Below are 55845 nucleotides of genomic sequence, written 5' to 3'. Positions count from 1 at the left end.
GAAGGCATTGAGCACCAGCGCGGCGACGGCGCCGAGCACGGCCAGGCCGGCGAGGATGAGCAGCAGGCGTTTGTGACGGGTTTTCAAAGCGGCCTCAACGGAAACGACGGGCGGATGATTCGGAACGTTCGGAGCATTCGGACTTCTCGCTGCGCTGCTGGCGACGCAGGCGCGCGATCAGCTGTTTGCGACCACGAGCGACGAGCATCGGTTCGGCAATCATGCACAGCGCGGTGACGGCGACCGAGCCCCAGACATAGACGCCGTGGTTGCCCATGGCGAGAAATTCGGAAAAGCTGTTCCAATAGAGCATCTCAAGCCTCCTGGCGCGCCAGCTCGGCGCGCACCCAGTCCGTGTCGCGTTCGCGTTCGAGGATGATCGAGCGCACCCGCATCAGGCTCACGGCGATGGCGTACATCCAGCAGGCGATGGCGCACAGCAGCATGCCCCAGAGCATCACCGTGGCCATCGACGACTTGGCGAAATTGACCGACGAGCCCTGGTGCAGGGTGTTCCACCACTTGACCGAGAAGTAGATGATCGGAATGTTGACCACCCCGACCAGCGCCAGGATCGCCCCGGCCTTGTCGGCGCGGCGCGGATCGTCGATCGCCGCCTGCAGGGCGATGAAGCCGACGTAGAGGAAGAGCAGGATCAGCTCCGAGGTCAGGCGCGCGTCCCACACCCACCAGGTGCCCCACATCGGCTTGCCCCACAGCGCGCCGGTCCACAGCGAGAGAAAGGTGAACAGCGCCCCGGTCGGCGCCAGCGCCTGCGCCATCATGCCCGAGAGACGGAAGTTGAAGGCCAGCCCCAGCCCGGCCCAGAAGGCCATCACCAGATAGACGAACATCGACATCCACGACACCGGCACGTGCAGGAAGATGATGCGGTAGCCCTCGCCCTGCTGGGCGTCGGTCGGGGCCACGAGGAAGCCGACATAAAGCCCGGCAATGCCGAACAGCGCGGCCAGCGCCCAGAACCAGGGAATCATCTTCCCGGCCAGGGGGTAGAAGGCCTGCGGGCTGGCAAAACGGTAAATGTTGAAACTCATCGCCCTGAGATCCAATAACGGTGCGCCTTGCAGCCGGTCGCCAGGGCACAGTGGGTGGGAGGTACAGAGGTCATTCCAAAGCAATCCGGATGGCCGCCGCGGTCGCCCACGGCGCAAAAAACACGCCGCCCAGGCTCAGGGCAGCCAACAAGGAAAGGTGGGCTTGCGCGCCCATCCCGGTTGCCGTCGCTTCGACGGCCCCGGCGCCGAATATTAGCACCGGAATATATAGGGGCAGCACCAGCAGCGACACCAGCACCCCGCCGCCGCGCACGCCCAGCGTCAGCGCCGCGCCGATGGCGCCGATGCCGGACAGCGCCGGGGTGCCGATCAACAGCGCCAGGGTCAGGGTCAGCAAGGCGTCGGGCGCCAGGTCGAACTGCAAACCGAGCACCGGCGCCAGCAAGGTCAGCGGCAGGCCGGAGACCAGCCAGTGGGCAAGCACCTTGCCGATCACCGCCAGCGCCAGCGGCTGCGGCGCCAGCGCCAGTTGTTCGAGGGTGCCGTCGCGCAGGTCGTCGGCGAAGAGGCGCGGCAGCGAGAGCATCGTCGCCAGCAGCGCGGCGACCCACAGCACGCCGGGCGCCAGCGTGCGCAGCAGCTCGGGCTGCGGCCCGACGCCAAGCGGAAAGAGGCTGACGACAATGATGAAGAAGAAAAGCACCGAGGCAAGATCGCTGCGCCGGCGGAAAGCCAGTCGCAGGTCGCGAAGCACCAGCGCGTACACCGGACTCAGCATCCACCGCCCTCCGGAGCAACGCGCCCGGCCCGCCCGGGCGGCCGCAACTCGAGGCGGCGCACCTGGGCCGCCGCCAGCTCGACCGGCTGGTGGGTGGTGAGCACGGCCAGTCCGCCGCGCTGCAGGTGCGCGCCGATCAGGCCGACGACGACGCCGATCGCCGCCGGGTCGAGTGCCACGTAGGGCTCGTCGAGAATCCACAGGGTCTGGCGGTTATGCACCAGGCGCGCCAGGGCGGCCCGGCGTTTCTGCCCCTGCGACAGGTAGCGGCAGGCGAGATCCTCGCGGCCGGCAAGGCCGAAGGTCTCCAGTGCCTCGAGGGCGGCGTCCTCGTCGAGCGTCTGCTCGGCCAGACGCGCGGCGCTGAGCAGGTTTTCCAGCGGGCTCAGCTCATCTTTGATCGCGTTGGCGTGCCCGAGGTAGAAGATTTCGCGCCGGTAGGCTTCGCCCAGACGGCCGATCGGCTCGCCCTGCCAGCGGATTTCGCCCGCCACCGGCGGTGAAAAGCCGCACAGCATGCGCAGCAGGCTGGTCTTGCCGCAGCCGTTCTCGCCGGCGACGTGCAACACCGCGCCCGCCTCCAGCCGGAGGTCCACGCCGGAAAACAGGCGACGGTCGCCGCGCTGGCATTCCAGACTGGTGGCTTCGAGCATACGGAGGCGGTTCCGGAGAATTACGGATCGTTATTGTGCAGCGCGCAGTGTAGCGTGGGATTGATCAAGATCATACTTTGCGCCGCCGCCTCACGAGCCCGGCACGACCCCGCCGTTACGGGTGACAAGCCGGGCAAGGCTCAATATATTTAGATCAGCGCATCGTTTGCATCGAAACTCTGCCGAAGGGAGAGCGCCGCGTGCAACACCCCCTCCGCCTGTGGATGCTGTTCCTGCTCTTCTGCGCCGCTGCCGCGCCCCTGCCCGCGTCGGCGGACACGGCCAGCAGCGAGGAAAGCGTGCGTCAGGCCAATGCCGCCTGTTTTTCCTGCCATGCTCCGGCGGCCATCCACAACCCGCCGCGCCCCGGGCTCGACCTCTCGGCCCTGACCAAACTGGCCAACAGCCCGACGCCCGAAACCTACCCCGGCTCGAACCACGGCAAGGTCGCGTGCACGCAGTGTCACGGGCGCGTCTACGACGACTACCCGCACCCCGAAGGCGCACGGGAAAAGCGCAGCGACTGTGCCGAATGCCACGCCAGCAAGGTGATGCGCATCGAACAGCAATTCGACGCCTCGGTGCACGCCGTCCGCCTGCGCGAACGCTTCACCTGTTCGACCTGCCACGACCCGCACCGCGACCTGATCGCCTACCGGCTTGTCGAACCGCGCCGCATCGTCGCGCAGGACAACCGCCACTGCCTCGGCTGCCACGATTCGGACGCGGCCTTCGCCCGGACGTTCAGCCATCTCGCGCCGACCGACGGCACGAGCCCCAAGGCGCGGCCCGACATCGACCGTATCCACGCCTGGCTGCCCAACACCCGCCTGCACTGGGAATCGGTGCGCTGCGTCGAATGCCACACCCCGGCGGGCAAATCCCTCTCGCACGAAATCCTGGCCAAGGACCGCGCCGAACGCCAATGCGTGGCCTGTCACAGTCAGGACAGCGCGCTCAAGACCCGCCTCTACCGGCACCTTCAGAAAGAAGAAAACGAACGCCTCGGTTTCTTCAACAGCATCATCCTGACCCACGCCTATGTCCTCGGCGCCACGCGCAACCCGCGGCTCGACGCCATTGTCGGCGGGCTGTTCGCGCTGACCCTGCTCGGCATCCTGGTCCATGCCGCCGGCCGCGTGCTCGGCGGGTTCCTGCGCCGGAGGCGTAAAGATGAGTGAACGCGTCTATCTGTTCCCCGCCTGGGTCCGTCTCTGGCACTGGCTTAACGCGGCCCTCATCCTGGTGCTCGCAGCCACCGGGCTGAGCCTGCATTACTCCGACCCCAAGCTGCCGCTGCTCGACTTCGAGCTGGCGGTCCGCATCCACAACGCCTGCGGCATCGCGCTGGCCGTGACCTACCTCTTCTTCCTCGCCGCCAACGCCAAAAGCGGCAACTGGCGCCACTTCCTCGTGCTCGGGCCGCACGCCCGCCAGCGCCTGCGGGCGCAGCTCGCGTGGTACGCCTGGGGTATCTTCCAGGGCGCGCCGCACCCGCACGAACCGAGCCCGGACGCGCCGTTCAACGTCCTCCAGGCGCTCACCTACGCCGGGGTGATGTACGGCCTGATGCCGGTTCTGATCGGTAGCGGCCTCGTCTTCCTTTACCCCGAACTGGCGCCCGATCAACTGTTCGGCTTCGACGGCCTGCTGCCCATCGCCCTTCTGCACTACCTCGTCGCGATGGCGTTGCTGCTCTTCCTGCTCACCCACATCTACCTCGGAACGACGGGCCGCACGCTCGGCCAGATGTTCCGCGCCATGGTTTCCGGCTGGCACACGCATTGACGCATGCGCCCGATGCGAGTGCCGGTTTTTGTCCGTTGGTTCACCGAAGGAGGAAGGTAATGAAGATCGTCCGTACCCCGCTGGCCCTGGCCGTCGTCGCCGTGCTCGCCGGCACCTCCCTGGCTGCCCAGGCGCAGGAAAAACCCAAATCGTTCAAGGCGGTCGACGTCGTTGCCGTCAAAGCCGCCAGCGCCCCCAAACTCGACGGCATGGCCGACGACGCGGTCTGGAAGAGCGCGCCGGTGGTCAAGTTCTCCGCCGTCAAAGGCGCCAACTTCAAGGACGGCAAGGGCGAGACGCAAGGCACGGTGCAGGCCGTCTACGTCGGCGACATGCTGTACATGCTCGTCACCTACGACGATCCCACGCTTTCGGTGCGCCGCAGCCCGTTCCAGAAGCAGGCCGACGGCAGCTGGAAGAAGCTGGCCGACCCGAACGACAAGGGCGGCGACAACAATGTCTACTACGAAGACAAGATGGCCGTCATCTGGAACATCGACAACTCGATCTTCGGCTTCAACGAGCGCTTCTCCTGCCAGGCGGCCTGCCACGCGGGTGAACCGGGCAAGCCCTACGGCAACAAGTACACCACCGAGGAAGGCGAAATCGGCGACATCTGGCACCTCAAATACGTGCGCGGCGGCTTCCTGGGTCAGATCGACGACCAGTATGTCGACCACACCCGGCATGACCCAGCCAAATCGCCGGACGCCGGGCGCAAATCCGACCCGAAGACGGGCGGCGGCTACGAGGACATCAAGCTCGTCGACGGCAAACCCGAGTTCATGAACAAAGACGCCAAGCCGGCCAACAAGGGCGGCACCTACTGGCTCAAACCCGAAGACAAGGTCGCCTTCGACGACAGCAAGTTCAAGGCCGGCGACGAAGTGGCGTCGATCCTCGTCGCGCCGTTCACCGGCGACCGCGGCGACATCGCCACCAACGCCCGCTGGGCGAACGGCAAGTGGACCGTCGAGATCGCACGCAAGCTGGTGACCGGTTCCAAGTTCGACGTGAACTTCAACGACCTCACCAAGGCTTACGGTTTCGGCATCGCTTTCTTCGACAACGCGCAGGTTCGGCACGCCTACATCCAGGAACCGCTGCTGCTGAAATTCAAGCCATAAGCGTCGACCGGGGCGGCCGCAAGGCGCGGTCGCCCCGTTTTTTCTCTTTCTCCGGTGTCCCCGGCGCGGAATTTCCGATTCCCCGCCGAGTGGGCTAGAATGCGCCCCGAATTCCACCCCCGCCCGGAACCCCACCGGCATGTCGGCGCCAGGAGCCCGCGCCCGACCGAGATTGGACCCGAACCGTGCACGCCCACGAAAACGTCAACACCGTCTGCCAGCGCATCCGCCTGAGCGGCGTCGTCCAAGGGGTCGGTTTCCGCCCCTTCGTCCTCCGTCTGGCGAAGGAACTGCAGCTGACCGGCTGGGTGCGCAACGACGCGCTCGGGGTCGAGATCGAAGCCTGCGGGAATGCCGACGCCGTGGCCGAACTCGTCCAGCGCCTGCACCAGGAAGCCCCGCCGCTGGCGCGCATCGACGCGATCAGCTCGCGCTACACCGCCTCGATCACGATCTCAGACGACTTCTACATCCTCGACAGCCGCGGCGGCCGCGCCGCGACGATGATCGGCCCGGACACAGTGATCTGCCGCGACTGCCTGCAGGACATGTTCGACAGCAAGGGCCGGCGCTGGCGTTACGCTTTCTCCAACTGCGCGCACTGCGGCCCGCGCTACACCATCTGCCGCAACCTGCCCTACGACCGCGACCGCACCAGCCTCAAGCGCTTCGCCATGTGCCGCAAGTGCCAGGCCGAGTACACCCGCCCGGACGACCGCCGGCTCCACGCCGAAGGCAACTGCTGCCCCAAATGCGGCCCTCAGCTCGCCTTGCTCGACGCCCAGGGCGCGCCCATCGCCGGCGACCCGATCGCGCAGGCCTACCGCCTGCTGACCGAGGGCAAGATCGTGGCGATCAAGGGCCCGGGCGGCTTCCAGCTCGTCTGCGACGCCCATAATCCGGACGCCGTGGCCGCCCTGCGCAAACGCAAGCAGCGCCCGGTCAAACCCTTCCCGGTGATGTTCGCCAACGCCCTCTCGGCGACGGCCTACGTCCAGGTCAGCGTTGGCGAGCCCGGGCTGCTCAACCTGCCCGAGCGGCCGATCATCCTGCTCAGAAAGCGCGAACGCTGCGACCGCGACCTGCCCGGCGCCGCGCCCGGCCTCGTCTGGCTCGGCGTGCAACTGCCCTTCTCGCCGATCCACTACCTCATTTTCCACGAAGCCGCCGGCCGCCCCGACGGCACCGCCTGGCTCGACACCGCGCAGCCCTTCGCGCTGGCGACGACCAGCGGCAACCCGCACCGCGAACCGCCGGCGATCCACAACGACGACGCCTTGGCCCGCCTGGCCGGCATGGCCGACGCCTTCCTCGTGCATGACCGCGAGATCGTCGCCGCCAGCGACGACAGCATCGCCTGCTCCGGCCCTGGCGGCCTGCAGCTCGTGCGCCGCGCACGCGGCTACGTCCCGCGCAGCGTCAAGCTGCTCGAAGCCGGCCCGCCGGTGCTGGCCGTCGGCGCGCTGGCCAAGAACGCCGTGTGCATCACCCGCGGCGACGAAGCCTACGTCTCGCCGCACATCGGCAACCTCGCCCGGCCGCCCGTCGAACGCCACTTCCGCGACACCATCGAGCACATGCTGCGTTTGCTCGAGGTCAATCCCGCCATCGTCGCGCACGACCTCGACGGCGACACCCCGGCCAGCCGTTACGCCGCCCAGTTCGCCGCCCGCCAGGGCATCCCGCTGCTCGGCGTGCAGCACCATCACGCGCACATCGCCGCCATCCTCGCCGAACACCGGATCAGCGAAGCGGTGGTCGGCATTGCCCTCGACGGCGTCGGCATCGGCAGCGACGGCACCGTCTGGGGCGGCGAGCTGCTGCGCGTGGACGGGGCCTGCTTCGAACGCCTCGGCCACATCCGCCCCTATCTGGTGCTCGACGAACCCTACGCCGCGAGCGCGCCCTGGGCCCTCGCCGCCGCCGTGCTGCAATGGCTCGGGCGCGGCGACGAGATCGAACGCCGCTTCGCCAAGGCCAGGAAACTCGAATCGATCGCCGACGCCCTGCGCAGCGGCGCCAACTGCCAGCCCAGCACCAGCATGGGCCGGCTCTTCGACGCCACCGCCGGCCTGCTCGGCCTCACCCGCGACGCCGCCTTCCGCGGCCAGGGCGGGCTGCTGCTCGAAGGCCTCGCCGAACGCCACGGCCCGACCGAACCGCTGGCCGACGGCTGGACCTACGATGGCAACGCCCTCGACCTGCGGCCGATGTTCTCCGCCCTCGCCGATGAAAAAGACCCCGGGCGCGGCGCGGCCCTGTTCCATTCCACCCTTGCCGCAGCCCTCGCCGACTGGCTCGAACGCCACACCGCCGCCGGCGCCACCGTCGTCGCCGGCGGCGGCTGCCTGCAAAACCAGGTGCTCGGCCGCCTGCTGCGCAACACCCTGCACGCCCGCGGCCTGCACCTCATCGAAGCCCGCCGCATGCCCCCCAACGACGGCGGCCTGGCGCTCGGCCAGGCGTGGATCGCGCTGCAGTATTTGATGCGGGAGTAGGGTGCTCCGAGCGGAGAACAGTGAGGCCTGACGTTGAGGTACATCAACGGGGATGCGCTCACCTTAAGTGCCGTTCAACGCCTGGAATCGCCGGACTTTTCACGAAACCCACTCAGCCATTCCGAATATTGTTCGTCAGGCGGCATTAACCCTCTAGTCTTTTCTGGCGACATCTCGATAGCGTTAACTTGCTCAATAACACCTCTGTACTGAGTCTTGAAATTGTTCAAGACCTTTTCGCCATGCATTGCTAAATCCTTGCATAACAGACAGCTAAAGAAAATAACATCATCGGTCTGTGTTTTAAGATTCGTCATTGAGTCAATGTATTCCGTGCTGACATGGCCTTCGCCATATGGCCTTCCAAAGTAAAGGGCTGGCAGCATTACATTGCGAGTATCCTGCGGTAGATCTTTGAACTTTGAAATAAGGCCATTTCTGTATGTAACCGTCTCATCCAAAGAAGAAATGACGCCGGCTATAGTAGCCACAAGTGCAAGCGGCCGCCCAGTAACCGACAGCTTTTCATACACGAGAGAACTCAATGCGTCTATCTGAAAAGCGGGAAGTGAAATGCTTCTGAAATCGGCTTCAAATTCAAATGGAGTGTCTAGAGAAATCTCTCCAGAATCACGCTTCTTCAAGAAACACTCCAATTCATCTCTCTTCTTAAAAAAAGTATCACACAGCCCTTTTGTTTGTTGCTCCTTCAACGATATCGCTGCATTGCACACCATAAACGAAAGCGTAATTGCAGCATTCGAATTCCGAATCTGGGCCTGAAACTCAGCACGCACTTTACTGCGCTCGGCAATTTTCTGAGCTGCGTAAGCACCGGCATATGCTCCAACTAGCGCCCCAACTAGAGATGTCGTGAACGACGAATTCGAGATTACCGACAAAGTTTCTAAAGTCATTAATTCAAGAAGGCTGGTCATAGCAATATCCGTGTTTTGATTCGAGACGCTGACATGACACATAACAATTAATCAGGTGATTCGTTCCCCCGGCATTCGGATTATGCTCCTGTTTTTTTCCGGTCACCAAGCCACCCAATCGCAGGACAAAAAAACGGCGCCCCAATTGGGACGCCGAGAGCAATGCGACGCAAGCGCCGCTGCTGCCTGCTACCTGTTCTTGACGGCCGCGCTCAGGCGCGGGCCTCGGCCGGTTGGGCGCGCAGCTTCTTGATCAGCGACGCGATCATCGGCCAGAAGAGGAGGACCAGGGCGAGGGTGGTGATGGTGCCGACCAGGCCGTTCGACCAGAAGATGCCCATCGAACCCTTGGAGAAGATCATCGACTGGCGGAAGGCGTCTTCGGCCTTGTCGCCGAGGACCATGGCCAGCACCAGCGGGGCGATCGGGTAGTCGAGCTTCTTCAGCAGGTAGCCGAAGACGCCGAAAGCGAGGCCCAGCCAGAGGTCGAGGCGGGCGCCGCTGATGGTATAGGCGCCGATGAAGCAAACGACGACGATCATCGGCCCGATGATCGAGAAGGGGATGCGCAGGATGGCGGCAAACAGCGGCACGGTGGCGAGCACGAGGACGACGGCCATGACGTTGCCGAGGTACATGCTGGCGATGGTGCCCCAGACGAAGTCGGGGCGCTCGATGAAGAGCATCGGCCCGGGGGTGAGGCCCCAGATCATCAGCCCGCCCATCATCACCGCGGCGGTCGCCGAGCCGGGCACGCCGAGCGCGAGCATCGGCAGGATGGCGCAGGTGCCGGCCGAGTGGTCGGCGGTTTCGGGGGCGATGACGCCGGCAGGCTCGCCCTTGCCGTAGGCCTCCTTGTTGCGCGAAAAGCGCTTGGCGAGGCCGTAGCTCATGAACGAGGCGGCGGTCGGTCCGCCCGGGGTGATGCCCATCCAGCAGCCGACGAGCGCGCTGCGCAGCAGGGTCAGCCAGTATTTGGGCAGCGAGATCAGCGCCCGCAGCACGTCGCGCGGGTTGATCCTGGCCTTGATGCCTTCGAAGCGCAGTCCTTCTTCCATGGTCTGCAAGAGCTCGCCGATGCCGAAGAGGCCGATGACGGCGACGAGGAAGCTGATGCCCTTGACGAGTTCGGGGAAGCCGAAGGTCAAGCGCATGCTGCCCGAGATGGTGTCCATGCCGACGCTGGCGAAGGCAAAACCGAGCATCATCGAGACGATGGTCTTGAACGGCGAGGCGTTGCCCATGCCGATGAAGCTGCAGAAGGTGAGCAGATAGACGGCGAAGTATTCGGGCGAGCTGAACTTGAGCGCAAATTGCGTCACCCAGCCCGAGAGCAGGGTGATGACCACCACGCCGAAGAGGGCGCCGGTGCCGGCCGAGGTGAAGGCCAGGGTGAGGGCGTGCGTGGCGTGGCCTTGCTGGGCCATCGGGTAGCCGTCGAAGGTGGTCGCCACCGAGGAGGGTTCGCCGGGAATGTTGAACAGGATGGAGGTCGTCGAGCCGCCGAAGAGGGCGCCCCAGTACATGCTGGTGAGCAGGATGATCGCCGACACCGGGTCCATGGTGAAGGTCAGCGGCAGGAGCAAGGAAACGCCGTTCGGCGCGCCGAGCCCGGGCAGCACGCCGACCAGGATGCCGAGCAAGACGCCGGCGGCCATCAGCAGGATGTGATAGGCCGAGAAGGCGATCTCGAAGCCGTGCATCAAATTGGCGAAGTTATCCACAACATCCTCCCAAAACAATACCCACGCATGGAGTACCGGATACGTGCCCGATACTTATTGTTTGTCTCAAACGGAATCAGTGCAGCTTGAGCCAGGCTTCGACCGGCCCTTTGAGCAGCGGCACCTGGAACCAGATTTCGAACACCACGTAAAAGATCAGCACCGACGCGACGCTGATCGCGCCGGCCTTGAGCGGACGGTAGCCGCCCTGGAAGACCATCGCGCCGAACAGGTAGAGCAGCAGGCCGACGTAGAGGCCGAGGAAGTTGGCCACCAGGACGAAGGCCGCCATCGGCAGGCTGAAGGAGAGCACGCGCTGGCCTTGCTCGCGGGTCAGGAACACCGCTTTGCGGTCGCGATGCTTGATCACCGCCTGCACCAGCGCACCGAGGCTGGCGACGATGACGATGAGGCCAATGTAGAAAGGAAAGTATCCGCTCTGCGGCCCGGCTTCATCCCAGCCGATGCCATCGCCAACCGAGCCGAAAACGGCAATGGCGCCGATGGCGGCGGTAAACAGCGCGACCGCGACCTCCATCGTGAGGCGGGTCACCAGGGTTTCGGACGAAGAACGCATGCTCGGCTCCATAAACGACGTCGAACTGACGGCGGCGGGCTGCCCCGCCGCCGGAACTTGCTCTAATGACCTTGAAACGCTTTACTGCGCCAGCCAGCCTTCACGCTTGAAGACTTCGGCCGCACGCTGGGCGTCGTTCTTCACATACGTTTTCCACTCATCCCCGGTCAGGAAGCGATCGGTCTGCGAGGTGCGCTCGATGTAGGCCTTCCACTCCGGCGTCTGGCGGACCTTGTCGAGCATCTGCGTGTAGAACTTGACCGCATCGGCCGAAACCCCGGCCGGCAGCCAGACGCTGCGCGGCATCTGGTAGCTCTCGATCGGCAGGCCCGATTCCTTACAGGTCGGGATGTCCGACCAGGCCATGTCCTTGGTGATCTTCGGACCAGCGGCCATGCGCTCGGCGCTGAAGATGCACAGCGGACGCACCATGCCGGCCTTCCACTGGCCGATGTTCTCGCTCGGGTTGTTCACGTTCGAGTCGATGTGCTTGCCGGCGAGCTGCACGCCGGCTTCGCTGCCGCTCTTGAACGGGATGTAGGTGAACTTGGCGCCGGTGGCAGCGCTGATCATGCTGGTCAGCGTCTGGTCCACGTCCTTAGACTGCGCGCCGCCCATCTTCAGCCCTTCGGGCTTCTTGGCCGCGTCGATGTAGTCCTTGACCGTCTTGAAGGGAGCGTCGGCGTTCACCCAGATCAGGAATTCGTCCTTGGCCATCGCCGCCACCGGGGTGAAGCTCTCGGCGGTGAAGCCCATCTTGGCGACCAGCGGCTGCAGGTACTGGTTGTTGGTGCCGAAGGTGACGCGGTAGGGGTCGCCCGGCTGGCTCGAACCATACACGAAGCCTTCGCCGCCGCCGCCGCCGCCCTTGTTGACGACGACGATCGGCGCGTTCATCAACTTGTACTTGACGATGATCGACTGGATGGTCCGGGCGAAGGTGTCGGTGCCGCCGCCCGCACCGGCGGTGACGACGAATTCGACAGGCTTGTCGGGAGTCCAGGCGCTGGCGGCACTAGCGAACAGCGCGCCGGCAAGCAGGGCGACGGTCGACTTGATCTTTGACATCGATTACTCCTTTGCTGTGTTGAAGCACGGTGGAAAAGACCTCAATGTTTGCGACGTATTCTTACCGATTCAAATGTCCTGCGGGCCGGCGCTTGAGCGATCAGGCGCCCGGTTTTCGCTGCGCCGCCATCTGCGCGGCCAGGAGCAGCGCGGCGCGGCTGGCGCCAAGGTTGGCGATGCCGCGCCCGACGATGTCGTAGGCGGTGCCGTGGGCCGGGGTGCAGATCGGGAACGGGAAACCACCGAGCAGGGTGACGCCGCGGTCGAAGCCCATCAGCTTCATCGCGATCTGGCCCTGGTCGTGGTACATGGTCAGCACGGCGTCGAAGTCGCCGCGCTTGGCGCGCACGAACACCGTGTCGGCCGGGTAGGGGCCGGAGGCGTTGAAACCGCGCGCCTGCGCCGCCTTGACGGCGGGCTCGATGGTGGTGATCTCGTCACGGCCGAAGTTGCCGCCGTCGCCGCCGTGCGGGTTGAGGCCAGCCACGGCGATGCGCGGGTTCTCCAGCCCGGCTTCGCGCAGGCAGCGGTCGGCCAGTTCAAGCTCGGTGAGGATACCGTCGATGGTAATCGCGCCCGCGACTTCGGCGAGCGGGATGTGCGAGGTGACGCGGCAGTTCCACAGGCCTTCGAGAATGTTGAATTCGCGCGCCGCGCCCTTGAAGCCGATGATTTCGGCGATGTAGCGGATCTCATCGTCGTAGGCCGGGTAGACGTAGCGCATGGCCTGCTTGTTGAACGGGGTGAAGCAGACCGCGTCGGCCTCGCCGCGATGCGCCATGAGCAGCGCCTGACGGAAGTTTTCGAGCGCGAAGGCGCCGCCTTCGGGGGTCGCCTCGCCAACCTTCACTTTGGCCGGGTCGAGGTGGCCGAGATCGACGAACACCGGGCGCGCACCGGGAACGATCGGCGTTCCGGGCTTGATCACGTCCAGCTCGGGGCTGATCCCGGCGATGCGGGCGCCGGCTTCGAGGATGCGGAGGTCGCCGAAAACGACGAGACGCGCCGCGGCTCGAATTTCTTCGAGTCCGAGCAACTTGACCGTCAGCTCGGGACTGATCCCGGCCGGGTCGCCCATTGCCAGGGCCAGGATCGGAAGAGACGCGCCGGTCGCGCAGGCATTCGTATTCAAGGCAGCCTCCTAGTCAATTTTTTCCCCGCATGGTGCGGTTCAGATGTTTATTTGTCAATAAAAATGTAACACGCTGAATTCAGAATACAACACCAAACGAAAAAGGCGAACCCGGCGCGCGTCTTTTTCTTTGCGCCTTGCCGGCGCCCCGCGCAGAATCTCTTCCACACCCCATAAAACCAAGACCAGGAAGGAGATGCGATGAGCCTTGAGAGCGATGCAGCCGTCCACACCCCGGATCAAACGCCGGCAAGCGAGGTCGCCCCGATCGAGCGCCCGACCCTGCACCACGTCGTCGTTTCGCGCGTGCGCGACATGATCATCGAGGGGCGGCTGGCCGCCGGAGCGCGCATCCACGAAGGCCAACTCGGTCAGCAGCTCGGCGTCTCGCGCACCCCGCTGCGCGAAGCCCTGAAAGTGCTGGCCAGCGAAGGCCTGGTCGAACTCGTCCCCAGCCGTGGCGCCCTGGTTCGCCAGCTCACCGGCAAGGACGTTCAGGACATGCTGGCCGTGCTGATCGCGCTCGAAGACATGGCCGCGCCCCTGGCCTGCAGCCACGCCAGCGACGCCCAGATTCAGGAAGTCCGCCAGCTGCACGACGAAATGCTGGCCTTCTACCGCGCCGGCAACCGGCTCCAGTACTTCAAGCGCAACCAGCAGATCCACACCCAGCTGATCGCCATCAGCGGCAACGAGTCGCTGGCCCTGGTGCATGAAACCGTGCAGTCGCGCATGCGCCGCGTGCGCTACCTCGGCGACCAGGACGACAGCACCTGGAAAGGCGCGGTCAGCGACCACGAAGAAATCATCGCTGCCCTCGAAGCCCGCGACGCCGCACGCCTCAAGCAGGCGATGACGCATCACCTGCAGCAGACCTGGGAACGCGTGCGCGACCGGTTTTGAACGCTCCGCCGGAGGCTTGCTCCGCGCCGCTAAGTCCTGCCGGTCCTGAACGCACAACGGGCTGTTTGAACTGCTGCGTTCCGCGGTCGGCTGCGCCGACTGCCCTGCGCGACTCGCCGGCCCGGCGGCCTTGCTCGGCGCGGCACAGGGGCGAAAAAGCGTCGCGGCGTAGCGGCCGCATGAAGGAAATGACGCGACAGGACTCCCGGCGCTAAACGACAACGCCCAGCAAGGCCCGTCCTTATTGGCCTGCAGCCGCCGCAGCGCGCGTCCATATAGGCCCCTGGAAGGCGCCGAGCAACGCAGGGGCGGGCGGAAAAAGGGCGAGCACTGTTTGAGGGCCGCAGGCCCGAGTTGCGCAGCCCCCGCCCGACCTGAGTCGCGCAGGGAAACCCGCGCAGCGGGGCGCCGACCTGGGGTCGCCTTTTCTTTGCCGACTTTCTTTTGGCGACGCAAAAGAAAGTCGGCCGCGCGTCAGGCGCGGAAAATAGCGGACGAAGAATCCTCAACCGCAACAGAATCGGCAAAGCCGGCAGCGGCACCGCAAAAGCTCAGCCCCCATGCCGGGCGAGCACAAACCTCGCCACATCCTCGTCGGTCACCAGGCCGTTCACGTACTGGGCGGCCAGCACCGCGGAAACCACCTCAGCCTTGTACTGCCCGCCCGAAACCAGCAGGCTGTTGGTCGCGGCCTTGAGGTCGCTCGGCGGCAGGGCGATCACACTGCGGTTGAGCTCGTGGTCCACCGGTTGCCCGGCGGCGTCGATGAAGGTGCCGAGGATTTCGCCGATCGCCCCGCAATGGCTCAGCTCGGGCAGCCGCTGCTGGACACTGCGAATCGTCGTCAGCTTGGTGCGCGGGGTGAGGTCGCCGCAGGAGACGATGGCCAGATCGGCAGCGCGCGCCCGGGCCATGACTTCATGCACACCCGAATGGGTGAGCAGGATTTCGCGGCTCTCGGGGCTCGGGCTGTAAACCGGCGCAGTCAGGTAGTAGCACTCGGCGCCGAGCGTTTTGGCCAGCTCGGTCGACACCTCGAAGGTATTGGTTTCCGAACCGCGCGTCAGCCCGCCCATCAGCGACACCACGGCGCAGTGCGGCAGACGCCGCGCGCGCATGCGGCGGATGCTGGCGCTCAGGGTCCGCCCCCAGCCGATCGAGACGCACTTGGCGTCGGCGATCAGGTCGTCGAGCAGAGCACCGGCGGCGTCGCCGAGCATGCGCCGCTGCTGTTCGTCGTCCGCCACCGACGGGACCACGACCGCAGCCTTGAGGCCGAAGGTTTTCTTGAGCCGTTCCTCAAGTTCGACGCAGGCGACGAGCGGCAGGCGAATGTCGACCACCACCGAGCCGTCGGCGCGCAGCTGGCCGACGATTCGGTTGACCCGAACACGCCCGATGCCGAGGCGTTCCGAGATTTCCTGCTGAGTCAGCCCGGCGATGTAGTAGTACCACGCAATGCGTGCCCGCAGGTGCTGTGCGCCCAATCCAGCGCCCTCGTCGACGCCGCTTTCATTCACCTCGTTCTCGTTCATCCGCCCCCCGTGATCAGCATTGGTAACGTCAGCGCTGGCGCGCGCATTCTACTCCCGGAGTGCCCGCTTCTCCGCCGCGCATTCCGCGCGAAAACACAGCGCAGATACAATTGTTGTTGCTGAAATACAAATGTATTACACTTTCCTGCAGAAATGAACACTCGTTTTTTTGAAAGGGCTTTCCCATGAAACTTGCCATCGCCGGAGACAGCGCCGGCCTGCCGTTGGTCGCCACCCTGCTTCCCCACCTGCGGACCCGCGCCGGGCTCGAAGTCTGCGACCTGAGCCAGGCACCGGACGGCACCAAAGAGTTTTACGCCAACCTCGCCGAACGCGTCGCTCTGGCCGTCCGTTCCGGTGAATACGACCGCGGCATCCTGATCTGCGGCACCGGCATCGGCGTCGCGATGTCCGCCAACAAGGTGCCCGGCATCCGCGCCGCGCAGACCCACGATCCTTACTCGGCCGAGCGCGCCGCGAAGAGCAACAACGCCCACATCATCACCCTCGGTGCCCGCGTCGTCGGCAGCGAACTGGCCAAGACCATCGTCGACGCCTGGCTGGCCGCCGAATTCGACCCGGCCGGCTCGTCGGCCGACAACGTGCTCGCCATCGAGGCGCTGGACGCCAAATATCACCCCTGATTTCCTGAACTTTTTCTTTGCAGATCCAAGATGCGCAGACTGATTGCCGGAACCGGCTGGAAAATGAACCTCGGCGCCGCCGCCGCGCGCGCCTACGCGGCGGGCCTGAAGACGGAACTCGCCGCCGTCGAGCTTGAAGGGCTCGACCTCTTCGTCCTCCCCCCGTTCACCACCCTGCACGCGGCGACCGAAGCCTTTGCCGACACCCCGGTGGCGATCGGCGGACAAAACATGCATTGGGCCGAAAACGGCGCCTGGACAGGCGAAATCTCGGCCGAGATGCTGGTCGAGGCCGGCTGCCGCTACGTCGAACTGGCGCACTCCGAGCGCCTGCAGCACTTCGGCGAGAGTTATCCCCAGGTTCGGCGCAAGGTGACGCGCGCCATGCAGGCGGGCCTCACGCCCATCGTCTGCCTCGGTGAAACCGCGCTCGACAAGCTCCAGGGCCGAACCGACGCCGTGCTCGCCGAGCAGGTACTCACTTCCATCGCCGACGTTCCCGACGAACGGGTGCCGGAAGTCGTCCTGGCCTACGAGCCGCGCTGGGCGATCGGCGGCAGCGAGGCGGCGACGCCGGAGTACGTGGCCGCGCGCCACCGCGCCCTGCGCGAAATCATCCGCCACCGCTGCGGCAAGGACGTCGCCGACCGGACCCGGATCATCTACGGCGGGGCGGTCAATGCCGACAACGGCGCGGCCCTGATCGCGCTGCCCGACGTCGACGGCCTCTTCGTCGGCCGCGCCGCCTGGACGCCGGAAGGCTACGCCCGCATCGTCAAGCTGGTGCACGCCGCCGCTCTGCGCAAGGCGGCGCAAGCCTAGCGCCCCACAAGGAGAACACGGCATGAACGAGACGCCCTGGAACAACGAGACCTGGCCCATCGCCGCGGCGATGATCCAGTACCCGAACATCCTCCCCGACGGCAGCTCGGTGCAGGACCAGTCGGTCGAAGGCTGGGCGGAAACGCTGAGCGACGTGGTGCACGCCGGCTTCACCGAACTCGACCCGACCGACAGCTGGCTGCGCCTTGCCGACCTGCCGCCGAGCCGGCGCGCGGAATTCCTGCAGCTCGTCCACGCGCTCGGCCTCACCATTCCGGCGATTTCGACCTCGCGGCGCAGCGTGATCGATCCGGTGCATGGCGCGGCCTACCTCGAATACGGCCACCGGGTCATCGACACCGCCGCCGAGATCGGCGCCCAGGCCGTCTCCTTCGGCCTGTTCGGCCCGCTCACCGCGGCGCAGAAAGCCGCGCTGTGGTTCTGGACGGTCGACGGCGTGCGCAACCCGGACGACCCGGCGGTCTATGCCCTGGCCGTCGAACGCACCCGCGAACTCGGGAAGCACGCCGCCGAGCTGGGCATCGAACTGGCGCTCGAAATGTACGAGGACACCTACATCGGCACCGCCGACGGCGCGGTGCGCTTCGTCACCGACGTCGATCTGCCCAACGTCGGCCTCAACGCCGACCTCGGCAACCTGATCCGCCTGCACCGCCCGGTCGAACACTGGCAGGCGATGGTCGACAAGACCATCCCCTACGCCAAGTACTGGCACGTCAAGAATTACATCCGCATCGAGGATTCGGCGCAGAACGCCTACATGACCTATCCGGCGCCCCTGTCCAGCGGCCTGATCAACTACCGCTACGCCATCCGCAAGGCGATCGAACTCGGATTCAAGAGCGCCTTCCTGTGCGAACACTACGGCGGCGACGGCCTGAGCATCAGCGCCCAGAACCGCGAATACCTGAGAAGCATCCTGCCACGCTAAGCTGAGGAATCCATCATGACTTGCATTCAAAACCAGCCGGAAGACTTCGCGACCACCGCGCTCGCCGGCTTCAGCTCGATCTATGCCCGTCACGTCCGCCCGGTGCGCAGCGGCGTCGTGCGCTCGACCGCCACACCCGAAGGCAAGGTCGCCGTCGTCGTCGGCGGCGGCTCTGGCCACTACCCGGCCTTCGCCGGCTTCGTCGGCCCGGGCCTTGCCGACGCCGCGGTCGCTGGCGACGTCTTCGCCTCGCCGTCTGCGCACGGTGTCGCCCACGTCTGCCGCATGGCGCATCGTGGCGGCGGCATCCTTCTCGGCTTCGGCAACTATGCCGGCGACGTGATGAACTTCGGCCTGGCCGGCGAACGCCTCACCTCGGAAGGCATCGACGTGCGCATCCTGCACGTCACCGACGACGTGGCCAGCGCCCCGGCCGACCAGCCGGCCAAGCGCCGGGGCGTGGCCGGCGACCTCAGCGTGTTCAAGATCGTCGGCGCCGCCGCTGAAGCCGGCCTCGACCTCGATCAGGTCGAGCGCATCGCGCGCAAGGCCAACGCCCGCACCGTCTCCTTCGGCGTCGCCTTCAGCGGCTGCACCCTGCCGGGCGCCAACGAACCCCTGTTCACCGTGCCCAAGGGCCGCATGGGCGTCGGCCTCGGCATTCACGGCGAACCCGGGATCGACGAAACCGACATCGTCCCGGCCGACGAACTCGCCCGCCTGCTGGTCGGGCGCCTGCTCAGCGAGCGCCCGGCCGACTGCGGCGGCCGTGTCGCCGTCGTGCTCAACGGCCTGGGCTGTAGCAAGTACGAGGAATTGTTCGTTCTGTGGACCGGCATCGAAGCCGAACTCAAGGCCGCCGGCCTGAGCGCGGTGATGCCCGAAGTCGGCGAATTCGTCACCAGCCTCGACATGGCCGGCTGCTCGCTGACCCTGACCTGGCTCGACGATGAACTTGAGCGCTTCTGGTGCGCGCCCTGCGACACGCCGGTGCTGCGTCGCGGCGCGATCATCCCGACCGAACCGGCGATCGCGCTGTGCGAAGAGTTGCCCGAGAAGACCGACTTCCCGCCGGCCAGCGAAGCCTCGCGCGCCAACGGCCGCTGCATCGCCGAGTTGCTCGCCGCGACGGCCGCGACGCTGCGCGAGGCCGAAGACGAACTCGGCCGCATCGACGCCCGCGCTGGCGACGGCGACCACGGCCAGGGCATGACCCGCGGTTCGGCCGCGGCCGCCGAAGCGGCGGCCAAGGCTGTCGCCGCAGGTGCCGGCGCCGCCAGCGTCCTCGCCGTGGCGGGCGACGCCTGGGGCGACCGCGCCGGCGGCACGTCGGGCGCCCTCTGGGGCCTCGCGCTGCGCACCTGGAGCGGCTGCTTCAGCGATCAGGCACCGGTCACCGCCACCACGGTCGCTGAAGGCGCGATCGCCGCGCTCGAAGCCATCGTCCGCCTCGGCCGTGCCCAGCCCGGCGACAAGACCCTGGTGGATGCGCTCGATCCCTTCGCCCGCAGCTTGCGCGACGAAGTCTCGCGCGGCCAGGAGCTGACCGCAGCCTGGCAGACCGCGGCGCAGGCGGCGACGGTCGCCGCCGAAGCCACCGCGCAACTGACGCCGAAGCTCGGCCGGGCCCGCTCGCACACCCAACGCAGCCTCGGTCACCCCGATGCCGGCGCGGTTTCGCTGGCGATGATCGCCCGGCTGGTCGGCGACTTGCTGCGCCAGCACGGTTAAAGCCCAAGCGCGGGAACCCGGGTTCCCGCGCCGCATCTCCCCAAGGCAGGGCCGCCGGCCCTGCCTTTTTTCCAGGCATGGCGCCAGCCGCTGTGATACCCTCGCGCGGCACCCCGCGACAACACAGGATCAGCATGCTGCGCATCGTCTCGGCCAATCTCAACGGCATCCGCTCCGCCCACGACAAGGGCTTCTTCATCTGGCTGGACGAGACTTCGCCCGACATCGTCTGCGTTCAGGAACTCAAGGCCCAGGAAGGCGACCTGCGCGAAGCCATGCGCCAGCCTCCGGGCTACCACGCGCATTTCCACTACGCCGAAAAGAAGGGGTATTCCGGCGTCGGCATCTACTCGCGTCGCGCGCCCGACCGCGTCGTCGCCGGCATCGGGCACCCGGACTTCGACGCCGAAGGACGCTACCTGCGCGCCGATTTCGGCCCGCTCACGGTGATCTCGGTTTACGTGCCCTCGGGGTCGTCCTCGCCCGAGCGGCAGACGGCCAAGTTCGCCTTCCTCGACGCCTTCTTCCCGGTACTCGACGCCTTGCGCCAGGAAGGCCGCGAGGTCGTCCTGTGCGGCGACTGGAACATCGCCCACCGCGAGATCGACCTCAAGAACTGGAAGAGCAACCAGAAGAACTCGGGCTTCCTGCCCGAGGAGCGCGCCTGGCTGAGCCGGGTTTTCGACGCGCAAGGCTGGGTCGATGTCTATCGCCGGCTCTATCCCGATGCCGGCGAAACCGCCTACACCTGGTGGAGCAACCGCGGCCAGGCGTATGCCAAGAACGTCGGTTGGCGCATCGACTACCAGATCGCCACGCCGGGGCTCGCCGGAGTCGCCCGCAGCGCCGAGGTCTACAAAGGCGTCCGCTTCAGCGACCATGCCCCGCTCTGCGTAGACTATGATGCGCTATGAATCATCCTTCCGCGCCCCCGCCGCTGTGGCTCCATTGAGCTTTCATAGCGGGCTGCGTAACATTACGCCCTGCATGCCGAATTGGCGTTTCGTGAGGATTTGATGGATTTTCGTCAGGATTTCATCGCCTTCGCGCTCGAACAGAACGTTCTGCGCTTTGGCGAATTCAAGACCAAGGCCGGCCGCTTGTCGCCTTATTTTTTCAATGCCGGCCTGTTCAACGACGGTGCCGCCCTTGACCGGCTCTCCCAGTTCTACGCCCAGGCCATCCTGGCCAGCGGCCTCGACATCGACCTGCTCTACGGCCCCGCCTACAAAGGCATCCCGCTGGTCTCGGTGACCGCGCTGGCGCTCGCCCGCGCCGGCCACAACCTGCCCTTCGCCTTCAACCGCAAGGAAGCCAAGGACCACGGCGAAGGCGGCACAATCATCGGCTCGCCGCTTGCCGGACGGGTGTTGATCATCGACGACGTGATCTCGGCCGGCACCTCGGTGCGCGAATCGGTCGAGCTGATCCGCCAGGCAGGCGCCACGCCCTGCGGCGTGGTCATCGCCCTCGACCGGATGGAACGCGGCCAGGGCCAACTGTCGGCGGTGCAGGAAGTCGGCCGCGACTACGGCCTGCCGGTCATTGCCGTCGCCTCGCTCGACGACTTGATGACCTTCCTCACCGACCGCCCCGACTTCAAGGACTACGCGACGGCGGTGGCCCGCTACCGGCAGGAGTATGGCGTTGCCCGGGCCGGCTAACGCTCGCCCCTCTCGCTTCAGGCGCACGGCCGCTAGCCTGCTGGCCAGCGCCTTCATTACGTTCGCGCCCGCCGCCCCGGCGGCGCCCCCCGCCGGCGGCGGCAGTGGCCTGCTCTATTGCTGCAACGACAGTAACGGCAAGCAGGTCTGCGGCGACATCCTGCCGCAAGCCTGTTACGGGCGGGCATACCGCGAAATCGGCGACGGCGCGCGCACCGTGCGCCAGGTCGAGGCGCCGCTGACCCCGGAACAGCGCGTCCAGCGCGCCGCGGACGACGAGAAGCGCCGCCAGGAAGAAATCGTCCGCAAGGAACAACAGCGCAAGGACCAGGCGCTGCTCAACACCTACGGCAGCGAACGCGACATCGACGCGATGCGCGCCCGTGCCGAAGAAGACGTCCAGAAATCGATCCAGGCCGCCGAAACCAAGATCGCCGAGATTCGCCAGCAGCGCAAACGCTTCGAGAATGAGGCCGAGTTCTACAAGAAGAAACCGATGCCGCCCGACATCCAGAAAGGGCTGAACGACGCCAACGGCGAGATTCAGGCGCAGGAATCGATCATCGAGGCGAAGAAAAAGGAACTCGAGATCGTCCGCACCAAGTACGCGGAAGACAAGAAACGCTACCTCGATCTCACTCGTCGCGGGGTTCGTCCGCAGTAACGCCGAGACGATTTTCTGGCGCGTCCTCGTCCTCCCCAAGCACAGGTGTTCAGCGGCCGATTCACCGGCGAAAAAAAACCGCGCATTTTCGGCGCGGTTTTTTTCGGCCCCGGTTAGGCGGAGCCGATGCGGGAAACCCCGATCAACGGATGAAGGTCGGGTTGATGAGGTTTTCCAGCGTGAACACTTCGTCCCACTTCTCTTGCGTGAGCAGTTTTTTCTCCTGCACCACGATCTGGTGGATCGACTTGTTCTGCTCGTAGCCTTCGCGCGCGATCTTCGAGCACATCTTGTAGCCGAGGATCGGGTTGAGCTGGGTGACGATGCCCAGGCTGCCGAGCACCATGTCGCGGGTGCGCTCGGTGTTGGCGGTGATGCCCAGCACGCACTTCTCGCGCAGGGCGATGACCGCGTTCTCCATCGTCTTGATCGACGAGAAGAGGGCGTAGCCGAGCACCGGCTCCATGACGTTGAGCTGGAGCTGGCCGGCCGAGGCGGCCAGCGTCACCGTCAGGTCCATGCCGATGACGAAGAAGGCGGACTGGTTCACGACTTCCGGAATCACCGGATTGACCTTGCCCGGCATGATCGACGAACCCGGCTGCAGCTGCGGCAGGTTGATTTCGTTGAAGCCGGCGCGCGGGCCGGAGGCCAGGAGGCGCAGGTCGTTACAGATCTTCGAGAGCTTGACCGCGGTGCGCTTGATGACGCCCGAAAGCTGGACGTAAGCGCCGGTGTCCGAGGTCGCCTCGACGAGGTCGGTGGCCAGCTTGAGTTCGAGGCCGGTGACTTCGCACAGGTACTTGACCACCAGCTCCGGATACCCGGGAGGCGCATTGACCGAGGTGCCGATCGCCGTGGCGCCCATGTTCACTTCCGCCAGCAGGTGCTTCGAATCCTCGATCCGCGCCAGCTCTTCATCGAGGTTGGTGGCGAAACCGTGGAACTCGTCGCCCATCGACATCGGTACCGCATCCTGCAGGTGGGTGCGCCCCATCTTGAGCACGGAAGCAAACTCTTCGCCCTTCGCGCCGAAGGCGTCGCGCAGCGCTGCCAGGGCCTTGCTGTAGCTTTCCAGACGCTTGATCAGGGCGATGCGGAAGGCGGTCGGGTAGGCGTCGTTGGTCGATTGCGAGCAGTTCACGTGGTCGTTCGGACTCACGTACTGGTACTCGCCCTTCTTGTGCCCCAAGGCTTCGAGCGCGATGTTCGCGATCACCTCGTTGGCGTTCATGTTGGTCGTCGTCCCCGCGCCGCCCTGAATCATGTCGGACGGGAACTGATCGAGGAATTCACCGGCGATCAGGCGATCGCAGGCTTGCACGATGGCCTCGGCGACCTTGGGGTCGAGCACCCCAAGGTCCCGGTTGGCCAGTGCTGCGGCCTTCTTCACATAACCGAAGGCCTGGACAAAGAACGGTTCAAGGGAAACCGGCAAGCCCGTGATCTTGAAGTTTTCGATTCCCCGCAGGGTCTGAACGCCGTAATAGACGTCGTTTGGGATCTCCCGTTCACCGAGAAAATCGCTTTCGATACGGACTGGCATAGTATTTCCCTTACATGTTGATGATCGAACCGTTGGTTGGCGTGTGATGGATCAGAACCCGAGGCCGAGCAAGAGCCCGCCCGAGATCACCGTCGCGGCAAAGGCCACGCCATAGGTCAGCAGCTTGGCGCCAACGCCGCCGTGAATCCCCACTTCGTGCAGCGAGTGGAAGATGCGGTGCGCGGCATGCCAGAGGAACAGCGAGATGACCACGAAGATAAAGCCCTTGCCGATGAAGTTCTGGGCAAACGCCAGCATCTTCGGATAGCTCATCGCCCCGCTCGGAAGCAGCAGCCCCAGCGGAACGGCGAGGCCGGTGATGAACACCAGCATCGGCCCGAAGAGCGCGGCGAGCATGCCGCCGGCACCGAACATGCCCCAGAAAATCGGCGCATTGGAACGCTTACGAGTCTTCATGCTGCAATCCTCCAAACCACGGCCAGCAGGCCGACCGCACAGACGATGGCGGCGGTGAAACCACTGCGCACGATCACGTCGGGCGCCACCTTCTTGCCGCCGACGACGACGGGCGGCATGGTCAGCGGGAAGAGCTTGAACCAGGTGAAGGCGTGATAGGCGATCGCCACCAGCAGGGCCAGGTGGAAAACCACCGCCAGCGGGCTCTTCATGGCGTCGAGCCAGCCGTTCCAGGCCGCTTCGCCCTGGCTCAGGCGGACCAGGCCGACGAGCAGGGTCAGCGCATAGGCGGCGACGAACAGGGCCGTGCTTTCATGCACCATGTATTCGACGAAGTAGGGGTTCTTCTTCCACCACCCCTCCATCGGACGGACATAAGGCTTACGCTTGCTCACTTGGCACCTCCCTTCAGGAAGCGCAGGAAGTAGTCCTTCGCTGCGTTGATCTTGTTGATGTTGACCGCGTTACCCGGATCAACATGCTTCGGACAGACTTCCGAGCAGTAGCCGACGGCGCTGCAGTTGAAGACGCCTTCTTCCGACGCCACCAGCTCCATGCGCTGCGCCTGACCGCCGTCGCGCGAGTCCATGTTGTAGCGGTGCAGCAGGGCCATCGCGGCCGGACCGATGAAGTCCGGGTTGAGGCCGAACTGCGGACACGCGGCGTAGCACAGCGTGCAGTTGATGCACGAGGTGAACTGCATGTACTCGTTGAACTGCGCCGGCGACTGGATGTACTCGCCCTGCTCGATGGTGCGCGGCTCCTTCGGGATGATGTAGGGCTGGATGCTCTCGAGCTTCTCGATGAAGCCGGAGAGGTCGGTCACCAGGTCCTTCTCGATCGGGAAGTGGGCGAGCGCTTCAACGCTGATGCGGTTCGGGTAGTAATCACGCAGGAAGGTCTCGCAGGAGAGCTTCGGAATGCCGTTGATCATCATCCCGCAGCTGCCGCAGATGGCCATCCGGCACGACCAGCGGAAGGTCAGCGAGCCGTCGAAGTTGTCCTTGATGTACTGGACGCCCTGCAGCACCGACATGTCGTCGGTGAACGGAACCTTATACACCTCGGCGTGGGGCGCCTGATCGGTCTCCGGGTTGTAGCGGAGCACCTCGATTTCGATGATTTTCTGGGTATCGGACATGGGATTATTTCCTTTCCTGATCGGCCTTTTCACCCGCGGCGCCATAGACGCGAGCCGCCGGGGGAGATTTGGTGATCTTCACGTCGCCGTAGGTGATGCGCGGCGCGGCGCCCGGCACGTAAAAGGCGTCCGAGTGCTTGAGAAAGTTGACGTCGTCACGCTGGGTGTAAGCACCGTCCGGGCCATCCAGACGCTGGTGCGCACCGCGCGATTCCTTGCGGTTGACCGCCGAGTGGGCCATCGCCTGGGCCACGTCGAGCTGGTAGTCGAGCTCGATGGCCATGAGCCAGTCGGTGTTCCACACGCTCGACTTGTCGTCGATGCAGATGTTCTTGAAGCGCTCGCGCAGTTCGCCCAGCTTGTCGCAGGTCGCCTGCATCGTGTCATGCAGACGGTAGATGCCGCAGCCGTCTTCCATGGTCTTGGTCATTTCCTTGCGGATCGTGGCGATGCGCTCGGTGCCGCCGGTCTTGGTCTTGAGCGCGGTGATGCGCTCTTCGACCGCCTGCGCCTGTTTGAGCAGGCTGGCCGAATTGCCGGGCGCAACGTTCTTGGCACGCTCGGCGGCCTGGACACCGGCCATCTTGCCGAAGACCAGGAGTTCGGTCAGCGAGTTCGAACCCAGACGGTTCGCGCCGTGGATGCCAACGCTCGAGCATTCGCCGACGGCGTAGAGGCCCGGCATCGAAGCTTCGCACTTGCCGTTAACCCGGATGCCGCCCATCGTGTAGTGCACGCCGGCACGCACCGGGATCGGTTCCTTGGCCGGATCGATGCCCATGAAGGTCTCGGCCATTTCATAGATCAGCGGCAGGCGCTCGCGCAGATAGGCTTCGCCGAGGTGACGCAGGTCGAGGTGCACGACCGAACCCATGACCGGGTGCTCGATGGTGCGGCCCTTCTGCTGTTCGTACCAGAAGGCCTGGCTCAGGCGGTCGCGCGGACCGAGTTCCATGTACTTGTTCTTCGGCTTGTCGCCCAGCGGGCCGAGGCCGTAGTCCTGCAGGTAGCGGTAGCCGTCCTTGTTCACGAGGTAGCCGCCTTCGCCGCGGCAGGCCTCGGTAAACAGTAGGCCGGTGATCGGCATGCAGGTCGGGTGGTACTGGACGAATTCCATGTCGCGCAGCGCGACGCCGTGGCGGAAGGCCAGGGCCATGCCGTCGCCGGTGACGATGCCGCCCAGCGTGCTTTCGCGGAAGACGCGGCCGGCGCCGCCGGTGGCGATGATCACCGACTTGGCTTCGATCATGTGGAACTTGCCGGTGCCCATCTCGATGGTCACCACGCCCTGGGCGCTGCCGTCCTCTTCGAGGATGTCGACGCAGAAGTGCTCGTCGAAACGCTTGATCGACGGGTACTTGATCGAGGTCTGGAACAGGGTGTGGAGAATGTGGAAGCCGGTCTTGTCGGCCGCGAACCAGGTCCGCTCGATCTTCATGCCGCCGAAGGCGCGCACGTTAACGTGCCCGTCCGCGGTACGGCTCCACGGACAGCCCCAGTGCTCGAGCTGGGTCAGCTCCTTCGGGGCCTGCTCGACGAAGTATTCGACGACGTCCTGCTCGCAGAGCCAGTCTCCGCCGCCGACCGTGTCATGAAAGTGGTACTCCAGGCTATCCGTGGGCTTCTTGACGCCTGCGGCGCCGCCCTCGGCAGCCACGGTGTGGCTGCGCATCGGATAAACCTTCGAGACCAGTGCGATCTTCAGCGAAGGATCCGCCTCGGCCACGGCGATCGCCGCACGCAAGCCGCCTCCGCCTCCCCCCACGATGACTACGTCTGCTTTGTAAATTTCCACGCCCAATCCTTTCTCGCTTTACGCGAATTCAACTACGACCAGCGCATTACCTAAACTCCAGCGCGGGTTGTCGTCCGCGCCGGGCTCGATGCTAACCACAGATCATTATCCTTATTTTTTGAATTGACTACAACTTTTGGCCGACCGACACGGCTCAAAGTGCCGCCAATACAGGGTTCTAGCCCCACTCACCCTCCCGTCCAAAGAGTTTTTATAGAAAAAAAAATTCAAAAGTCTCGGGCACTTGCGTGCATTTACCCACGAACAAGAATCATCCCGCGACCGACAGCACGTCGACAACATTGCGTGACGTCACCGAACGCACCGTGGCAACGTCGACACCACGCAAGGCCGCCAGTTCTTCGGCATAACGCGCCAGAAAAACCGGTTCACAACGCCCTCCCGGACACCAGGACGGCGGAATGTCCGGCGCATCGGTTTCAAGGACCAGTGCGGACAAGGGCAATTCAGCCGCCAGCCGGCGGATGCGGGTAGAACCAGAATAGGTCATCGCCCCTCCGAAGCCCAGCTTGAAACCGAGCCCGATGAACTGTTCGGCCTGTTGCCGGCTGCCGTTGAAGGCATGCGCAATGCCACCGCGCACGCGCACGCGGCGCAGACAGGCGAGCACGTCGTCGACGGCGCGCCGGACGTGCACGATCACCGGCAGGTCGAATTCGCGCGCCAAGCGCAATTGGGCGAGGAAAAAGGCTTGCTGGCGACCGGCGTCGTAGCCGGGCAGGTAATGGTCGAGGCCGGTTTCGCCGATCGCCACTGGCGGCCGCGGGCCGGCCATTTCGGCTGCGATGAAGTCGCGCAGCCGGCTCGTCGCATCCACCGGCAAGTCGTCGAGGTAGAGCGGATGCAGGCCGTAGGCCGGCCAGCAGGCAGGCCAAGCAGTGGCCAACGCGCGCACGTCGGCGCAGGAGGCCAAGGAAACGGCCGGAACGATAAAAGCATCGACCCCGGCCGCGCTCGCCGCCTCGATCACCGCCCGCCGGTCGACCGCGAATTCGGCGGCGTCGAGATGGCAATGGGTGTCGATCAGCATGCGCGCGGACCGGTACGGAAGAGGCTACATGGCGCGCAGGCGCACCGGCGGTTCGCGCCCATCGACGATGTCGGCGAGCGCGCTGCCAGCGCCGCAGGCCATCGTCCATCCGAGCGTGCCGTGCCCGGTGTTGAGGTAGAGGTTGGAAACGCGGCTGCGACCGACGAAAGGCACGTTGGACGGCGTCGAGGGCCTCAGGCCGCACCAGAAAACCGGATCACCGGCCGGCCGCAACTCGGGGAAGAGCTGGTGCGTGCGGGTAATCAGCGCCTGGCAGCGGATGTCGTTGAGTTCGGTGTTGTAGCCGTTGAACTCGGCCGTTCCGGCGACGCGCAGACGCTGTCCGAGGCGGGAGAAGACCAGCTTGTGCCCGTCGTCGGTCATCGCCACGCTGGGCGCGACGCTGTCCTCGCCGAGGGGGATCGTCGCCGAGTAGCCCTTGGCCGGATAGACCGGCAGGTGGACGCCCAGCGATTTGACGTAGCGCGGGGTGTAGCTGCCAAGCGCGGCGACGTAGGCGTCGGCGCGCAGCACCTCGTGGGCTCCTTCGGACGTGCGCACGCGCACCCCGGAGACCTTACCGCTCTCGTCGAGCAGGCGTTCGACCTCGAGCCCGTAGCGGAAGCTCACCCCGAGCTCCTGGCAACGTGCGGCAAGGTTCTGGCTGAAGCTCATGGCATCGCCCGATTCGTCGAGCGGCGTGTAGTCGCCGCCGACCAGGATCGGCCGCGTCGCGCGCAGCGCGGGTTCGATCGCCACGCATTCGTCGGCGTCGACCGTGCGCCGGTCGCAGCCGAATTCGCGCAGCACCTTGGAAGCCTCGATCGAGGCGGCAAATTCTTTCGGGTCGGTATAGACGTGCAGGATGCCGCGCTCGAGGTGGTCGTATTCGATGCCGATCTCTTCACGCAGCGCCTTCAGGCGGTCGCGGCTGTAGAGGGCGAGGGCGACGATGTCGCGGATGTTCTCGCGCGTGCGGCCGGGCGTGCACTCGCGCAGGAAGCGCCAGCTCCAGTCAAAGAGGGCGGGGTCCCAGCGCAGGCGGAAGAGCAGCGGTGCGTCCTCGCGCCCCATCCAGGCCAGCGCCCGGGCAGGCGCGTGCGGGTTCGACCACGGCTCGGCATGCGAGACGGAAATCTGCCCGCCGTTGGCGAAGCTCGTCTCCAGGCCCGCGGCGGACTGGCGCTCGATCACGGTCACTTCGTGACCGGCCTTGGCCAAGTACCACGCACTGCTGACGCCGACCACCCCGGCGCCGAGAATCAAGACCTTCAAAGCAACTCCTGTTCACGTGAGATACGGATGACATCGGGAACCCGACGCAGGGCGCGCATCAGCGACGCAAGGTGCTGCCGGCTCCCTACCTGAACAAGGAAGTGCAGGTCGGCAAAATAGCCCTGGCGCTTGTTCTCCATGCTGACGAATTCGATGTTGATGCCCGCCTGAGCGATGCCGGTGGCGACGCGACCGAGGACGCCGCGCATGTTCTTGGCCACCACCTTGATGCGCACGTCGAAGAGTTGCCCGGGGTCCGGCGCCCATTCGACGCGAATCCAGTTCTGCGGCTCGGTGCTGCGCGAACGGCTGGCGGCACGGCAGTTTTCGGTATGGATGCGCAGGCCTTGATCCTTGCGCAGGTGGCCGACGATCGGATCGCCGGGAATCGGTCGGCAACAGGTGGCGAACTGCACCGCCACGCCCTCGCTGCCACGAATGACGAGCGGCGCGCCGCCGGCGCTGTCGGCTCCCGCGGCCTGGTGCACTTCGTCGTGCGCCACCAGGCGCTGCGCGAACACCGCGGCCAGGATGTGCCCGAGCCCGATGTCGGCGTAGAGGTCGCGGCGGCTTTTCTTGTCCGTCTCGCGGATCGCCTGCTCCCAGACCGAACCCGGGATCTCGGCCGGCACCACCCCCAGCGCCCGCAACTCCTGGTTGAGCATGCTCTCGCCGAGCGCGCTCGAACCGTCTTGCTGTAAGGCACGCAGGTACTGGCGAATCTTGGTCCGCGCGCGGCTGGTCTTGACGAAGGACAGCCAGGCCGGATTCGGGTTGGCGTGCGGCGCGGTGATGATCTCGACCTGATTGCCGTTGGCCAGGGCCGCCGAGAGCGGGATCAACTCATGGTCGATGCGCGCCGCCACGCAACGGTGACCGATGTCGGTATGCACCGCGTAGGCGAAATCGACCGCCGTCGCGCCGCGCGGCAGGGCGAGAATCTTGCCCTTGGGCGTGAACACATAGACTTCGTCTGGGAAGAGATCGACCTTGACGTGCTCGAGGAACTCGGACGAATCACCGGTCGCGCTCTGCAGTTCGAGCAGCGACTGCAACCAGAGGTGCATCTTGTTCTGCAGGTCGGCGCCGCTCTCCTCGCTGTCTTTGTACAACCAGTGCGAGGCGATGCCTTCCTCGGCCAGATGGTGCATGGCCTGAGTACGGATCTGGATCTCGATCGGCGTGCCGTAGGGGCCGATCAGCGTGGTGTGCAGCGACTGGTAGCCGTTGTTCTTCGGGATCGCGATGTAATCCTTGAACTTGCCGGGCACCGGCTTGAAGCGCTCGTGCAGCGCACCGAGCGCGAGGTAACAGGTCGCCACGTCCTTGACGATGACCCGGAAGCCGTAGATGTCGAGCACCTGCGAGAACGACAGGTGCTTGTCGACCATCTTGTGATAGATCGAATAAAGGCTCTTCTCACGCCCGAAAACGCCGGCCTCGATGCGCTCTTCGGCCAGCTTGCTGCGGATGCCGTCGAGGATCTTGCCCAGCAGTTCGCGCCGGTTGCCGCGCACCGCCTTGAGCGCCTTGCTGAGCACGGAAAAGCGGCGCGGATGGATAAGCTTGAACGACAGGTCCTGCAGCTGGCGCGAAAAATTGTTCAGGCCGAGGCGGGTGGCGATCGGCGCGTAGATCTCCAGCGTCTCGTGCGCGATGCGCCGCCGCTTTTCCTGGCGGACGGCAGCCATCGTCTCGAGGTTGTGCCGGCGATCGGCGAGCTTGATCAGGATGATGCGCAGGTCGCTGGCCATCGCCATCAACATCTTGCGGAAGTTCTCCGCCTGCGCGTCCTGGTATGACTGGAATTCGATGCGGTCGAGCTTGGAGAGGCCATCGACGAGGTCGGCGACTTCGCGTCCGAAACGCTCGGCGATCTCCAGCTTGGTGACCGCGGTATCCTCCATCACGTCGTGCAGGAGCGCAGCGACGATGGCGGTGGCATCCATCCGCCATTCGGCCAGCGCCCCGGCGACAGCCAGCGGATGCGTGATGTAGGGTTCGCCCGACAGCCGTTTCTGCCCGGTGTGGGCCCGGTCGGCAAAACGGTATGCGTCCTTGACGGACTCGATCTCGGAGCGGGTGAGGTAGCTAAGGCTATCGACGAAAACCCGGTAGGCGGGATCGTCGTTGTCGTACTGAACGGCGCCGGCTGACTCAGTCAGTCCGGCGCCTTCTTGAGGGGCCGATTCCGTGCCAGCGGGCATCGCGGACAGCACCGGTCAAGCAGGGTCTCAGGGATGCGCGCGGTTGAGAACCTCGACGCCGTACAGGCCTTGCGCCAGTTCGCGCAGGGCGATGACCGTCGGCTTGTCGCGATCGGCTTCCACCATCGGCGAAGCGCCAGCCGAAATCTGGCGGGCGCGATAGGACGCCGCGAGGGTCATCTGGAAACGGTTTTGAATCGTGCTCATGCAATCGTCAACGGTGACTCGTGCCATTTTCGTATCCTGTCTGTATCAAAGGAGGGACGCGAACAGCGCCGAATGGCGCTGGCGTTGGTTTGGGTAGCGGAGCCGCGCGGCGGCAACCACCGAACGGAGGTTGGCAAGGGCCTGCTGCAGATCGTCGTTGATAATAACATACTCGAACTCATCCACATGCCGCATCTCGTCCCGCGCGGCGGCGAAGCGCCGGGCGATGACCTCGGTGCTGTCGGTGCCACGACCGGCCAGACGCTCCTTGAGCGTCGGCAGCGACGGCGGCAGGATGAAGATCCCGATTGCCTGCGGAAACGCCTTGCGCACCTGCTGCGCGCCTTGCCAGTCGATCTCAAGCACCAAATCGCGGCCCGCCTGCAGTTGCTCCTCGATGGTGCGCCGCAAGGTGCCGTAGTAATTGCCGTGCACTTCGGCCCACTCGATGAATTCACCCCGGCCGACCTGATCGAGGAAGTCCTCCACCCCGACGAAGTGATAGTCGCGCCCATCTTCCTCGCCCGGGCGCGGGGCACGCGTCGTGCAGGAGATCGACAGGCCCAGTTGGGCATCGTTCGCCAAGAGCAGCCGCACCAGCGTCGTCTTACCGGCGCCGGAAGGCGCCGCCACGATGAAAAGATGTCCGCTCATTGCGTCCGCACCCCGCTCTCGTTGCAAAGCATGATTCTATCACCGCCCGCCTGCCACCTCGCGGCACCGCGGAGCGTCTATGGACGCCTGCCGCCAATCCGGCGACAATGCAGATTCACTTTCCGGGTCGGTTACTGATGAATTGCCTCCTGCCGCACCGCGTTCTGAGCGCCTTTGCCCTGAGCTTCCTGCTCCTCGCCCCGCCTGCCCAGGCCGCGCCGCTCAACGTGCTCGGTCTCGATGATCCGAGTTGCAAAGCCTGGCAGACCGGCGCGAACGACGGCGATCTGCGCGCACAGCAACTCGCCTGGCTACGCGGCCTGCTCACCGGCCACAATTACGCCCGCCAGCAGGAGCAAGTGTCGGTGGTCTCGAACGGCACCATCGAGAATTTCGTCAGCCGTTACTGCAAGGACAACCCGCAGGGCAGCTACGCCGACGGCGGCCTGCGCATGAGCGACCGCTACTCCGGACGCGACCGCCCGATCGCCCGCTGAAAGCGCGAGCGCGCCAAAAAACAAAGCCCGCCGAAGCGGGCCGGGTAACGCAACGGAAACGTCCGTTCACTCAAGATTCTGGACTTGCTCGCGCATTTGCTCGATCAAAAGCTTGAGCTCCATCGCCGTCTGCGAGACTTCGCTGACCACCGACTTCGAACCGAGGGTGTTGGCTTCGCGGTTGAGTTCCTGCATCAGGAAGTCGAGCCGCTTGCCGCAGGCACCACCGGCCTTGAGCACGCGCTCGACTTCGTCGAGGTGGGTCGTGAGTCGTGCCAGCTCTTCGTCGATGTCGATGCGCATGGCGAACACCGCCAGCTCCTGGCGAATGCGGTCGTCATCGGCATTACCGAGCGCCTCAACGAGGCGTTGCTTGAGCTTCTCCTGGAACGCCGCCTGCGCCGCCGGGATTCGCGGCGCCACCTCGCGCACCAGTTCGCGCATCCGCGCCACGCGCTCGCCGATCACGCCGGCCAGCTTCTCGCCTTCGCGCGCCCGGCTGGCGGAGAAGTCGTCGAGCGCCGCGCGCGCAAGTTCCAACAACGCCGGCAACAGGGCGTCAGTATCGACACCCTCGTCGCCGAACATCCCCGGCCAGCGCAGCACATCGCTGACCGAGAGTGGCGCCGCTTCGGGCAACGCGCAGCGGACCTGGGCGTCGAAATCGCTCAGCCGGGCGATGAGTTCGGCGTTGAGCGCCTTCGGTTGGCTGCGCGTCGCCGCCGCCGTGTAGCCGGCGCGGCATTCGAGCTTGCCGCGCGAGAGGCGGGAGGAAAAAAGCTCGCGCAGCGCGGGTTCGCCAGCGCGCAGCTCTTCGCCGACGCGGAACTGAAAGTCGAGAAAGCGCGAATTGACGCTCTTCAATTCGATGTGCAGGACGCCGTGCTCGACGTCGAGCGTACGGGCGGCATAGCCGGTCATGCTGTAGATCATGGAGGGTCCGGAAAAAGGTTCCGCGGCTCGGGACGCGGAAGAATCGTGGGGACGGAACGGCCAGACAGTGCGGCCGGCTTTACAGCCCGGACGCAAACCCCGAAAATGCGTCGAACCCAGATCATAGCCTCCTTCGCGATGGCGCAACAAGCCAACCACGCCCTGCCTTCGGGCTTTCAGCTCGATGCTTACCGGATCGAACGCCAACTCTCGCTGGGCGGGTTTTCCATCGTCTATCTGGCGACCGACGAAAATGGCCAGTTCGTCGCCATCAAGGAGTACCTGCCCAACACCCTGGCCTTGCGCAGCGACGGCGAGATCCGCCCGCAGATCAGCGAAGAGCACATGCCCGCCTTCCGCTACGGGATGAAGTGCTTTTTCGAGGAGGGGCGCGCGCTGGCCCGCCTGTCCCACGCAAATGTCATTCGCGTGCTCAACTTCTTCCGCGCCAACGACACCGTCTACATGGTGATGGAATACGAACACGGGCGCACGCTGCAGGAGCTGATCCAGAAGAACCGTGCGGTCGTCACCGAGAACTTCCTGCGCAACGTGTTCACCAAGCTGCTCAACGGCCTGCGCGAGGTGCATGCGCACAAACTGCTGCACCTCGACCTCAAGCCGTCGAACATCTACATGCGCAACGACTACACGCCGGTGCTCATCGATTTCGGCGCCGCCCGCCAGACGCTGGCGGTCGACACGCCGATGCTCAAGCCGATGTACACCCCGGGATTCGCTTCGCCCGAGCATTACCAGCAGCGCGAGTTGCTCGGCCCCTGGAGCGACATCTACAGCGTCGGCGCCTCGATGTACGCCTGCCTCGCCCAGGCCGCGCCGCAAGCGGCCGATCTGCGCCGCGACAAAGACAAGCTGACGCCGGCGATGGTGCGCTGGGAAGGCGCGTATTCGGATCAATTGCTGCAGACGATCGACTGGTGCCTGTCGCTCAATCACCTCTACCGTCCGCAAAGCGTGTTCGCGCTGCAGAAGGCGCTGACCGAGAAGGTCGAGCCGCCGCCCAAGACGGTCAACAAAGGCTGGCTCGAGAATTTCATCGGCAAATTCAAAAAGAAAGGCCAGGGGTCGTGAAGTTCACCATCTATCAGGAAAGCCGACTGGGCAAACGGGCCAACAACGAGGACCGGCTCGCCTACTCCTACTCGCGCGACGCGCTGCTGATGGTCGTCGCCGACGGCATGGGCGGCCATTTCTACGGCGAAGTCGCCGCCCAGATCGCCGTCCAGACCCTGACCGAGGCTTTCCAGCGGCAAGCCACGCCAAGCATCGCCGACCCCTTCCTGTTCCTGCAGAAAGCCATCCTCAACGCGCACAGCGCAATCCTCGACTTCACCGAGGCGCACAACCTCAAGGATTCGCCGCGCACCACCTGCGTCGCCTGCATCGTTCAGGACAACATCGCCTACTGGGCGCACGCCGGCGACTCCCGCCTTTACCTGTTGCGCGAAGGCCGCGTCCAGACCCACACCCGCGATCACTCGCGCATCCAACTGCTGCTGGAGCAAGGCGTGATCACGCCCGCGCAGGCCGCAGTGCATCCCGAACGCAACCGGGTCTATAGCTGCCTGGGGGGGCCGCAGACGCCGGAGATCGAGTTCTCGCGCAAGACGCCGCTCGAAGCCGGCGACGTCCTCGCCCTGTGTACCGACGGAGTGTGGAGCGCCTTCCCCGACGACATGCTGGCCGTGGCCTTGAAGCGCGACAACCTGATGCAGGCCGTGCCGATGCTCCTCGGCCAAGCCGAGATCCGCAACGGCCCGACCGCCGACAACCTGTCGATCATCGCCGTGCGCTGGGAAGACAGCTACATCGATGCCGCCAGCGCGCCGAGCCTCGTGTCGACGCAAACCATGTCGCGCGATACGGTGACCACCCGGCTCGACGAGTTCGGGCGCAACCCCAACTACAAGAGCGAACTTTCCGAAGACGAAATCGAGCGCGCGATCGAGGAGATCCGCGCCACCATCCAGAAATATTCCAAATAGGACCCCCGCCATGCGCCCCAGCCAACGCCGCCCGGACGAGCTTCGCCCGCTCGCCATCGCCCGAAATTTCACCCGTCACGCCGAAGGCTCGGTGCTGATCAGCGTCGGCGACACGCGCGTGCTGTGCACCGCCAGCGTCGATGAAAACGTGCCGCCCTTCCTGCGCGGCAAGGGGCAAGGCTGGGTCACCGCCGAATACGGCATGCTGCCGCGCGCCACGCACACTCGCGGCGCGCGTGAAGCCGCCAAGGGCAAGCAGACCGGCCGCACCCAAGAGATCCAACGCCTGATCGGCCGCTCGCTGCGCGCGGTGACCGACCTCGTGGCGCTTGGCGAACGTCAGATCACCCTCGACTGCGACGTGCTCCAGGCCGACGGCGGGACGCGCTGCGCCGCCATCACCGGCGCCTGGATCGCGCTGCACGACGCCTGTTCCGGCCTCGTCGCCCAGGGCAAGCTCGCCGCCAATCCGCTGCGCGACCACGTCGCCGCGATCTCGGTCGGCATCTACCAGGGCGTGCCGGTGCTCGACCTCGACTACCCCGAAGACTCGGGCTGCGACACCGACATGAACGTGGTCATAACCGGGCGCGGCGGCCTCGTCGAAGTGCAGGGCACGGCCGAGGGCGAACCGTTCTCGCGCGCCGAGATGAACGGCCTGCTCGATCTGGCCGAAGCCGGTATCGCTCGCCTGGTCGCGGCGCAGAAGGAGGCGCTCGGCGCATGAAGCTCGTCCTCGCCTCGAACAACGCCAAGAAGCTGAAAGAGCTCGACGCCATCCTCGCCCCGCTCGGCTGGGAACTGATCCCGCAGGGGCAGCTCGGCGTGCCCGAGTGCGAGGAGCCGCACGCCACCTTCGTCGAAAACGCGCTGGAGAAGGCGCGCCACGCCGCACGCATCACCGGCCTGCCCGCGCTCGCCGACGATTCCGGGCTGTGCGTCGAAGCGCTCGGTGGCGCCCCCGGCGTCTATTCGGCGCGCTACGCCGGCGAACCCAAATCCGATACACGCAACAACGAGAAGCTGCTCGCCGACCTCGCCGGGCAAACCGACCGGCGCGCGCACTTCGTCTCGCTGATCGTCTTCGTCCGCCACGCCGACGACCCGCAGCCGATCATCGCCGAAGGCGAATGGCACGGCACGATCATCGACGACTACCGCGGTGACGGCGGCTTCGGCTACGACCCGCTGTTCTTCCTGCCCGAGCGCGGCGTCACCTCGGCCGAACTCGACGCCGTCGAAAAGAACCGCCTCTCGCACCGCGGGCAGGCGCTCACCCGCCTCGTCGAACAGCTCGAACGGCGCTTTTCCGCACGCCGCTAATCCCGTGCCGCGCATCATCCCCATCGTTCCGGCAGGGCCATCCGCCTCCGGACCGCAGACCGGCGGTGGCGCAGGAGAATTCCTCGCCCCGCCGCCGCTCTCGCTCTACGTGCACATCCCCTGGTGCGTACGCAAATGCCCGTACTGCGACTTCAATTCGCACGAAGCCCGCGCTGAAATTCCCGAGGCCGAGTACCTCGCCGCGCTCGAAGCCGACATCGTCGCCGCGCTGCCGCAGGTCTGGGGCCGGCGCATCGTCAGCGTCTTCTTCGGCGGCGGCACGCCCAGCCTGCTCTCGGCCACAGGGCTCGATCGCCTGCTGACGACGATCCGCACCCTGCTGCCGCTGCAGCCCGACGCCGAAATCACCCTCGAAGCCAACCCCGGAACCGCCGAGGCCGGCAAGTTCGCCGCCTTCTGCGCCGCCGGCGTGAATCGCCTCTCGCTGGGCATTCAAAGTTTCGCTGACCGCCACCTGCACGCCCTCGGCCGCATCCACGACGGCGACGAGGCGCGGCGGGCGATCGAACTCGCTGCCCGGCACTTCGACAATTTCAACCTCGACCTGATGTACGGCCTGCCCGGGCAAAGCCTCGACGAAGCGCTGGCCGACGTCGACGCGGCGCTAAGCTTTGCGCCGACGCACCTCTCCTGCTACCAGCTGACGCTCGAGCCGAATACCGCGTTTGCCGCCGCGCCGCCCGAGTTGCCCGAGGCCGACCGCTGCGCCGACATGCAGGAGGCGATCGAAGCGCGCCTCGCCGCCGCCGGCTTCACGCACTACGAGACTTCGGCTTTCGCCCGCCCGGGCCGCCAGTGCCGGCACAACCTCAACTACTGGCAGTTCGGCGACTACCTCGGGATCGGTGCCGGCGCGCACGGCAAACTCACCCTGCATGACGGCGTGCGGCGCCAGATGCGCTGGAAGCAGCCCAAGCAGTACCTCGCGCAGATCGCCGCCGGCCAGCCGCTGCAGGACGAATTCACCGTCGCCGCCGACGACCTGCCGTTCGAGTTCATGATGAACGCGCTGCGCCTCACCCAGGGCTTCGACCCGGCGCTCTACGCCGAGCGCACGGCGCAGCCGCTGATCGGCATCGAAGCGCAGCTGCGCGCCGCCGAGGCCGACGGCCTGCTCGAACGCACGCCCGGGCGTATCGCGCCGACACTGCGCGGCCAGCGCTACCTCAACCGCTTGTTGCAAAGCTTCCTCGCCGAGTAAGGGCGAAGCGAGAGGGCCCACAGCGGCCCGGCGAGGCCGTCCCGATGCGGGCTACAGGCCGACTGCAAGGCGCATGGAATAAGGCGTCCCGCCTTGCGCGTGCAGCAATGAAAACGGCGCTCCGAAGAGCGCCGTTTTTTCTTGCCCCGAGAAGCGCTTACTTCTTCTCGCCGCCGGTCAGCAGCGGGATGCTGCCGTCCTTCTGCGAACCGAGCAGGCCGCTGTGGCTGTAGATGCCCAGCTTGTGGCGGGTGTCGGTGATGTCGAGGTTGCGCATCGTCAGCTGGCCAATGCGGTCCATCTGGGTGAAGGCCGCGTCTTCAACCTTCTCCATCGACAGGCGCTCGGGCGCGTAGGTGAGGTTCGGGCTCTGCGTGTCGAGGATCGAGAAATCGTTGCCGCGACGCAGCTCAAGCGTCACCTCGCCGGTGATCGCGCGCGCCACCCAGCGCTGGGCGGTTTCGCGCAGCATCAGGGTCTGCGGGTCGAACCAGCGGCCCTGGTAGAGCAAGCGGCCGAGGCGCAAACCGTTGATGCGGTACTGCTCGATGGTGTCCTCGTTGTGGATGCCGCTGACCAGGCGCTCGTAAACGATGTGCAGCAGCGCCATGCCCGGGGCTTCGTAGATGCCGCGGCTCTTGGCTTCGATGATGCGGTTCTCGATCTGGTCGCACATGCCGAGGCCATGACGGCCGCCGATGGCGTTGGCTTCGGCAAACAGGTCGACAGCGTTGGCGAAGGTCTGGCCGTTGATCGCCACCGGCTCGCCTTCCTCGAAGCGCACGGTCACCGTCTCGGGCTTGACGACCACGTCCTCGCGCCAGAAGGCAACGCCCATGATCGGCTTGACGATGTTCACGCCAGCGTTGAGGAACTCGAGGTCCTTGGCTTCGTGCGTCGCGCCGAGCATGTTGGAGTCGGTCGAATACGCCTTCTCGACGCTCATCTTGTAGTCGAAGCCATGCTGGATGAGGTATTCGCTCATCTCCTTGCGGCCACCGAGCTCGTCGATGAAGCTCTGGTCAAGCCAGGGCTTGTAGATGCGCAGCGACGGGTTGGCCAGCAGACCGTAGCGGTAGAAGCGCTCGATGTCGTTGCCCTTGTAGGTCGAGCCATCGCCCCAGATGTTGACGTCGTCTTCCTTCATCGCCACGACAAGGGCCGTACCGGTGACGGCACGCCCGAGCGGCGTGGTGTTGAAATAGGTGGTGCCGCCGGTCTTGATGTGGAAGGCGCCGCACTGGATGGCGGCAATGCCTTCGGCGACGAGCTGCGCACGGCAGTCGATCAGGCGAGCGATCTCGGCGCCATAATTCTTGGCCTGACGCGGGATGGCATCGTAATCGCTCTCGTCGGGCTGGCCGAGGTGCGCCGTGTAGGCGCAGGGGATGGCGCCCTTGGCGCGCATCCAGTGCACGGCGGCGGAAGTATCGAGACCGCCCGAGAAGGCGATGCCGACGCGCGCGCCGGCGGGAATGGATTGCAGGATGGTAGCAGCCACGTCTTTTTTCTCGCGAGGTGTTGGACTCAAGCGTTATTGTAACGTGCCCAGGGGATTCCTCGGCATTTGAAGCACGCTTGCACCCCCGAGCGACCGGTTTTGGGGCGCAAAATTGCGTCTCGGCCGCTGTTTCGGGCCAGCGCTGACGCCGCACTGAGGCCATTTCGACGTTTTTTCCGGCGTCGCGCCCCGCCGCTTGTGAATCCGCTTGCTTCCGCGCACGGAGATGCCGAGAATCAGGAACCCCGATTTTCATTCCTCCGACCACCGCCGCCCGCTGTGTCAAGGTACATGAAGCGCCGACTCCTGCTCGCCCTCCTGCTGCTCGCAACGCAGTGTCCAGTCGTGGCGCAGCCGCTGCGCGTGGGCATCGAGGACGGTTCGCCGCCGAAATGGCTGCATCACAGCGATGGCACGCCGGACGGGTTCTGCGCCCAACTCCTGGAACAGCTCTCGGCGCGCTCGCCAGCGCTGCGCTTTCAGTTTCCGCAGCCGGCTTTACCGCAAAAGCGCATGGAAGCCGAGTTGCAGAACGGCAACTTCGACCTCGTCTGCGGCCTGACCCGGACACCGCAGCGCAGCGCGCATTTCCTCTACCTCGAGCCGCCGGTCTACGCCATGGACTACGTGCTCTTCGCCCGCGCCGACGATCGCGTCGCCCCGCGCAGCTGGGACGACGTGCGCGCGCTCGGCGAACACGGCGGCATCCTGCTCAATTACGACAGCTCGGCGATTCGCCGACTCAACACCCTGGGCGGCCTGCGCCTCGATCCCACGGGACGAACGGTGGAGCAGAACCTGCGCAAGCTGCAGAGCGGCAAGGGCCGGTTTTTCTTCTACATCCGCCATGGCGGCGAAGCCGAAATCCGGCGCCTGAAGCTCGAGCGGGAGATTCGGGTGGTCGAGCCGGCGCTCGATCACCAGGATTTTTTCCTCCTGCTCGGACGGCACGTGGCCCCGGAGCAACGGGATGCGTTGCAGGAGGCCTTGCGTGCCTTCGCCGCGTCGGGACAACTGCAAGCACTGCAAAAACAGTGGTCGATGCAGTGAGCCGCATGCGGCGAGCGATCGCTCAGGGCCGGTTCAGACGTTCGAGTTGTTCGGCGAGCTTCTGCCGCAGCTCGTCGGCGGGCTGCCCTTCGCCTTCACGCAGGCGGATCTGACGCATCGTTTCGGCGACCTGCGCCTGCGCTGCGCGCTGATCGACCGGCGTTACGCTGATGCTCGCCTTGCCCGGCGCGGCTTTGGCCGGCGCGTTGGCCGAGGTCGGCACCCCGTCGACCACCACCTGCGCGCGCTCGGCGGCCGGATTGCCACGCTTGGCAGTGATGACGATGGAACGCGGCTGGTAGGGCAGGGGCATCGGTTTGCGCGCGTATTTCTGCGTCGCGGCGTTGCGCCGGAAGGCGTTGACCGCCTCGCGCAGCTGCGCGTGCAGCTGTTCGCTCGGTTTGCCCTCGGCTTCGGCTTCGCGGATCTGGCGCAGCAACTGTTCAATCTCGCTCGGCGCCGACGCCGAACGGCTGGCCTCGCCGAAACTCTCCTTCGGCGCACGCGCGGCGATGGCGAATTCCTCGGGCGAGGAAATCATCTTGCCCAGCCGGTAGTGGTCGTAGCGCATCGCCAGAGTCAACGCGTTGTCGCCCCAGTCGTTGCGCGCCTGCGGGTCGGCCCCCGCCTCAAGCAAGGGCTTGATCATCTCCTCGCGCCCCTCGCGCGCCGCCATCATCAGCGGCGTCGATCCGTTGGGCGAACGGGCGTTGATCTGGGCGCCGCGCGCGATCAGTTCCTTCGTCAGCTCGGCGTGGCCGTTGAACACCGCATAGTGCAGGGCGCCCCAGAAATTGCCCTCGCGGTTGAGGGTGGCGCCGTGCGCGAGCAGCCAGCGCACGGCCTCGGCGTGCCCGTTCCAGGCCGCCAGCTGCAAGGGCTGCTCGCCGTTGCTGTTGGCACGCCGGGGGTTGGCGCCGCGCTCGACGAACAGGGCCATCATCTCGAGGTTGCCGGTCCAGGCCGCGATCATCAGCCCGGAACCGAGGTTGGGCGCCTGATACTCGGGATCGAGACCGGCGTCGAGCCAGGCGCGCACGGTCTTCACGTCGCCGCGTTCGACGGCCCAGCCGAAGACGATCGGGTCGGGCGACTGCGCCCAAGCCGGCCGCAAACCGCCCACCAGCATTGCCAACACGGCCAGAATGGCCGCCCTCCGTGCCCATTCGCGCATCTGCATCCGCATCGTCGTCCTTTCTCCCCGCGCCGGCCGTCATCGCGGCCGAGTCAGCCCGATTTGTAGCACAATACCGGGCGATGCCGCTCCGTCTTCTACTCGCCTTCGCCGTTTCGCTGCTGCTGCACGGCGCCGCGTTCCTGCCCGAAATCGTCGCGCGCCGGCCACCACCCGCGCCGCCGCCGCTGCAGGCCCGGCTCGCCGTACCGCCGCCTGCGCCCGAGCCGGCCGAAGCGCTGCTCAAGAACACCTTCGACGCCGAAACGCCGGCCCCGGAGGTCCAGCCGGCGCGGCCTCCAGCACCGCCACAGGCCGCATCCCACGTGCCGTCCAGGCCGACACCGAAAAAAGACGTTCAGGCCGCGCAACGCAAGCTCTCGCAACACGTTTTCTACCCGCCCGAGGCGGTCGCGCGCGGCCTCGAAGGCGAGGTGCGGCTGATCGTCAAACTCGCCGCCGACGGCCAGATCGACGACGTCCTACTCGCAGCCAGCAGCGGCCACGCGCTGCTCGACAACGCCGCGATCCGCGCCGCCTACGCGATGGGCACGCTGGCCGGCACGAGCGGGCGCGAACTCATCGTGCCGGTGTACTTCCGCCTGCAGTAGCCGCCACGGCGGGCGACCACGGCGTTCAGGCGCGACGCCGGAAAACGATGTCCCACACCCCGTGCCCGAGGCGCAGGCCGCGCTGTTCGAACTTGGTCAACGGCCGGTAGGCGGGGCGCGGCGCGTAAGCTTCGGCGGTATTTTCCAGCAGCGGCTCGGCCGAGAGCACGGCCAGCATCTGCTCGGCGTAATTCTCCCAGTCGGTCGCGCAGTGCAGGTAGCCGCCCGGCTTCAAGCGACTCGCGAGCAGGGCGACGAGCGGCGGCTGGATCAGGCGCCGCTTTTGGTGGCGCGCCTTGTGCCACGGGTCGGGGAAGAAGATGTGCGCGCCGGAAAGGCTGCCCGGCGCGATCATGTCGCGCAGCACCTCGACGGCGTCGTGCTGGACGATGCGCTGGTTGCCCAAGTCCATTTCGGCAATGAGCTTGCACAGGCTGCCGACGCCGGGCGTGTGCACTTCGACGCCGAGGTAGTCGTTCTCCGGGTGCGCGGCGGCGATCGCCGCCGAGGTCTCACCCATGCCGAAACCGATCTCGAAGATCTTCGGCGCGGCGCGCCCGAACACCGCGTCGAGGTCGACGACCTCGGGCCGGTAGGGCAGGCCGATGCGCGCCATCATTTCGGTGTGGTAGCGCTGCTGGGCGTTCGACACCCGGCCCTGGCGCAGCACGAAGCTGCGGATCGGGCGCTTACGCAGCGCCTCGATGTCTTCGGCCGAAAGCGGCGCTTCCGGCGTCTTGTCCTGCGTATTGCTCATTACGAACCGATCAATCCAGTGGTCGGCGACGAGGGGTCGGCCGAGTAGTACTTACGCGGCATGCGCCCGGCGAGGAAGGCCTCGCGCCCGGCTTCGACCGCCTTCTTCATCGCGCTGGCCATCAGCACCGGGTCTTTCGCATGGGCGATGGCGGTGTTCATCAGCACGCCGTCGCAGCCGAGCTCCATCGCGATCGCCGCGTCGGACGCCGTGCCGACGCCGGCATCGACGAGCACCGGCACCTTGGCGTTGTCGATGATCAGGCGCAGGTTCCACGGGTTCACGATGCCCATGCCCGAGCCGATCAGCGAGGCCAGCGGCATGATCGCGACGCAACCGATCTCCTCGAGCATCTTGGCCTGGATCGGATCGTCGGCGCAGTACACCATCACCTGGAAGCCTTCCTTGACCAGCGTTTCGGCGGCCTTCAGGGTTTCCGGCATGTTCGGGAAGAGGTTGGTCGGATCGCCGAGCACTTCGAGCTTGCACAGCGGATGTCCGTCGAGCAGCTCGCGCCCGAGGCGCAGCGTGCGCACCGCGTCCTCGGCGGTGTAGCAGCCGGCGGTATTGGGCAGGATGGTGAATTGCGACGGCGGCAGCGCGTCGAGCAGGTTGGGTTCGCCCGGGTTCTGGCCGATGTTCACCCGTCGGATGGCGACGGTGACGATCTCGGCGCCCGAGGCGTCGATGGCTTCGCGCGTCTGGGCGAAGTCCTTGTACTTGCCGGTCCCGACGAGCAGCCGCGAGCGGTAGGTCGTGCCGGCGATGGTCAGGCTGTGCAGCGATGCGGACATGGGAATTCCTTGTACGGAAAAGGGAAGCGCGGGGCGGGAAAGCAAGGGCGGCGGGGGTTCAACCGCCGCCGACGGCGACGACGATCTCCAGCCGGTCGCCCTCGACCAGCAAGGCCTCGGCGTGGCGGCCGCGCGGCACGATCTCGCCGTTTTTCTCGACGGCAATGCGCTTGCCGGCATACCCCAGCGTTTCGATCAGCTGGGCCACCGTCAGCGGTGCCGGGAAATGACGGTTTTCGCCGTTGATTCTGAGTTCCATGGGGCCAGGATTTTACCACGCCGTGCGGGGCGCTCGACCGCGCGGCCATGAACCTTTCACCTCCGGCGCGGACCAAGCGCGCATCGCTCTCGGGAACGAAACAGCATGCAAAACCTGTCCGGCGCCTGGCGCAGATTCCTGCTTCTCCTGCTCTGTGGGGGCCTTGCCGCCTGCACCGAAATTCCTCCGGGCCTGACGGCCGTGCGCGGTTTTGCCGTCGACCGCTACCTCGGCACCTGGTACGAAGCCGCGCGTCTGGACCACCGCTTCGAACGCGGCCTGAGCAACGTCTCGGCCACCTACACCCTGCAGACCGACGGCAGCCTGCGGGTCGTCAACCGCGGCTACGACGCTGATCGCAAGCATTGGAAGGAGGCCGTCGGGCGTGCCGAATTCATCGGCGCCCCCGACCTCGGTTCGCTCCAAGTCTCGTTCTTCGGCCCCTTCTACGGCGGCTATCACGTCGTCGAGCTCGATCCCGACTACCGTTGGGCCATCGTCGCCGGGCCGAGCCGGGACTACCTCTGGCTGCTCACCCGAACGCAGCACGCACCGACGGAACTCGTCGACCGGATGATCGAATCCGCCGCCCGGCTGGGTTTTCCCACAGAGCGGCTCATTCGGGTAGACCACCGGCCGGTGGACGCCCCCGCGCTTTAAGCGGGCGCGTCCCGGCCGCACGCGGCTCAGCGCGGCAGCGACTCGACGTCCTTGGTCCAGCGCTCGATCAGACGACGGCGCTCGGCGGCCTTGCCGTACTTCTCGAAGTCGTACTTGATCAGACGCACGTCGTCGAGGCGCGGGATGCGTGGATCGGGCGTGAAGGTCTTATTGGCAGGGTACTGCAGGCTGTTGGAACGCCCGCCCGCGCTCTGCCCCGCCGGGCTCATCAGCCAATCATAGTAACGCTTGGCCGCCTCGGGGTTGCGCGCGCCCTTGATCAGGGCGATGCCGCCCACTTCATAGCTCGTGCCTTCGCACGGCGCCGCGGTTTCGATCGGGTACTTGTTGTGCCGCCACGGCTCAAAGCTGAACATGAAGGTGATCCCGACCGCCACTTCGCCCTTGGCCACGTTGGGCGCCTGCGCCTGGCCGCTGCGCGTGTAGTTGCTGATGTTGCGGTGCAGCTTCTTGAGGTAGTCGAAGGCCGCGTCCTCGCCCATCTGCTGCACCAGCCCGGCGAGCACGGTGTAGGCCGTGCCGCTCGACGCCGGGTGCGAAATCTCGACTTCGCCCTTGTATTCGGGCTTGATCAGGTCGGCCCAACACTTGGGCGCGGGCAGTTTTTTCTTCTTCAGAAGCTCGGTGTTCCAGCCAAAACCGATCGCCGAGGTGTAGAAGCCGCCGACCATGTCGTGCGACATCGCGTACTGGCGCACGCTCCAGCCGTGCAGGTCGTTGAGGTAGACCGGACGATACGGCTCCAGCAGCCCGACCTCGGCGGCCTGCAGGAAGGGGTCGCCGGTGCCGCCCCACCAGATGTCGGTTTTCGGATTGCTGGCCTCTGCGCGCAACTGGGCCAGCGCCTCGCCGGTCGGGCGGTGCGTCTGCACGACGCGGATTCCGGTCGCCTTCTGGAAGTCGCTCGCCGCCAGATCGCACCAGGGACGGTCGGTGCTGCAGATGGCGTTGACCGTCTGCTGGGCAAAGGCCGGCGAAACCGAACACGCCAGACCGAGCGTCAGCGCGGCGGCGGGGAGCATCTTCAAAGGCTTGGGCATGGGAAACCTCGGGCAGTGGTGGATAAAAAAACGTTCAGCGCGGACGACCTTGCACTTCGTTCGTCCAGCGCGTCAGCAGGCGCTGGCGCTCGCTGTTCTGGCCGTAGCGGGCAAAATCGTAAGGCCGCATCGGCGCCTCGGCGTAGCCAGGAATCCGCTCGTCGCGCCGATAGCTTGCGTTTGCCGGCACCTGCAAGCTGTCGGCCCGCGACGCCGAGGCCTGCCCGGCCGGCCCCAGCAACCAGTCGTAGTAACGTTGCCCGCTCTCACCGTGCGGCCGGCCGCGCACCAGCGCGATGCCGCCGACTTCATGGCTGCTCCCCTCGCAGGGCATGATCGCGGCCAGCGGCGCACCTTTCTGCCGCGCCGTCTCGAAGCCGAACAGGAAACCGACGCCGATCGCCGCCTTGCCTTGTACCAGCGCCTGCGGCACCTCGAGGCCGCGTTCGGCGTAGATCGCCACATTGGCGTGCAACTGCTTCAGGTAGGCGAAGGCCGCGTCCTCGCCCATCTGCTGCACCAGACCGGAGAGGATCACGTAGGCGGTACCGCTCTTGCCCGGATCGGGCGCAACGATCAACCCACGGTATTCCGGACGGACGAGGTCGGCCCAGCATTTGGGCGGCGGCAGGTTCTTCGTGCGCAAGAGCTCATGATTCACACCGATGCCGAAGGCCGACGAATACAGTCCACCGACCCGGTCGCCAGTCAGCGCGTACAGCTGCTGGCTCCAGGCGTGCAGGTCGCCGACGTAGATCGGCCGATAGGGTTCGAGCAGGTTTTCTTCCGCCGCCACCAGGTACGGCGTACCGGTGCCGCCCCACCACACGTCGGTGCGTGGTGCCCCGCGTTCGGCGCGCAAGCGCGCCAGGGCTTCACGCGTCGACAACTGCACCTGATCGACACGCGCGCCGGTCAGGCGCTGGTATTCGGCGGCGGCCAGCCGGCACCAGCCTGGGTCGGTGCTGCAGATCGCGCGCACCGCTGGAACCCCGCCGTGGTCGGCGCGCACGGGACCGCCCGCAAGCAGCGCGAGGAGGGCCGCGCCGCCGAGCGCCCAGGGGCGGAACCGGAGAAAAATCGCGATTAAGCCGGTGACACGCATGCCAGGAAAAGTGAGCGATGAATCGGGGCAGGATAGGCCGCCTGATATGCGCGCGTCAATTGCCGTGGCAAAACAGGCGTTCCGACCGGCACCTCATCCCAGCAGACGACAGAGTTCGTTCGCGCTGGCCACGGCCCGCTTCGCGTCGACGCCGAACGCATCGACGCCCGGAATTTCCGTCACTGAACTTGCGCGGCGCAGGGCCAGGCCGCCGGCGAGCACACCCGGGCGCTGCGCCCCGAAGTTCGCCACGAGTTGCGCCGCCGCCTCGCGCAGCGCCGGCATGTGCATGGGCAAGGACAAGGACAGGCCGACAACGTCAGGTTGCCGGTCGCCGACCGCGGCCACCAGCGCCGACGCAGGGACGTCGGGGCCCAGATCATCGACCATCCAGCCCGCGGCCCGGAAGGCTTCGGCCACCAGGCGCAAGCCGAAAGCATGCTGGTTGCCGCAAACGCAGGCCAGGATGACGCGCCGCCCGTTCGCCGCGGGCGCCGGACGGCGCAACATGGCCGCCTCCAGCACCCGTTGCGCGGTCGCAATCACCCGGCGTTCCTCGACCTGCACGTGCGCGTCGCCAGGCCACACCTCGCCCAGGGCTTGCAAAGGCGGCTGCAACAGGGCCAGGGCGCAATCGAGCAGGCTGCTCCCGCGCGCCACGCCATCTTCGACGGCGCGCAGTGCGGACTCGGCATCGCCTCGACGCAGGGCCGCCCAGCAGGTCGCGGCGTCCAGACCGCCGCCGGCATCCGCTTCGGAGCACGCCGCCCCGGAAACCGCGCGGAGCGCCGTATCTTTCTCCACCTCAAACTCGGCGCCGCGCAACTGTGCCGCGATCCGGGCCGCGTCCGGCGTCGTCCGTCGATCGAGAAAAGCCGCCAGCGCAGCGTTGAGTTGGACGACCTGCCGCCGTTGCGCGCCTCGGGCCGTCAACATGGCCTCGAACCAGGCCCCCGGCGCCTCGCCCTCGCCCGGCCCGGAGGGACGTTGTCGCAAGGCTTCGAGGTAAGCACCGAGGTGGGCGAGCACGGTATCCTGAAGTCCCCGATCGAAGCCGCCAACAACGGCCGCCGTGGCCGCGGCGGGATCGAACAGGATTTCACAGACGAATTGGACGGCGTCGTCCTGCAGCACGCGAAACTGGGACTCGCGCTGCTCGACGGAAAGAACGGAATCAGCGGCTTGGGCATGCATGCACCGGCCCCCTTGCGTATCGACCACCCGTCGATTCTGGCAGCCGCTGGGCCGTTTTTTTATCCGTAGTTTTCGCGGCGCCTTAGCGGAAAATACGCAGGCAGGCCGCTCCGGGCCCGGAGCGGCCGCAAACTCGGGGGCTAAATCGAGGTGGTTTCGCCGACTGCCTGCTGCGCCGGGACGCTCACGTTACGCAAACGCCCCTGGCTGAAGAGCTGCAGGTTCAGCGCGTTGGCCGTCGAGGCGGCTTTCAGTTGCTCGACCAGATCGTCACGGGTCGGCGTCGCCACGCCATTGACCTTGACGATCACATCGCCCGCACCGATCCCGGCTTGCGCCGCCAACCCCTTCCGATCGACCTTGAGAACATAGACGCCACGCCCCTTGTACGCGGCTCGGGCGGCCAATTCGGCGCGCAGCTCGCTGATCTCGGCGCCGAGCTTCCAGCCACCGCTCGGACTGGCCGCGCTGGTGTTCGAAGCCGACGCAGCGATCGGGCCGGCAGGCTTGATTGCCACGGGGATCGGCGCCCCAAGGTAACGCGCCACTTCCTCATCGGTCGCATCGCGTAAATTTTTCCCTAGGCTGAATTTCTGATAGCGAGAAAACGTCACGTCGACCAGTTTATCCGTGCTGTCGAACGACAAGCCGGCCGAGGTCGAGCGATTGACAATGGTCGAGTTAAGGTTGGTATCGATGTGGGAGTAACCGCGAAAGTAGGTGTACATCGCCCAGCTGTTCGGCTTGCCGTCCTTGTCGACTCCCGTGCCGCTCATCGTCGGTTTGCCGTACTTCTGGATCACCTGTTCTTTCGTCATTCCCGGCGTAAAGAGCCCGGTGACCTGTTCGCTTTGAATCGAGTAAAGCTCCTTGGGCCCCCCCGTTTCCTGAATCTTGGGCTGGAAGGCTTCGTGATTTTCGTAATTCGAAACACAACCGGCCAGCAGGAACAAAGACGCGCAGACCGCCAGAAATGACTTTCTGATCATGAGCTTCTCCCTTCGGGTTTTATGGGATGATCTTAGCAAACGGCAAGACGCTGGGCGAAACAAAAAGGCCGGAACACACGTTCCGGCCTTCGGGATTCTGGAGCGGGCGATGGGAACATCATCGTGTTCCCAACTCGTTGATTGATAACGAGTTTTCCGCACTCGGCGAACCGAGATGGACATAATTATGGACTGAAAAACCACGCTTGGTCAACGCGCGCTCCGAGCAAGTCCAGTGCGAGCCATGGACAGCCAGCAGTAGCCAATGTACCCGAGCGCTCAACGTCACGAGGCCGGTTCATCTCCCTTTGGCAGGAACTCCTCGCGGGCGCGCTGCAGAAACCGCTTCATGGGCTCAGAGGGTTCGGCGCTGCGGCGCAGCAGGTAGGTGGACAGCATGGGCGGCGTGCCGGCCAAGGGGCGAACGGTTATGTCGGGGCGGTTCAGGGTCTGCACCTGCGAGGCAATGGCGAAACCTAGGCCATAACCGGCACCGACCAGAGTCAGCATCACGCCTAGGCTCGTCACCTGATCTACCAGCTTGAGCGGCTTGGACGCACCTTGAAGCACCGCCTGGATCTGGTGGTGGCAGCCCGATCCCGCGTCCGGATGGCACAGTACCAACGGAAACTTCAAGGCTTCATCCAATGGCACTTCCGCGTGCGCCAACAAGGGGTGGCGCACGGGCACGATCACCGACAGAGGATCGGTCCACACGGGCTCGGCGACAAGGCCTTCGCTCACCGCGTCCGACAGCGCAAAGCCGATGTCCAGCAGATCGTTGTGCAGGCCCTTGAGCTGCTGCGCGAAAGGCAGCTCGAAGACGCGAATCTCCAGTTCGGGCTCTTCCTCGCGGCTGCGCGCCAGCAAGGTGGCAATGTGGGGCTGCGCCAAGCTGTCGCAGATGGCGATGCGCAGATAACCCTGATAGCCCTGCGCCGCCGCCTTTGCGGCACTCACCGCCTGCTCCACGGTGGCCAGCACACGCCGGCACTCACCGAGGAACACTTGACCGGCCCAGGTCAGTCGCGTCTGGTGCGCGCTGCGGTCGAACAACTGCACGCCGAGCGTGGCTTCGAGATTGCGCATTGCGCGCGACACAGGCGATTGTTCTACGCCAAGGCGCTCGGCCGCTCGCGCGAAATGCAGTTCTTCCGCGACCGCAACGAAATAGCGCAGTAGTCTGAGTTCCAATGCGGCCTCCTGTTTGCCTCGTTCCTGGCCTGCGTCCACCTCATGCGGATTGCGCCTCGCTTTCTCCTTCGATGATTGGCAAGAGGTTCCGGCGTTGCATGCTTGCCTATTCGGATAGGCAGATCGCATCCGAAAATTACGGAGGTTGAGGCGGAACGCTACCTGGCCGAAGACCCGAGAACCTCAATCGCCGCGACGCTGCACTACCGCCTGATCCACAGGTTCAGTTCAATCAATTCCCGGGTTGCAGCTCCACACGCACCTCGCGCGATTTGCCGGCCCGTTCCACTGACAAGACCACCACATCGCCGACCTTCCTGTCGTCTAGCTGCGCGAGCAGCTTGGCCACATCGTCCGTCGCCTTGCCATCAACATCGATGATGCGGTCGCCCGGCACGATGCCTTGCGGCGTGACTTCGACACCCGCGAGGCCGGCCTTGTGCGCTGCCGAACCAGGGGTAACACGCAACACGAACACGCCCTTGCTTCCAGTCAGCGCCAGCAGGCGCTGATTGAGCTGTTCGTCCACCTCAATGCCCAGCGCCGGACGGATGTACTTACCGGTCTTGATGAGTTGCGGGACTACGCGCATGACGGTGTCCACCGGCACGGCGAAACCAATCCCGGCCGAGGCGCCGGAGGGGCTATAGATCGCCGTGTTGATGCCGATGAGCCTTCCTGCCGAATCGAGCAGCGGCCCACCGGAGTTGCCAGGGTTGATGGCGGCGTCGGTCTGGATCAGGTGATCGATGGCCGGGCCGCCCGCTTCTCCGGGTAACGAGCGGTCGAGCGCGGAGACGATGCCGGTGGTGAGCGTCCAGTCCAGGCCAAAGGGGTTGCCGATAGCAAACACCTTCTGTCCCACCTTGAGGTCGGCGCTGGTGCCGACCGGCACGGCAGGCGGGCGTTTGAAGCCGACGCCGATCTTGAGTACGGCGATGTCGTGCGCTGGGCTCGCCCCCACCAGCGCGGCCTGGTAGTCGCGGCCGTCGGCAAGCTTGACGGTGGCTTCGGACGCGCCCTGGATGACGTGGAAGTTGGTGACGACATGGCCGGCGTCGTCCCAAATGAAGCCCGAGCCGGTGCCGCGCGGCACGGAGAAGACATTGCGCGTCCAGACGTCGCGCACCAGCTGCGCGGTGGTGATATAGACCACCGAGGCGCGCGATTTTTCGAACAGTTCGATGTTGGCTTTCTCGTCCGCCGCCAGATCACCACGCGCCGTCACGGTGCGTTCTGCTGCCTCGCGCGGACTGAACCAGGCCTCGATGGCGGGCAGAAACTGCCACAGCAACATGAGCGCGGCAATGCAGGCGGTGATGAAGAGCCAGCGCCGGACGAAGCGGTCCGGCGCGGGGCGTTGGTACGGGTCGAGATAGGCCATGAGAAGTCTCCTGTTGATGGGCAATCAGCGCCACAGCCCGCTCGGGCGCCAGCGCGGTAGGCGCGGCGTCAAAGCGGATTCCGGCAAAGAATGGGGCGCGTGGAGTGGCAACGCTGATGCTGGCCCAGGCGCCAACGTCAGCAGGCGTGAGATGCGCTCTTGCGTTGCCGGATGCGTGCGCAACCAGGAGGGCTCGGGATTGCCCCATCCCGGCCACAGCCAGGCACGCCAGGAGCGGCTGACCCGCTCGATTTTCGCCAGCGCAGACGCAAGCCCGTGCGGGTCGCCAGTCAGTTCCGCCGCGAGGCGGTCAGCATCGAACTCACGCACGCGAGACAGGCCGAGCTGTGCGAGCAGGGCCAGCTGGGGCGATGCGGCCAATAACAATAGACCAGGCCAATAGACCTCCGCCGCGCCAACCAGCAGCGCGGGCAGGCTGAGCAGGATCGCGATCTGTCCCAACATAGCCAGCAGGCTAGTGAGGCGACTGACGGAATCCGCCAGACCCATGACGCGCAGATCCTCATTGGCGATGTGCGCGACTTCATGCGCGAGCACACCCGCCAGCTCGCGTGGGCTCAGGCTGCGCAGCAGGCCATCGGTGAGGGCGATTGATGCCTCCTGCTTTGAGCCGGTGGCGAAGGCGTTGACGACGGCACTGGGCACGTAGTGCGGCACCGGCGTGGCGGGCAAACCGGCACGGGCGGACAGCTCGCGCAACAGGGCCCAAATCTCGGGGGCTTCGTGCGGGTACAAAGCCCGTGCGCGGTACAGGCGCAAGGTCAAGACGGATGCGGCTGCCGGTTCCAGCAACAGCGTGCCTGCAACTGCAAACAGCGCGAGCCACAGGCCGCTTTCCCCGAACAGCAGGCTCCCCGCAGCGGCTGCGATCCCGACCAGGGTCAGGACCAACAGCCCGGTCTGCAGGCGGTTGAGCCAGCGGTGTTGCAACAACGCCGCGCGCGGGTCACTGGGATGATGACGGATCATGCTCAGATGTCTCGGCGGCGCGGTCGTCGCGCTCGCGCAGCAGCCAGTAAGTGGCACCAAGCGCCAGCGTGGCGCCTGCCAGCGCGGCGATCTTGGCGGGACTCGTGTCGGGGTCGAGGACCACGAACTTGCGTGCCAGCGCGATCAGGCCGATGAGGATCACGGTCTTGACCTGGATGATGCTGTCCCGACGCAGCGCCACGCGCACGATGGAATGCTTGAACTCCATCGCGATCAAGAGCGTCATGATCATGCCGAACACGCTCTGGAATACCTTGTGGTCCAGGGGATTGAAGGCATCGAGGACCAGCAGCGTGAAGACGATAGAGATGAGCTGGAACAGCGACACCACGATGATGACGGCAATCACCGCCGACAGAACGAGCGCGATGACCTGCTCAAAGCGCTCGTAAAAACTCATGACGGCCCACTCGTCACGCAAGACCTGAAATGGGTTGAGGCGTGTTGATTTCATGAAGATGGACTCCCTGCGAAATTGCCGCTGTCGGGACGATGGCGCATTGCACTGATGTTTCGTTCGACTATCTCGGCCGGCATGTCCAGCGCCGACATTACCTGTTCCGTCAGCCCAAGGGCTGCGGCAAGGGACTGCTGATAACCCAGCAAGGTGGGTACTCTGAACGCAGCCGTCATCACGGCCGCCACACTGCACCCCTCTAGCAATATCAGCGTAACGCTCAGCAGGCCCTGCATCGGTCAGCGCCCAAGCTGCGCCGTTGCCCAGCGCACGATGTCCTGCGCGCCCATGGCGCCCGCCTGACGCCCAATCTCCCGCCCACCTTGGAACAGGGCCAGCGTCGGAATGCTGCGGATACCGAACTGCGCGGCCAGGTGGGGCTCAGCCTCGGTGTTCACCTTCGCCAGCCTGATCCTGGGTTCGAGCTGGCGCGCCGCTTGCTGAAACTGCGGTGCCATCATCTTGCAAGGCCCACACCACGGCGCCCAGAAATCGACAAGCAAAGGAAGATCGCTGCGCTCCACGTGGCGCCCGAATGTCGCCGTGGCCAACTCGATGGGCTCGCCCGTGAACAAGGGCTGCTGCAGCGGCCACAGTTAGGTTGATCCGCGAGCTTGGCGGCCGGCACACGGTTGATGGACTGGCAATGCGCGCAGACGATGTGAAGGTGTTCGCTCATGGTGTGGCCCCTTGGGATGTAGAGAGTGAGGCTTCGGACTGGGGGGGCGCCGACTCGCGGGATTCGGACTTCAGCCCCTGGGTCAGCTGGCGGATGTCGTTTTCGTCCAGGGTTTCCCGCGCCAGCAGTTCGCGCGCGCAGCGCTCCAGCACCGCACGGTTGGTATCGAGAATCCGGTAGGCGCGCTCGAACACGCCCATCACGATGTCGCGGATCGCCTGATCGATGCGCGCCTGGGTGGATTCCGCCACCCGGCAACCACCCTGCGCCAGCTCGGGGACGTCGAGAAAACGCGGCCGCTGCGCATCAAACGCGATGTAGCCGAGGCCCTCGTCCATGCCAAAGCGGGTGATCATGTCGCGCGCGATGTCGGTGGCCCGCGCCAGATCGTCTGCGGCACCGGTCGACAGTTCGCCAAACACCAACTTCTCTGCGGCGCGCCCGCCCAACAGCACGGCGATCTTGTGCTCCAGATCGGCGCGCGTCATCAGGAACCGGTCCTCAGTGGGGCGTTGCAGCGTGTAGCCCAGTGCGCCGATGCCGCGCGGAATGATCGATATCTTGTGTACCGGGTCTGTGCCTGGTAGCGCCAGCGCCACCAAGGCATGGCCCATCTCGTGATAGGCCACCGTCTCGCGCTCCTTTGGGTTGAGGACGCGGTTGCGCTTCTCCAAGCCGGCGACGATGCGCTCGATCGCTGCAGTGAAGTCCTGCAGCTCGACCGCATGGGCCTTGCGCCGGGTGGCAGCCAGCGCCGCTTCGTTAACCAGGTTGGCCAGGTCGGCACCAGAAAAGCCGGTCGTCAACGCCGCGACTTGTTCGAGATCGACATCACTGGCCAGGGTAACCTTCTTGACGTGCACCTTCAGGATATCGAGACGGCCTTTCTTATCGGGACGGTCCACCAGCACCTGGCGGTCGAAGCGACCGGCGCGCAAAAGCGCCTGATCGAGAATTTCAGGCCGGTTGGTGGCGGCGAGAGTGATGAGCCCCACTGAACTGTCGAAACCATCCATCTCGGTCAGGAGCTGGTTGAGCGTTTGCTCGCGCTCGTCGTGGCCGCCGATGGGGCCTCCTACGCCGCGCGCACGGCCCAGCGCGTCGAGTTCGTCGATGAAGATGATGGCCGGCGCCTGCGCGCGGGCCTGCTCGAACAGGTCGCGCACGCGCGCCGCCCCCACGCCGACGAACATCTCGACGAACTCCGAGCCGGAAATGGAAAAGAATGGCACCCCGGCTTCGCCCGCGACAGCTTTGGCGAGCAAGGTCTTGCCGGTGCCAGGCGGCCCCACCAGCAGCACACCTTTCGGGATGCGCGCCCCGAGACGACCGTAGTCATGCGGGTTCTTCAGAAAGTCGACGATCTCGACCAGTTCGGCCTTGGCTTCGTCGACGCCCGCGACATCGGCGAAGGTGATGCCCGTGTTCTTCTCCATGAACACCTTGGCGCGACTCTTGCCGATGCTCAGGAAGCCAC

58 protein-coding genes and 1 pseudogene (1 of these 59 only partly in view) are annotated in these 55845 nt (G+C 65.6%); 21 read left to right on the top strand and 38 right to left on the bottom strand.

Annotated features, from left to right (window positions below; translation table 11 throughout):
- The 5 genes from ccmE to ccmA all read right to left on the bottom strand — a co-directional run.
- Window positions 1-87, bottom strand: partial view of a cytochrome c maturation protein CcmE gene (ccmE, locus tag QMB55_RS12635; RefSeq protein WP_497589072.1) — the 5' portion only. The gene continues 390 nt to the left of window position 1, outside the view; 87 of the gene's 477 nt are visible here — the first part of the coding sequence; its start codon is at window positions 85-87; its stop codon lies beyond the left edge, outside the window.
- A gap of 7 nt (window positions 88-94) precedes the next feature.
- Window positions 95-313, bottom strand: a complete 219-nt coding sequence (ccmD, locus tag QMB55_RS12630) for a heme exporter protein CcmD (RefSeq protein ID WP_497589071.1) — start codon at window positions 311-313, stop codon at window positions 95-97.
- Window position 314: 1 nt separating this feature from the next.
- Complete coding sequence (gene ccmC / locus QMB55_RS12625) at window positions 315-1055, bottom strand: heme ABC transporter permease CcmC (RefSeq protein ID WP_497589070.1); 741 nt, start codon at window positions 1053-1055, stop codon at window positions 315-317.
- Between the two features lie 70 nt (window positions 1056-1125).
- Entirely contained in the window at window positions 1126-1794 is a 669-nt protein-coding gene (gene ccmB, locus QMB55_RS12620; protein ID WP_497589069.1) for a heme exporter protein CcmB, read from the bottom strand.
- Window positions 1788-2447, bottom strand: a complete 660-nt coding sequence (ccmA, locus tag QMB55_RS12615) for a cytochrome c biogenesis heme-transporting ATPase CcmA (RefSeq protein ID WP_497589068.1) — start codon at window positions 2445-2447, stop codon at window positions 1788-1790. The genes ccmB and ccmA overlap by 7 nt, the downstream gene beginning before the upstream one ends.
- A gap of 200 nt (window positions 2448-2647) precedes the next feature.
- Here ccmA and QMB55_RS12610 point away from each other — a divergent pair, with 200 nt between their 5' ends.
- The 4 genes from QMB55_RS12610 to hypF all read left to right on the top strand — a co-directional run bounded on the left by QMB55_RS12610 (window position 2648) and on the right by hypF (window position 7860).
- Complete coding sequence (locus tag QMB55_RS12610; RefSeq protein ID WP_497589067.1) at window positions 2648-3628, top strand: cytochrome c3 family protein; 981 nt, start codon at window positions 2648-2650, stop codon at window positions 3626-3628.
- A complete protein-coding gene (locus QMB55_RS12605; RefSeq protein ID WP_497589066.1) occupies window positions 3621-4235 on the top strand; it encodes a cytochrome b/b6 domain-containing protein in 615 nt (204 codons plus the stop codon). The genes QMB55_RS12610 and QMB55_RS12605 overlap by 8 nt, the downstream gene beginning before the upstream one ends.
- Window positions 4236-4294: 59 nt before the next feature.
- The gene (locus QMB55_RS12600; protein WP_497589065.1) at window positions 4295-5362 is read left to right on the top strand and encodes an ethylbenzene dehydrogenase-related protein; all 1068 of its coding nucleotides are present in this window, start codon (window positions 4295-4297) and stop codon (window positions 5360-5362) included.
- A 185-nt stretch (window positions 5363-5547) separates the two neighbouring features.
- Window positions 5548-7860 carry a carbamoyltransferase HypF gene (gene hypF / locus QMB55_RS12595; RefSeq protein WP_497589064.1) on the top strand — a complete coding sequence of 771 codons (2313 nt, stop codon included), beginning with the start codon at window positions 5548-5550 and terminating at the stop codon, window positions 7858-7860.
- Window positions 7861-7934: 74 nt separating this feature from the next.
- Here hypF and QMB55_RS12590 read toward each other — a convergent pair whose 3' ends face one another.
- The 5 genes from QMB55_RS12590 to QMB55_RS12570 form a co-directional block, all read right to left on the bottom strand.
- On the bottom strand, window positions 7935-8798 hold the full coding sequence (locus QMB55_RS12590) for a hypothetical protein (RefSeq protein WP_497589063.1): 864 nt from the start codon (window positions 8796-8798) through the stop codon (window positions 7935-7937).
- A gap of 212 nt (window positions 8799-9010) precedes the next feature.
- Window positions 9011-10522, bottom strand: coding sequence for a tripartite tricarboxylate transporter permease (locus QMB55_RS12585; protein ID WP_497589062.1), 1512 nt, complete (start codon window positions 10520-10522; stop codon window positions 9011-9013).
- A 76-nt stretch (window positions 10523-10598) separates the two neighbouring features.
- Window positions 10599-11099: a tripartite tricarboxylate transporter TctB family protein gene (locus QMB55_RS12580; RefSeq protein WP_497589061.1), complete on the bottom strand. Its 501-nt coding sequence runs from the start codon at window positions 11097-11099 to the stop codon at window positions 10599-10601.
- A gap of 81 nt (window positions 11100-11180) precedes the next feature.
- The gene (locus QMB55_RS12575) at window positions 11181-12167 is read right to left on the bottom strand and encodes a Bug family tripartite tricarboxylate transporter substrate binding protein (protein WP_497589060.1); all 987 of its coding nucleotides are present in this window, start codon (window positions 12165-12167) and stop codon (window positions 11181-11183) included.
- A gap of 100 nt (window positions 12168-12267) precedes the next feature.
- Window positions 12268-13299: a 4-hydroxythreonine-4-phosphate dehydrogenase PdxA gene (locus QMB55_RS12570; RefSeq protein ID WP_497589059.1), complete on the bottom strand. Its 1032-nt coding sequence runs from the start codon at window positions 13297-13299 to the stop codon at window positions 12268-12270.
- Window positions 13300-13500: 201 nt separating this feature from the next.
- Between QMB55_RS12570 and QMB55_RS12565 the strand changes: the two genes are divergently transcribed.
- Window positions 13501-14202, top strand: a complete 702-nt coding sequence (locus QMB55_RS12565; protein WP_497589058.1) for a GntR family transcriptional regulator — start codon at window positions 13501-13503, stop codon at window positions 14200-14202.
- Between the two features lie 551 nt (window positions 14203-14753).
- On the opposite strand, the gene QMB55_RS12560 is transcribed toward QMB55_RS12565, so the two are convergent.
- Window positions 14754-15737 carry a sugar-binding transcriptional regulator gene (locus QMB55_RS12560; protein ID WP_497589057.1) on the bottom strand — a complete coding sequence of 328 codons (984 nt, stop codon included), beginning with the start codon at window positions 15735-15737 and terminating at the stop codon, window positions 14754-14756.
- Window positions 15738-15922: 185 nt separating this feature from the next.
- On the opposite strand from QMB55_RS12560, the gene derI reads away from it, so the two are divergent.
- The 7 genes from derI to QMB55_RS12525 all read left to right on the top strand — a co-directional run bounded on the left by derI (window position 15923) and on the right by QMB55_RS12525 (window position 22214).
- The gene (gene derI, locus QMB55_RS12555) at window positions 15923-16381 is read left to right on the top strand and encodes a D-erythrulose-4-phosphate isomerase (RefSeq protein ID WP_497589056.1); all 459 of its coding nucleotides are present in this window, start codon (window positions 15923-15925) and stop codon (window positions 16379-16381) included.
- 30 nt (window positions 16382-16411) lie between these two features.
- On the top strand, window positions 16412-17203 hold the full coding sequence (gene tpiA, locus QMB55_RS12550; RefSeq protein ID WP_497589055.1) for a triose-phosphate isomerase: 792 nt from the start codon (window positions 16412-16414) through the stop codon (window positions 17201-17203).
- Between the two features lie 22 nt (window positions 17204-17225).
- Window positions 17226-18155 (top strand): sugar phosphate isomerase/epimerase family protein, encoded by a 930-nt coding sequence (locus tag QMB55_RS12545; protein WP_497589054.1) that lies wholly within the window; start codon window positions 17226-17228, stop codon window positions 18153-18155.
- 15 nt (window positions 18156-18170) lie between these two features.
- Entirely contained in the window at window positions 18171-19886 is a 1716-nt protein-coding gene (locus QMB55_RS12540) for a dihydroxyacetone kinase family protein (protein ID WP_497589052.1), read from the top strand.
- Window positions 19887-20020: 134 nt separating this feature from the next.
- Window positions 20021-20800, top strand: coding sequence for an exodeoxyribonuclease III (locus QMB55_RS12535; protein WP_497589051.1), 780 nt, complete (start codon window positions 20021-20023; stop codon window positions 20798-20800).
- Window positions 20801-20902: 102 nt separating this feature from the next.
- Window positions 20903-21550, top strand: a complete 648-nt coding sequence (pyrE, locus tag QMB55_RS12530) for an orotate phosphoribosyltransferase (RefSeq protein WP_497589050.1) — start codon at window positions 20903-20905, stop codon at window positions 21548-21550.
- Complete coding sequence (locus QMB55_RS12525) at window positions 21534-22214, top strand: hypothetical protein (RefSeq protein ID WP_497589049.1); 681 nt, start codon at window positions 21534-21536, stop codon at window positions 22212-22214. The genes pyrE and QMB55_RS12525 overlap by 17 nt, the downstream gene beginning before the upstream one ends.
- A 142-nt stretch (window positions 22215-22356) precedes the next feature.
- On the opposite strand, the gene aspA is transcribed toward QMB55_RS12525, so the two are convergent.
- The 10 genes from aspA to gmk form a co-directional block, all read right to left on the bottom strand.
- Entirely contained in the window at window positions 22357-23760 is a 1404-nt protein-coding gene (gene aspA, locus QMB55_RS12520; RefSeq protein WP_497589048.1) for an aspartate ammonia-lyase, read from the bottom strand.
- Window positions 23761-23811: 51 nt separating this feature from the next.
- Window positions 23812-24177, bottom strand: coding sequence for a fumarate reductase subunit FrdD (gene frdD / locus QMB55_RS12515; RefSeq protein WP_497589047.1), 366 nt, complete (start codon window positions 24175-24177; stop codon window positions 23812-23814).
- The gene (locus QMB55_RS12510; RefSeq protein WP_497589046.1) at window positions 24174-24572 is read right to left on the bottom strand and encodes a fumarate reductase subunit C; all 399 of its coding nucleotides are present in this window, start codon (window positions 24570-24572) and stop codon (window positions 24174-24176) included. Before QMB55_RS12510 ends, frdD begins: the two co-directional genes overlap by 4 nt.
- On the bottom strand, window positions 24569-25318 hold the full coding sequence (locus tag QMB55_RS12505) for a succinate dehydrogenase/fumarate reductase iron-sulfur subunit (RefSeq protein WP_497589045.1): 750 nt from the start codon (window positions 25316-25318) through the stop codon (window positions 24569-24571). Before QMB55_RS12505 ends, QMB55_RS12510 begins: the two co-directional genes overlap by 4 nt.
- A gap of 4 nt (window positions 25319-25322) precedes the next feature.
- Window positions 25323-27113 carry a fumarate reductase (quinol) flavoprotein subunit gene (gene frdA / locus QMB55_RS12500; protein ID WP_497589044.1) on the bottom strand — a complete coding sequence of 597 codons (1791 nt, stop codon included), beginning with the start codon at window positions 27111-27113 and terminating at the stop codon, window positions 25323-25325.
- Window positions 27114-27384: 271 nt separating this feature from the next.
- Entirely contained in the window at window positions 27385-28164 is a 780-nt protein-coding gene (locus QMB55_RS12495) for a TatD family hydrolase (protein ID WP_497589043.1), read from the bottom strand.
- A gap of 24 nt (window positions 28165-28188) precedes the next feature.
- The gene (locus QMB55_RS12490) at window positions 28189-29439 is read right to left on the bottom strand and encodes a D-amino acid dehydrogenase (protein WP_497589042.1); all 1251 of its coding nucleotides are present in this window, start codon (window positions 29437-29439) and stop codon (window positions 28189-28191) included.
- Window positions 29436-31646: a RelA/SpoT family protein gene (locus QMB55_RS12485; protein WP_497589041.1), complete on the bottom strand. Its 2211-nt coding sequence runs from the start codon at window positions 31644-31646 to the stop codon at window positions 29436-29438. The genes QMB55_RS12490 and QMB55_RS12485 overlap by 4 nt, the downstream gene beginning before the upstream one ends.
- A 27-nt stretch (window positions 31647-31673) precedes the next feature.
- Entirely contained in the window at window positions 31674-31880 is a 207-nt protein-coding gene (gene rpoZ, locus QMB55_RS12480; RefSeq protein WP_497589040.1) for a DNA-directed RNA polymerase subunit omega, read from the bottom strand.
- Window positions 31881-31898: 18 nt separating this feature from the next.
- Window positions 31899-32507: a guanylate kinase gene (gene gmk, locus QMB55_RS12475; RefSeq protein WP_497589039.1), complete on the bottom strand. Its 609-nt coding sequence runs from the start codon at window positions 32505-32507 to the stop codon at window positions 31899-31901.
- 137 nt (window positions 32508-32644) lie between these two features.
- On the opposite strand from gmk, the gene QMB55_RS12470 reads away from it, so the two are divergent.
- Entirely contained in the window at window positions 32645-33004 is a 360-nt protein-coding gene (locus tag QMB55_RS12470; protein ID WP_497589038.1) for a hypothetical protein, read from the top strand.
- A 66-nt stretch (window positions 33005-33070) separates the two neighbouring features.
- On the opposite strand, the gene QMB55_RS12465 is transcribed toward QMB55_RS12470, so the two are convergent.
- The gene (locus tag QMB55_RS12465; RefSeq protein WP_497589037.1) at window positions 33071-33937 is read right to left on the bottom strand and encodes a YicC/YloC family endoribonuclease; all 867 of its coding nucleotides are present in this window, start codon (window positions 33935-33937) and stop codon (window positions 33071-33073) included.
- A 138-nt stretch (window positions 33938-34075) separates the two neighbouring features.
- On the opposite strand from QMB55_RS12465, the gene QMB55_RS12460 reads away from it, so the two are divergent.
- From QMB55_RS12460 to hemW, 5 genes are read left to right on the top strand one after another with little or no spacing between them, the layout of a single operon-like run.
- On the top strand, window positions 34076-35029 hold the full coding sequence (locus QMB55_RS12460) for a serine/threonine protein kinase (protein WP_497589036.1): 954 nt from the start codon (window positions 34076-34078) through the stop codon (window positions 35027-35029).
- Window positions 35026-35943, top strand: a complete 918-nt coding sequence (locus QMB55_RS12455) for a PP2C family protein-serine/threonine phosphatase (RefSeq protein WP_497589035.1) — start codon at window positions 35026-35028, stop codon at window positions 35941-35943. The genes QMB55_RS12460 and QMB55_RS12455 overlap by 4 nt, the downstream gene beginning before the upstream one ends.
- 10 nt (window positions 35944-35953) lie before the next feature.
- A complete protein-coding gene (gene rph / locus QMB55_RS12450; protein WP_497589034.1) occupies window positions 35954-36670 on the top strand; it encodes a ribonuclease PH in 717 nt (238 codons plus the stop codon).
- A complete protein-coding gene (rdgB, locus tag QMB55_RS12445) occupies window positions 36667-37266 on the top strand; it encodes an RdgB/HAM1 family non-canonical purine NTP pyrophosphatase (protein WP_497589033.1) in 600 nt (199 codons plus the stop codon). The genes rph and rdgB overlap by 4 nt, the downstream gene beginning before the upstream one ends.
- A 4-nt stretch (window positions 37267-37270) precedes the next feature.
- Window positions 37271-38488 carry a radical SAM family heme chaperone HemW gene (hemW, locus tag QMB55_RS12440; RefSeq protein ID WP_497589032.1) on the top strand — a complete coding sequence of 406 codons (1218 nt, stop codon included), beginning with the start codon at window positions 37271-37273 and terminating at the stop codon, window positions 38486-38488.
- A 157-nt stretch (window positions 38489-38645) separates the two neighbouring features.
- Here the strand turns inward: hemW and argG are convergent, their stop codons facing one another.
- Entirely contained in the window at window positions 38646-39989 is a 1344-nt protein-coding gene (argG, locus tag QMB55_RS12435; RefSeq protein WP_497589031.1) for an argininosuccinate synthase, read from the bottom strand.
- A gap of 291 nt (window positions 39990-40280) precedes the next feature.
- On the opposite strand from argG, the gene QMB55_RS12430 reads away from it, so the two are divergent.
- Window positions 40281-41039 (top strand): substrate-binding periplasmic protein, encoded by a 759-nt coding sequence (locus QMB55_RS12430; protein WP_497589030.1) that lies wholly within the window; start codon window positions 40281-40283, stop codon window positions 41037-41039.
- A 22-nt stretch (window positions 41040-41061) separates the two neighbouring features.
- Here the strand turns inward: QMB55_RS12430 and QMB55_RS12425 are convergent, their stop codons facing one another.
- Entirely contained in the window at window positions 41062-42225 is a 1164-nt protein-coding gene (locus QMB55_RS12425) for an ankyrin repeat domain-containing protein (protein ID WP_497589029.1), read from the bottom strand.
- A 71-nt stretch (window positions 42226-42296) separates the two neighbouring features.
- Between QMB55_RS12425 and QMB55_RS12420 the strand changes: the two genes are divergently transcribed.
- Entirely contained in the window at window positions 42297-42824 is a 528-nt protein-coding gene (locus tag QMB55_RS12420; protein WP_497589028.1) for an energy transducer TonB, read from the top strand.
- Window positions 42825-42849: 25 nt separating this feature from the next.
- Here QMB55_RS12420 and trmB read toward each other — a convergent pair whose 3' ends face one another.
- The 3 genes from trmB to thiS are packed head-to-tail and all read right to left on the bottom strand — an operon-like array spanning window position 42850 to window position 44634.
- Window positions 42850-43581: a tRNA (guanosine(46)-N7)-methyltransferase TrmB gene (gene trmB / locus QMB55_RS12415; protein WP_497589027.1), complete on the bottom strand. Its 732-nt coding sequence runs from the start codon at window positions 43579-43581 to the stop codon at window positions 42850-42852.
- The gene (locus tag QMB55_RS12410; protein ID WP_497589026.1) at window positions 43581-44375 is read right to left on the bottom strand and encodes a thiazole synthase; all 795 of its coding nucleotides are present in this window, start codon (window positions 44373-44375) and stop codon (window positions 43581-43583) included. The genes trmB and QMB55_RS12410 overlap by 1 nt, the downstream gene beginning before the upstream one ends.
- 58 nt (window positions 44376-44433) lie before the next feature.
- On the bottom strand, window positions 44434-44634 hold the full coding sequence (gene thiS, locus QMB55_RS12405; protein WP_497589025.1) for a sulfur carrier protein ThiS: 201 nt from the start codon (window positions 44632-44634) through the stop codon (window positions 44434-44436).
- Between the two features lie 105 nt (window positions 44635-44739).
- On the opposite strand from thiS, the gene QMB55_RS12400 reads away from it, so the two are divergent.
- The gene (locus QMB55_RS12400; protein ID WP_497589024.1) at window positions 44740-45294 is read left to right on the top strand and encodes a lipocalin family protein; all 555 of its coding nucleotides are present in this window, start codon (window positions 44740-44742) and stop codon (window positions 45292-45294) included.
- A 26-nt stretch (window positions 45295-45320) separates the two neighbouring features.
- Here QMB55_RS12400 and QMB55_RS12395 read toward each other — a convergent pair whose 3' ends face one another.
- From QMB55_RS12395 to ftsH, 11 genes and pseudogenes are all read right to left on the bottom strand, one after another.
- Window positions 45321-46355: an ABC transporter substrate-binding protein gene (locus QMB55_RS12395; protein ID WP_497589023.1), complete on the bottom strand. Its 1035-nt coding sequence runs from the start codon at window positions 46353-46355 to the stop codon at window positions 45321-45323.
- A 34-nt stretch (window positions 46356-46389) separates the two neighbouring features.
- Window positions 46390-47367: an ABC transporter substrate-binding protein gene (locus QMB55_RS12390; protein WP_497589022.1), complete on the bottom strand. Its 978-nt coding sequence runs from the start codon at window positions 47365-47367 to the stop codon at window positions 46390-46392.
- A gap of 186 nt (window positions 47368-47553) precedes the next feature.
- Entirely contained in the window at window positions 47554-48654 is a 1101-nt protein-coding gene (locus QMB55_RS12385; RefSeq protein ID WP_497589021.1) for a cobalamin B12-binding domain-containing protein, read from the bottom strand.
- 140 nt (window positions 48655-48794) lie between these two features.
- Window positions 48795-49643, bottom strand: a complete 849-nt coding sequence (locus tag QMB55_RS12380) for a PDZ domain-containing protein (protein WP_497589020.1) — start codon at window positions 49641-49643, stop codon at window positions 48795-48797.
- A gap of 285 nt (window positions 49644-49928) precedes the next feature.
- A complete protein-coding gene (locus QMB55_RS12375) occupies window positions 49929-50837 on the bottom strand; it encodes a LysR family transcriptional regulator (protein WP_003141085.1) in 909 nt (302 codons plus the stop codon).
- 232 nt (window positions 50838-51069) lie between these two features.
- Window positions 51070-52221: a S1C family serine protease gene (locus QMB55_RS12370; protein ID WP_033990325.1), complete on the bottom strand. Its 1152-nt coding sequence runs from the start codon at window positions 52219-52221 to the stop codon at window positions 51070-51072.
- 24 nt (window positions 52222-52245) lie between these two features.
- Window positions 52246-53211 (bottom strand): zinc metalloprotease HtpX, encoded by a 966-nt coding sequence (locus QMB55_RS12365; RefSeq protein ID WP_033990327.1) that lies wholly within the window; start codon window positions 53209-53211, stop codon window positions 52246-52248.
- Window positions 53189-53686, bottom strand: coding sequence for a heat resistance protein PsiE-GI (gene psiE-GI, locus QMB55_RS12360; protein WP_497589019.1), 498 nt, complete (start codon window positions 53684-53686; stop codon window positions 53189-53191). Before psiE-GI ends, QMB55_RS12365 begins: the two co-directional genes overlap by 23 nt.
- Window positions 53683-53925: a hypothetical protein gene (locus QMB55_RS12355; protein ID WP_497589018.1), complete on the bottom strand. Its 243-nt coding sequence runs from the start codon at window positions 53923-53925 to the stop codon at window positions 53683-53685. Before QMB55_RS12355 ends, psiE-GI begins: the two co-directional genes overlap by 4 nt.
- A gap of 3 nt (window positions 53926-53928) precedes the next feature.
- Window positions 53929-54368 (bottom strand): annotated as a pseudogene (trx-GI, locus tag QMB55_RS12350) (heat resistance system thioredoxin Trx-GI).
- A partial coding sequence (gene ftsH / locus QMB55_RS12345; RefSeq protein WP_497589017.1) for an ATP-dependent zinc metalloprotease FtsH occupies window positions 54365-55845 on the bottom strand: 1481 nt, incomplete at its 5' end. The gene ftsH and the pseudogene trx-GI, both read right to left, overlap by 4 nt.

Source organism: Propionivibrio sp., assembly GCF_041441355.1.
Classification (GTDB): Bacteria; Pseudomonadota; Gammaproteobacteria; order Burkholderiales; family Rhodocyclaceae; genus Propionivibrio.
This window is presented reverse-complemented; position numbering and strand designations above follow the sequence as displayed.

Bases quoted from the DNA above. Each gene is read 5' to 3' on its own strand.
- QMB55_RS12505 (WP_497589045.1), bottom strand. From the start codon at position 25,318: ATGTCCGATACCCAGAAAATCATCGAAATCGAGGTGCTCCGCTACAAC.
- rdgB (WP_497589033.1), top strand. From the start codon at position 36,667: ATGAAGCTCGTCCTCGCCTCGAACAACGCCAAGAAGCTGAAAGAGCTC.
- QMB55_RS12410 (WP_497589026.1), bottom strand. From the start codon at position 44,375: ATGTCCGCATCGCTGCACAGCCTGACCATCGCCGGCACGACCTACCGC.
- QMB55_RS12540 (WP_497589052.1), top strand. From the start codon at position 18,171: ATGACTTGCATTCAAAACCAGCCGGAAGACTTCGCGACCACCGCGCTC.
- QMB55_RS12545 (WP_497589054.1), top strand. From the start codon at position 17,226: ATGAACGAGACGCCCTGGAACAACGAGACCTGGCCCATCGCCGCGGCG.
- QMB55_RS12560 (WP_497589057.1), bottom strand. From the start codon at position 15,737: ATGAACGAGAACGAGGTGAATGAAAGCGGCGTCGACGAGGGCGCTGGA.
- QMB55_RS12465 (WP_497589037.1), bottom strand. From the start codon at position 33,937: ATGATCTACAGCATGACCGGCTATGCCGCCCGTACGCTCGACGTCGAG.
- QMB55_RS12425 (WP_497589029.1), bottom strand. From the start codon at position 42,225: ATGCGGATGCAGATGCGCGAATGGGCACGGAGGGCGGCCATTCTGGCC.
- QMB55_RS12400 (WP_497589024.1), top strand. From the start codon at position 44,740: ATGCAAAACCTGTCCGGCGCCTGGCGCAGATTCCTGCTTCTCCTGCTC.
- QMB55_RS12420 (WP_497589028.1), top strand. From the start codon at position 42,297: ATGCCGCTCCGTCTTCTACTCGCCTTCGCCGTTTCGCTGCTGCTGCAC.
- QMB55_RS12495 (WP_497589043.1), bottom strand. From the start codon at position 28,164: ATGCTGATCGACACCCATTGCCATCTCGACGCCGCCGAATTCGCGGTC.
- QMB55_RS12565 (WP_497589058.1), top strand. From the start codon at position 13,501: ATGAGCCTTGAGAGCGATGCAGCCGTCCACACCCCGGATCAAACGCCG.
- QMB55_RS12380 (WP_497589020.1), bottom strand. From the start codon at position 49,643: ATGATCAGAAAGTCATTTCTGGCGGTCTGCGCGTCTTTGTTCCTGCTG.
- QMB55_RS12365 (WP_033990327.1), bottom strand. From the start codon at position 53,211: ATGATCCGTCATCATCCCAGTGACCCGCGCGCGGCGTTGTTGCAACAC.
- QMB55_RS12355 (WP_497589018.1), bottom strand. From the start codon at position 53,925: ATGCAGGGCCTGCTGAGCGTTACGCTGATATTGCTAGAGGGGTGCAGT.
- QMB55_RS12590 (WP_497589063.1), bottom strand. From the start codon at position 8,798: ATGACCAGCCTTCTTGAATTAATGACTTTAGAAACTTTGTCGGTAATC.
- QMB55_RS12460 (WP_497589036.1), top strand. From the start codon at position 34,076: ATGGCGCAACAAGCCAACCACGCCCTGCCTTCGGGCTTTCAGCTCGAT.
- QMB55_RS12470 (WP_497589038.1), top strand. From the start codon at position 32,645: ATGAATTGCCTCCTGCCGCACCGCGTTCTGAGCGCCTTTGCCCTGAGC.
- rpoZ (WP_497589040.1), bottom strand. From the start codon at position 31,880: ATGGCACGAGTCACCGTTGACGATTGCATGAGCACGATTCAAAACCGT.
- pyrE (WP_497589050.1), top strand. From the start codon at position 20,903: ATGGATTTTCGTCAGGATTTCATCGCCTTCGCGCTCGAACAGAACGTT.
- tpiA (WP_497589055.1), top strand. From the start codon at position 16,412: ATGCGCAGACTGATTGCCGGAACCGGCTGGAAAATGAACCTCGGCGCC.
- QMB55_RS12580 (WP_497589061.1), bottom strand. From the start codon at position 11,099: ATGCGTTCTTCGTCCGAAACCCTGGTGACCCGCCTCACGATGGAGGTC.
- rph (WP_497589034.1), top strand. From the start codon at position 35,954: ATGCGCCCCAGCCAACGCCGCCCGGACGAGCTTCGCCCGCTCGCCATC.
- aspA (WP_497589048.1), bottom strand. From the start codon at position 23,760: ATGCCAGTCCGTATCGAAAGCGATTTTCTCGGTGAACGGGAGATCCCA.
- QMB55_RS12485 (WP_497589041.1), bottom strand. From the start codon at position 31,646: ATGCCCGCTGGCACGGAATCGGCCCCTCAAGAAGGCGCCGGACTGACT.
- QMB55_RS12385 (WP_497589021.1), bottom strand. From the start codon at position 48,654: ATGCATGCCCAAGCCGCTGATTCCGTTCTTTCCGTCGAGCAGCGCGAG.
- QMB55_RS12370 (WP_033990325.1), bottom strand. From the start codon at position 52,221: ATGGCCTATCTCGACCCGTACCAACGCCCCGCGCCGGACCGCTTCGTC.
- thiS (WP_497589025.1), bottom strand. From the start codon at position 44,634: ATGGAACTCAGAATCAACGGCGAAAACCGTCATTTCCCGGCACCGCTG.
- QMB55_RS12395 (WP_497589023.1), bottom strand. From the start codon at position 46,355: ATGCCCAAGCCTTTGAAGATGCTCCCCGCCGCCGCGCTGACGCTCGGT.
- trmB (WP_497589027.1), bottom strand. From the start codon at position 43,581: ATGAGCAATACGCAGGACAAGACGCCGGAAGCGCCGCTTTCGGCCGAA.
- ccmC (WP_497589070.1), bottom strand. From the start codon at position 1,055: ATGAGTTTCAACATTTACCGTTTTGCCAGCCCGCAGGCCTTCTACCCC.
- QMB55_RS12600 (WP_497589065.1), top strand. From the start codon at position 4,295: ATGAAGATCGTCCGTACCCCGCTGGCCCTGGCCGTCGTCGCCGTGCTC.
- ccmA (WP_497589068.1), bottom strand. From the start codon at position 2,447: ATGCTCGAAGCCACCAGTCTGGAATGCCAGCGCGGCGACCGTCGCCTG.
- gmk (WP_497589039.1), bottom strand. From the start codon at position 32,507: ATGAGCGGACATCTTTTCATCGTGGCGGCGCCTTCCGGCGCCGGTAAG.
- QMB55_RS12535 (WP_497589051.1), top strand. From the start codon at position 20,021: ATGCTGCGCATCGTCTCGGCCAATCTCAACGGCATCCGCTCCGCCCAC.
- QMB55_RS12605 (WP_497589066.1), top strand. From the start codon at position 3,621: ATGAGTGAACGCGTCTATCTGTTCCCCGCCTGGGTCCGTCTCTGGCAC.
- psiE-GI (WP_497589019.1), bottom strand. From the start codon at position 53,686: ATGAAATCAACACGCCTCAACCCATTTCAGGTCTTGCGTGACGAGTGG.
- ccmB (WP_497589069.1), bottom strand. From the start codon at position 1,794: ATGCTGAGTCCGGTGTACGCGCTGGTGCTTCGCGACCTGCGACTGGCT.
- frdD (WP_497589047.1), bottom strand. From the start codon at position 24,177: ATGAAGACTCGTAAGCGTTCCAATGCGCCGATTTTCTGGGGCATGTTC.
- QMB55_RS12575 (WP_497589060.1), bottom strand. From the start codon at position 12,167: ATGTCAAAGATCAAGTCGACCGTCGCCCTGCTTGCCGGCGCGCTGTTC.
- derI (WP_497589056.1), top strand. From the start codon at position 15,923: ATGAAACTTGCCATCGCCGGAGACAGCGCCGGCCTGCCGTTGGTCGCC.
- QMB55_RS12430 (WP_497589030.1), top strand. From the start codon at position 40,281: ATGAAGCGCCGACTCCTGCTCGCCCTCCTGCTGCTCGCAACGCAGTGT.
- ccmD (WP_497589071.1), bottom strand. From the start codon at position 313: ATGCTCTATTGGAACAGCTTTTCCGAATTTCTCGCCATGGGCAACCAC.